The following is a 56447-nucleotide window of genomic DNA, read 5'->3' on the forward strand; positions in this document are numbered from 1 at the left end:
GGATGCGGCCGCGGGATGCGGCCGCGCGCTTTGACGCAACGCTGGCCGCCGCCCATGCGGGCCTGCGCCGCGCGGGCGACGGCGGCGCGGCGACGCAGGCCCTGGATTTTTACCGGCCCTGGCGCGATGCGCTGCTCACCGATGCCCAGCGCACGGAACTGCGCAACGCAGACACGCAAGCACTGGCTGCGCAGGCGCTGGAGCGGCTGCACGGCCTGAACACCGGCCAGCCAACAGCCTGGCTGGCCGACCCGTTGGGCTTGTGGAGCGCCTGGTGGTCGCAGCGCGGCGGGCTGACGGCCGCCAGGCCCCGCGACGGCCTGCTGTGGGTGGCCGACCCGGCCGGCCAACGCGACTGGGCGGTGCTGCTGTATGAAACCGAGGGCTCGGCCTTTCGCTTTGACGGCGATCGCCGCTGGGGCGATGCGCTCGACTCGGCCGCTGCGGCAGCCGCCGCGGCCGGTCCCGTCACCGTGCTGCGCGCCGGCGTGCCGCTGCATGCCGAAGCCGGCGCCGTCCAGGGCAACCGCGAGATGAACACCAWAGGCTGGGGTTCGCTGGCGGCCGTCATCGCGCTGGTGTGGTGGGCCTTTCGGGCGCTGCGGCCGGTGGCGCTGATCGCGGTGTCCTTGCTCGTCGGCTGCGCGGCGGCGCTGTCCGTCACGGTGTGGGTGTTCGGGCAGGTCCATTTGCTGACGCTGGTGTTCGGCGCCAGCCTGGTCGGCGTGGCCGAGGACTTCGGCATTCATTACTTCACCTCGCGGCTGGCATCGCCCGCCACCGCGCGCTGGCCGCTGATGAAACACCTGCTGCCCGGGCTGGCGCTGGCACTGCTGACCAGCGTGCTGGGCTACCTGGTGCTGGCCGTGGTGCCCTTTCCGGGCCTGCGGCAGATGGCGGTGTTTTCGGCCGTGGGCCTGGTCGCGGCCTTTCTCACCGCCGTGTGCTGGTTTCCGGCACTGGACCGCGGCACGCTGCGCGGCAGCCGCATGGCCGAGAGGGTGGCCGCCAGCCTGGCGCACTGGCCCACGCTGGGCGGACGCAGGCTGTGGACGCTGCTGGCAGTCTTCACCTTGCTGTGCGCCTGGGGCGTTTCGCGCCTGCATGCCAATGACGACCTGCGCCAGCTGCAGTCCTCGCCGCCGGAACTGATCAAGGACCAGATCGAAGTCAGCCGCCTGCTGCAGATTCCCAGCCCGGCGCAGTTTTTTGTGGTGCAAGGCCCCACACCCGAGGCCGTGCTGCAGCGCGAAGAAATGCTCAAAGACAAGCTGCGGCTGGATGCGGCCGCCATGGCCGGAACCGGCGCGCCCGCGCTCAGCGCCGTCTCCGACTGGGTGCCGTCCGCCGCGCGCCAGACGGAAAACCGCCGGCTCACGGCCCCCGCCGAGCAGCAGGTGCTGGCCAAAGTCAGCCAGGCGCTGGGCGAAGACCTGCAGCGCCCCGCCTTCGACCCCGCGCCGCTGGCGCTCGAAGCCTGGCTCGCCAGCCCCGCCTCCACCGCCACACGCGCCCAATGGCTGGGGCAGGTCGACGGCGGCTATGCCAGCGCCGTGCTGATACGCGGCCTGGCCAACCGCGCCCAGGCCGAAGCCCTGCACGCGCTCGGCGAGCAGGTCGAGGGCGTGCACTGGGTGGACCGTGCCAGCGACATGTCGGGATTGCTGGGGCGCTTTCGCGTCACCATGGGCTGGCTGCTGGTGGCCGGGCATGCAGTGGTATGGTTCGCCATGGCGCTGCGCTTCGGGCGTGCCGCCTGGCGGGCCTGGCTGCCGACCGCGCTGGCGTCGCTGGGCTGCCTGGCTGTGCTGGGCTGGCTGGGCGAGCCCTTCCAGCTGTTCAGCCTGCTGGCGCTGATGCTGTTACTGGGCATGGGCGTCGATTACGGTATTTTCCTGCTCGAGCACCGGGGCGAGGAGCAGGGCCACGCCTGGCTGGCCGTGCTGCTGGGCGCCATCAGCACCGGCCTGTCCTTCGGCCTGCTGGCCTTGTCCGCGACGCCGGCCCTGCATACCTTCGGGCTGACCCTGCTGACAGGGCTGACGCTGGTGTGCGTGCTTGCGCCCCTTTTCCGACTGCACAAGTCCCATAACCCCAACCCAAGGCAGGCATGACCCAAGAACAACAAGAACACACAGACATCCTGATCATCGGGGCCGGCCCGGCGGGCGCCGTGGCCGCGGGTTTGCTGCGCCAGCAGGGGCGCCAGGTGTTGATCCTTGAGCGGGAGCAGTTTCCGCGCTTTTCCATCGGCGAAAGCCTGCTCCCGCAAAGCATGGAATACATCGAGGCGGCCGGCATGCTGCGCGCCGTCGTCGAGGCCGGCTTCCAGTACAAGAATGGCGCGGCCTTCACCTGCGGCGACCGGCACACGGAATTCGACTTTCGCGACAAATTTTCGCAAGGCTGGGGCACCACCTACCAGGTGCAGCGCGCCCGCTTTGACGAGGTCCTTGCCAAAGAGGCCGCGCGCATGGGCGCCGAAGTCCGTTTTCGCCACGAAGTGCTGGCGGTGGACGTGGCCGGTGAGCGGCCCAGCGTCCAGGTGCGCGATGCGGACGGGCGCACTTACAGCGTGAGCGCCAACTTCCTGCTGGATGCGAGCGGCTTCGGCCGCGTGCTGCCCCGCTTGCTGGGCCTGGAATACCCTTCGGGCTTTCCCACGCGCGGCGCCATCTTCACGCACGTGCAGGACAACGCGCCGGCCGGTGCGGGTTTTGACCGGCAAAAAATCCTGGTCACAGTGCATCCCGAGCATTGCGACGTCTGGTACTGGACCATCCCGTTTTCCGACGGCCGCTGCTCGCAGGGCGTGGTGGCGCGCACCGAATTTCTGGCGCAATACACCGGCAGCGATACGGAGCGCCTGCAGGCACTGGTCAGCGAGGCGCCCGGACTGCGCACCCTGTTTGCCAACGCGGTGTGGGACACGCCGGCGCGCAGCATCACAGGCTACTCGGCCAACGTCAAATCGCTGTGGGGCAAGGGCTATGCGCTGCTCGGCAATGCGGGCGAGTTCCTCGACCCGGTGTTTTCCAGCGGCGTGACCATCGCCTTCAAGTCGGCCAGCCTGGCGGCCGCCTGCCTGAAACGCCAGGCGGCAGGCGAAAACGTCGACTGGGAAAACGAGTACGCGCGCCCGCTCAAGGCCGGTGTGGACACCTTCCGGGTGTTTGTCGAATCCTGGTATGCCGGCGGCTTCCAGAAAGTCATCTTTCACGAAAACGCCAGCCCCGAGATACGCCGCATGATCTCGTCCATCCTGGCCGGCTACGCCTGGGACACCGGCAACCCCTATGTCGCCGAGTCCAAGCGGCGGCTGGCCGTGCTGGAGGAACTGTGCGCGCCCTGAAGCACCTTGCCGCCGTGCTTGCCGCCGCGCTGGTGCTGGCGGCTTGCGCCTCTTCACCGTCCCTGCCCCCGGACGCTACGCCGCTGCTGCGCCTGGCCCCGTCATCGCTGGGACGCGAACTGGCGGTGGTGCAGCAACTGGACGTGCAGGCCGCGGGGCAGACGCGCTCGCTGGAGGTCGCGCTCGAGGCCGACGCGCAGTCGGTGCGTATGGCCTTCATGCAGCTGGGCCAGACCGTGGCGCGCCTCGAATGGGACGGCCGCAAGCTGGAACAAAGCCTGGCGCCGGGTTGGCCCAAGGTGGTCAGCGCGGAGCAGGTGCTCAGCGACCTGCAGCTGGTCTGGTGGCCGGCCGCGGCCGTACGCGAAGGCCTGGCGCCGGGCTGGCAGCTGGCCGAGTCGGGCCAGGCGCGCGAGCTGAGCTACCAGGGCCGCGCGGTGGTTTCGGTGCACAAACTGGGGCCTGACCACGTCGAGCTGGTACAACACACCCAAGGCTATGCCGTGCAGATCCATACCCGCGGCGCATCGCCGGTTTTTTCCTCGCCAYGAACTTCATCCTTGCCTCCTCAATTGACCGCTTACCTCCACGCGTTAGGCTGCATGGAAACTAATACTTGTACCCTCGCGCAAGCTCCTCTCTTGAGTAAGAGCGCTACGTGCCCGATTGAACTGCGCTGCGGCACGCTGGCGGCGTTGCTCGTCCTAGCGGACTGGTGTCCGCGTCGTCCTCCCGCCTTGCCAGCGCACCGCAGCGCAGCCCACTCGGGCACGTCCAACTGAGGAGCCAAGGATGATTTACCTCCATCCTCCGGGCGTCGTCTGTGCGCTGGGCCAAGGCATTCCCCAGGTGCGCGAAGCGCTGTGGAACACCGCCGGCCCCGGCGGCCTGACGCAGACCGAGCGCTATTCCCCGGGGCGCAGCCTGCCGCTGGGCGAAGTCCATGCCGCCCTGCCCAGCCTGGACCATGCCGCGCCGCAGTATCGCGTGCGCAACAACGCCATCGCCCTGCTGGCCCTTGCCGGCATACGCCCGGCTGTGGAGGCCGCGATCAACCGCTTTGGCCCCGGCCGGGTCGCCGTGGTGGTGGGCACCAGCACCTCGGGCCTGCCCGAGGGCGAGGCCGCTCGGGCACTGCATGAGCGCAGCGGCACCTGGCCCGCGGGCTTTAGCTACGCGCAGCAGGAACTCGGCAACCTCGCCGACTTCCTGGCCGCCGAACTGGGCCTCACAGGCATCGCGCACGTCATCTCCACCGCCTGCTCATCGGGTGCCAAGGCGCTGGCCAGCGGCGCTCGGCTGCTGCAGGCCGGCATGGCCGATGCCGTGGTGGCCGGGGGTTGCGATGCACTGGGCGCTTTCACCGTCGCCGGCTTCTCGGCGCTCGAATCGGTGTCGGCCGAGCGCTGCAACCCGATGTCGCTGAACCGGCGCGGCATCAACCTGGGCGAAGGCGCGGCGCTGTTCCTGATGACGCGCGAAGAAGCGCCTGTGCGCCTGGCGGGCTGGGGCGAAAGCTCGGACGCCCACCACATGTCGGCGCCCGACCCAACTGGCCGCGGCGCGATGCGCGCCATGCAGGCGGCGCTGCAGCGCGCCGGTGTGGCGGCCGCCGCAGTCGATTACCTCAACCTGCACGGCACCGCAACGCCGCACAACGACGTCATGGAAAGCCTGGCCGTGGCCGAGGTGCTGGGCACGGCCGTGCCGGTCAGCTCCACCAAGCCGCTGACCGGCCACACCCTGGCCGCCGCGGGCGCGGTCGAGGCTGCCTTCAGCTGGCTGACGCTGGTGGACAACCCGCAAGGCCTGTTGCCGCCGCACTGGTGGGACGGTGAGGCCGACCCCGCCCTGGCGCCGCTGCGCCTGGTGGCCCCCGGCGAAAGCCTGGGCCGCGCGCCGCACTACGTTTTGAGCAATTCCTTCGCTTTTGGCGGCAGCAATGCCTCCGTCCTGCTGGGGAGTGCCTGAATGAGCCCGATGGATGAAACCCTTCGCGTGGCGGACCTGGTCCCCCACCGCGGCACCATGAGCTGGCTGGACCGCGTCGTCAGCGTGGATGCCGAACGCGTGGTGGCCGAGGCCGACATCGGTGAGGCCAGCCTGTTCCTGCGCGGCGGGCAACTGGACGCCTGGATAGGCATCGAGTACATGGCCCAGGCCATCGCGGCCTGGGCCGGCCACCGGGCGCGCGGCCAGGGGCGCCAGGTTACCCTGGGCTTCCTGGTCGGCACCCGTCGCTACGAAGTGCGCCGCCAGTCGTTCAAGGTCGGGGATTGCCTGCGCATCGAAGCGGGCTGCGAACTGATGGCGGACAACGGCCTGGGCATGTTCGCCTGCAGGATACTGGTGGGCGGCGAGGTCGCGGCCATGGCCAACCTGTCGGTGTTCGAGCCTCCCGAAGGAGAGGCGTTTTTGAATGTGGAAGCTGAAAAAAAGGGAGAGGCATCATGAAAGGCTGCGTGCTGGTCACGGGATCGAGCAGGGGCATAGGGCGGGCCGTGGCCCTGCGCCTGGCCAAGGACGGCTACGACGTGGCCGTGCATTGCCGCCAGCAGCGCGAGCAGGCCGAAGAAGTGGCAAACGCCATCCTGGAGATGGGCCGGGAAGCGCGCGTGCTCTGCTTCGACGTGACCGACCGGGCCCAGGCCTCCAGCATGCTGCTGGCCGACATCGAGGCGCACGGTGCCTACTACGGCGTCGTCTGCAACGCCGGCATCGCGCGCGACAACGCCTTTCCGGCCATGAGCGGCGAGGACTGGGACGCGGTCATCCACACCAACCTCGACGCGTTTTACAACGTGCTCTACCCCGTGGTCATGCCCATGGTGCGCAGGCGCGCGCCGGGGCGCATCGTGACGCTGTCCTCGGTATCAGGCCTGATGGGCAACCGCGGCCAAACCAATTACAGTGCGGCCAAGGCCGGCATCATTGGCGCGACCAAAGCGCTCGCGGTGGAGCTGGCCAAACGAGAAATTACCGTGAACTGCGTGGCCCCGGGCCTGATAGATACCGACATGATTGAACCCCACGTGCTTGAAGAAGCCCTCCACATGATTCCCGCCCGACGCATGGGCCGCCCCGAAGAAGTGGCGGCTGCCGTGTCCTTCCTGCTTTCGGCCGACGCCGCCTACATCACGCGGCAGGTCATTTCCGTGAACGGGGGGATGGTCGGATGAAGCGCGTCGTCATCACCGGCGTGGGCGCGATCAGCCCGCTGGGCCACGACTGGCCCACCGTGCGCGCCCGCCTGCGCGAGGAGCGCAACGTGGTCCAGTACATCCGCGAATGGGACGAGTATGAAGGCCTGAACACGCGGCTCGGCACCCGCGCCGCGCCCTTTGAACTGCCCGCGCGCTACAACCGCAAGGTCACCCGCAGCATGGGCCGCGTCGCCATCATGGCCACCCTGTCCGCCGAAACGGCGCTGGCCGACGCGGGCCTGGCCGGCGACCCGCTGGTCACCAGCGGCAACATGGGCATCTCCTACGGCTCGTCCATAGGCTCGCCGGCCGCCATGGGCGACTTCGGCAACATGATTTCCCGCAAAACCACCGAAGGCATCAACGCCAACACCTACATCCGCATGATGTCGCACTCGGCGGCGGTCAACATGGGCGTGTTCCTGGGCGTCACCGGGCGCATCATCCCGACCTCCAGCGCCTGCACCGCCGGCAGCCAGGGCCTGGGCTACGGCTTCGAGGCCATCCAGAGCGGCCGCCAGGTCGCCATGCTGGCCGGCGGGGCCGAAGAGCTCGACGCCACCGACGCCGCCGTCTTCGACACCCTGTTCGCCACCAGCACCAGCAACGACACGCCGCAGCTCAGCCCGCGGCCCTTCGACGCCGAACGCGACGGCCTGGTGCTGGGCGAAGGCGCGTGCACGATGGTGCTTGAAGAGCTGGAGCACGCGCGCGCGCGCGGCGCGAAAATCCACGCCGAAATCATCGGCTTCGGCACCAACAGCGATGGCACGCATGTGACCCAGCCCAATCCGCGCACCATGGCGCAGGCCATGCGCCAGGCCCTGGCCGGCGCAGGGCTGCCACCCGAGGCCATCGGCTACATCAATGCGCACGGCACCGCGACCGAGCACGGCGACGTCGCCGAAACGCAGGGCACGCACGAGGTCTTCGGCGGCCGCACGCCTATCAGTTCGCTCAAAAGCTATATGGGCCATACCCTGGGCGCCTGCGGCGCGCTGGAAGCCTGGATGAGCGTCGAGATGATGCGCGACGGCTGGTTCGCGCCGACCCTCAACCTGCGCAATGTGGACCCGCGTTGCGGTGAGCTGGACTACGTGCGCGAAGGCGGGCGCAACCTGCAGACCGACATCGTCATGAGCAACAATTTTGCCTTCGGCGGGATCAACACCTCGCTGATCCTGCGGCGCTGGGCCGATTGACCATGCAACAACAGCCACAATCAGAATTCACCGGACGGGCAGGCCATGCGGCCCGCCCGTCCACCGTCCCCCATCACGAAGGCCCGGAGCAGCGAACTCGCGCCTGAATGAAAAAAGCAGCCGGGCAGACAAGCCGGCAGATCGTCAACCACAGAGAGAGGGAACACACCATGAAATCGAAATTTTTTGCCGGCCTGGTACTTGCACTGGCTTTTGCCGCCGGCCCCGCCAGCGCGCGCTGGCCCCTGCCCATCGTGAACTATCCCGATGTCCCCGTGGTCACCAGCAGCGGCAACCCCCCCAGCGCGGCGCGCGTCAAGGAAGCCATCCTGGCCGGTGCGGCGGCCAAGAACTGGACAGTCGCCCAGCAGGCCGACGGCAACCTGCAAGCCACGCTCAAAGTTCGCGGCAAGCACACCGTCATCGTGCAGATCACCTACACACCGGTCAAATACTCGCTGACCTACCAGGACAGCATTGACATGAACTACGGCCAGCGTAACGGCGAGCCTGTGATTCACCCCTTCTACAACACCTGGGTGGGCGAGCTCAAGGAATCCATCCGCGGCGAGATGCTCAAGCTCTGAACGGCCACCGGGCAAGGCCAGCGATGAGCGCCAGCACGTCCGGCCCCGCCCTCACCCGCCTCAGGCTTGAAAGCATTGAGGCCATCCACGCCGGCCTGTCCGGCCTGGGCATGGACTGGCTCAGCCAGGAAGAGCAGTCTCGCCTGTCGGCCATGACGGCGTCGCGCCGGCGCACGCAGTTCATCGCCGGGCGCTGGCTGGCCCGCCAGTGCCTGGCGGCCCACGCCGGCGGCCGCTGGCAGGACTACGCCCTTTCGGCGCCCGACGACGGCGCACCGCAGATACTCACAAGGCCATCCGCCTCTGAACAGGGGTATTTCTCGCTAAGCCACAGCGGCGACTGGCTGGCCTGCGCGGTCTCTCCGCGACCGGTCGGCGTGGATGTGGAATGCAGCGACCGCACGCGCGACTTCCAGGCGCTCAATGAATGGATGAATGAGCCCCCGGCACTGCAGGACATGCCCGCCAGTCCGCAGGACCAGCAAGCCTGGTTTTACGCACAGTGGACACTCAAGGAAGCTTGGCTCAAGCAGGTGACTTCAGCGACGCCCATGCCGGCACCACGGCCTTCCATGCGGTCGGCCCGGTTCACGCCTTGCGGGGATAGCCCCGGCACGGCCATGGTGGGGCAGGGCGCGGCCTTCACCGTGGCGCTCTCCCCGGCCACGCCCGCCACCCTGCAATGGGAAGGCTGCGCTTTGGGGCAAGTCCAGTGGGCTAGCTGGCAACATGCCGATTGAGGCGCTGAGGTGTTTTAGGTTCCGGAGCCGGGAGTCGCCCGGCATGCGACTCACTTTTCTTTGCTTCGCCAAAGAAAAGTAAGCAAAAGAAAGGCGACCCTGGTGTCTGCGACCCTTCGCTTCGCTACGGGCAGCCTGCGGTGCTCGGTCCAGCCGGGGTCAAAAACAACTCGCCTTCGGCTCAAACAAGTTTTTGCCCTGATCCGTCTGGCCCTCCGCTCCTCGGCGCATACACAAGGGGTGAGAAAGGAATACCAAACAGCCGAAGACAAAAAAAACGAATACCTGAAGAAACAAGGACACGCCACGGCGTGTCCTTGTTTGTATTTGTCTTCTTTGTCTTTGGTATTTGGTTCCCGTTCCCGATTGCCCCGTCCTGGCTGGGCCGAGGAGCGCAGAGACAAGCGGATAAGGGCAAAAACGTGTCTGAGCCGCAGGCGAGTTGTTTTTGACCCCGCTTGGCTCGAGCACCGCAGGCTGCCCGTAGCGAAGCGAAGGGACCCAGACTGCGGGTCGCCTTTTCTTTTGCTTACTTTTCTTTTGGCGAAGCAAAAGAAAAGTGAGTTGCCGCCGGGCAACCCCCGGCCAGCAGGATTAAGAGAAGAGCGCCCTGCCAGAACAGGACCTGGCCTCGACCCTTCACCAGTGTTTTAGCTCCCTATTAGCCCACCAGCCCTGAGCATCCCCACCACCCCCACCAAAATCCAGAAAAGATTCAGCAGCGAATAAGCCGCATCCCGTTTGAGCAACGAGCACCATGACAGCATGATCGCGTCGACGGTATTGAAGGCCCAGACAAACAGAAAGGGGCTGGCTGGCCCCATCCAGCTGACCAGGCCGAAGCTGAAGATGCGCATGAGCACACCGATCATTTCGATGATGCGAATGTTGTCCCGGATAAAGCCGTTGACCACCGCCGGCAGGCCCAGGCGATCCGCGCGAGCGGCAGGCGCGGCGGCAGCGCCGCTCAAGGCTTCACCGCCACGGCATTGACCAGGGTTTCTTCACGCTCAGCGGGCAGGGGTTTGCCTATCCACTCGAGAAAGCCCAGGTCGGGCCGGCTCCACCACAGGTAAGGCAGGGAGATGCGCGCGTCCGGCAGCTCAAAGCCGGCCCGCCTGACCATGGCGATGTATTCGGGCGCGGTGCGCTGCACGTCCATGGGGTGGCGGAACAGCAGGCGTATGGGCAGCGAATGGATGTATTTGCGCGTCGACTCGGCGAACAGCAGCACGCCCCCGGGCTTGAGCACCCGGAAGAACTCGGCCATGGCCTCTTCCTGGGCCACGATGTGGTGAAAGGTCTGGTGGCAAAAAACCATGTCGAAATGCCCGTCGGGCCACGGCATGCGCGAAGCGTTGCCGGCATGCAGTTCCACCGGGCTCGCGCAGGCCCTGGCTTCGGCGCCCGCGCGCTGCTGCAGATCCGGGTCCATGTCCATGCCGACGATCAGCTGGGGCGAAAAGCGCTTGGACAGCTCGGCGAAGGAATGGCCGAAACCGCAGCCCACATCCAGCACCCGGTCGTAGCGCGCATCAGTCGGCAGCAGCGTTTGCAGGTCGTTCAGCGCGCGGTTCAGCACATGGACCTTCCAGGTCATGGTGCGCAAAAACCAATTGCCGAAGCCGGTTTCCTCAACAAATGCGTCGACAGCCGACGTGGCATTCATGGTCATTCAACTCCCCCTTGTGTCGATTCTTTTTGGGTCGGGCCGGCGGTTGCCCGACAGGCCTGGTCTATGGACCAGACCCGGCTGGCGCCTGAAACGGCTGCCAGTCGTGCTCAAGGATCAATTGTCGGGCAAGCCGGCCCCAAAAGCCGGCAAATCGTCGAGGAAAAGAAGGAAATAGGGCCAAAGCGCTTGCGACGCCCGGCCAGGCTCATTACGCGCCCTATCGCACGCCGTCCCACAGCTCCCGCATGGCACGGGCAAAGGCCTGCGCGCGCTCGGGCGAAGGCGCGGCGACAGGCTCGCCCGCCACAAACACCTCGCCAAACGCCGCCCCCGGGCTGGAGAACACCAGCGCATCCAGCAGATGGCCGGCCGGCACGCCCAGCAGCGCAGGGGATTCGATATCCAGCGTGACGAAGTCGGCGCGGTGGCCGGGTGCCAGGCCGCCTTGCATCTGGCCGGTGGCCGGCAAGCCCCCTGCCAGTGCGGCTTCAAACAAGCCGGCGGCGCTGCTCTCGCTGCCCAGCACGCGCGCGGCGATATTTCGCTGGCGCAGCGTGAGGCGCTGGGAATATTCCAGCAGGCGCAGCTCTTCGGGCCAGCTGCGCGTGACGTGGCTGTCGGAGCCTATGGACCAGCGGCCGCCCGCGGCGGCATAGGCCGGCAGGTCGAACACGCCGTCGCCCAGGTTGGCCTCGGTGGCGGGGCAGATCACAATGGCTGCGCCCCTGCCCTGCACGCCTTGCAGTTCGGCCGGCGTGGCATGGGTGGCGTGCACCAGGTTCCAGCGGGCGTCGACGTCGGCGTTGCCCAGCAGCCATTCAATCGGGCGCTGGCCGGTGTGGGCGATGCAATCCTCGACCTCCTGGGTCTGCTCGGCGATATGGATGTGCACCGGCAGGCCGGCTTGTTTCGCCGCAGCCGTGAGTTCCTTCAAGGCGGCCGGCTCGGCGGCGCGCAGCGAGTGCAGCGCCACGCCGACATGGATGCGGGCATCGCCTTGTGTTTGGCGCCGCACCTGCTCGACCACGCGCATCACGCTCTCGGGCGTTGACGAAAACCGGCGCTGGTCCTCGCGCAGGCCCGAGGCCTTGAAGCCGGAACGCATGTACAGCGTGGGCAGCAGGGTCAGGCCTATGCCGGTGCGCTGGGCCGCGCGCACCAGGGCCAGCGACATCTCGGCCGGATCGGCATAGGCCGCGCCACTGACATCGTTGTGCAGGTAATGGAAATCGCAGACCTGGGTGTAGCCGCCGGCCAGCAGCTCGGCGTAGAGCTGGCCGGCAATCGCCTCGAGCTGCTCGGGTGTGATGCGGTTGGCCGCGCTGTACATGCGGTCGCGCCAGCTCCAGAAATCGTCGGACGCATGGGTGCCCGCGCTGCGGCGCTCGGTCAGCCCCGCCATGGCACGCTGGAAGGCATGGCTGTGCGCATTGACCAGGCCCGGCAGCACCGGGCCGGACAGCCGCGTTGCACCCTGCTGCTGCACTGCCGTGGCGCCGGGTTGCACGCTGTGCCAGCTGCCGTTGGCGGCCACGGTGAGCAGCACGTCTTTGGCCCATGCGCCCTGCACCCAGGCCTGGGGGGCGAAAAATGTTTTTGTATCGCTGCGCATGGCGGTCAGGTGTAAAGATGGATGGCAGCTTGCAGCGCGCCGGACACCATCATCTTCAACAAGGGCTGCACCTGCCACGCCAGCGCTTCGTCATAGGCGTAGGGCGGCACTTCCTGCATGTACAGGCTCTGGCACATCTCCAGTTGCACGGCATGCACGTCCTCGGCAGGCCGGCCGTAGTGGCGCGTGATGTAGCCGCCCTTGAAGCGGCCGTTGACGGCGGTGCTGATGTGAGGCGCGGCTTCACAGGCCTGCACCACCGCGGCGGTGATGGCCTCATCCGCGCTGGCGCCGCCGGCCGTGCCGATGTTGAGGTCGGGCAGCTTGCCTTCGAACAGCCAGGGGATGTGCGAACGTATGCTGTGCGCGTCCCACAGCAAGGCAAAGCCGTGCTGCGCCTTCAACCGCGCGAGTTCGGCGGCCAACGCCGCATGGTAGGGCTGCCAATAAGTTTCGCGCCGCCGCGCGCGCTCTTCGGGGCCAGGCTCATGGCCGGGCCGGTAAAGCGGCGCGCCGCTGAAAAAGCGCGTGGGGCACAGCTCGGTGTTGGACGCGCCCGGGTACATGGGCGCATCGTCGGGCGGGCGGTTCAGGTCTATCACGTAGCGCGAGTAGCGCGGCCGCAAGACGCTGGCGCCCGCAGTGGGCAGGCACTTATAGAGCCGGTGCAGGTGCCAGTCGGTGTCCTCGACCTGGAGTGCTTCGGGCGTGTAGCCGTCCTGCAGCGCGGCCGGTATCTCGGTGCCTATGTGCGGCATGCTGACCAGCAGCGGCACCGTGCCGCGCTGGAGGCTGAAAACTTCGCTGTCGTCGCTGAAGTCACTCATGGGATTTCCTGAAAAAAGTGGGGCGCGAGGGCCCGGAAGATGTCGGCGCGATCAGTTGCGGGACAACACGGCCTGAAGGAAATCACGCGTGCGGGCCTGCGTGGGCCTGGTAAAAATGATATCGGGCGGCCCGGCTTCGATCAAGGCGCCGCCGTCCATCACCACCACGACGTCGGCGACCTCGCGCGCGAAATCCATTTCATGGGTCACGACCATCATGGTCATGCCCTCGCTGGCCAGCAGCTTCATGACCTGCAGCACTTCGCCGACCAGCTCGGGGTCCAGTGCGGAAGTGGGCTCGTCAAACAGAATCAGCTGGGGTTGCATGGCCAGCGCGCGGGCAATGGCGACCCGCTGCTTCTGGCCGCCCGAGAGGCTGGCCGGCATGGCATGGGCTTTTTGCACCAAGCCCACCTTGTCAAGCAAGGCCAGGGCCTCGGCTTCGGTTTGCTGCCTGGACAGGCCGCGCACCTTGCGCGGGCCGACGGTGATGTTGTCGATGACCGACAGGTGCGGAAACAGGTTGAAGGACTGGAACACCATGCCGACGTCTTCGCGCAAATGGTTCAGCGCCTGGTCGTCCAGCATGCGGCCGGCGTCGGCCAGCAGGCGCCCGCAGATCTCGACCCGGCCGCTGTCGGGTTTCTCCAGCCCGTTGCAGCAGCGCAAAAACGTGCTCTTGCCGGAGCCGCTGGGGCCTATGACCACCACCACCTGCGAAGGCTGGACGTCAAAATCAATGCCCTGCAGCACCACGTGCTCGCCGAAGGACTTGCGCAGTCCCCGGATGTTGACGATGGGTTTGCCGGCGGCGGGCGTGCCGATGGCGGGTTGCGGCGTGTTCATTGCACCATGCCTCCGGCGCGCAGCCGCTGTTCGATGCGGCGCAGCGCCAGCGTCGTCAAGCCGGTCAACACAAAATACATGACGGCAATCACGAGATAGACCTCCAGTGAACGGTAGGACACGCTGATGATTTTCTGCCCCTCATGCATCAGCTCATGGATGGTCAGCAGCGACACCAGCGCGGAGTTCTTGATCAGCGCGATGAATTCGTTGCCCAGCGGCGGGATCATGCGCACCAGCGCCTGCGGCAGGATGATGTTGCGCATGGCCGTGCCGTAGGACATGCCGACGGACCGCGCGGCCTCCATCTGGCCCTTGTCGATGGACTGGATGGCGCCGCGCACGATCTCCGACACATAGGCGCCGGAATAAATGCCCAGGCCGATCACGCCGCACACAAAAGCCGGCAGCATGATGCCGAACTGCGGCAAACCGAAAAACAGGATGAAGAGCTGCACCAGCAGCGGCGTGCCGCGTATGGCCGCCACATAGCCGGTGCACAGCGCGTAGACCACGCGCCGGGCCGGATTGAGGCGCCCTATCCCCACCAGCAAACCCATGATGCAGCCGAGCACCAGGGCCACCGCGGTGATTTCCACGGTCACCAGCGCACCTGAAAGAAGGTTGCGCCAACCCGCGAAAGCCGGGGAGAAATCGAGTTCCATCCGATGCGCTCCCGGCCTTATTTAGCGGCGGTGGTGTTGCTGAACCACTTCTTCACGATCTGGGCATAGGTGCCGTCGGCCTTGAGCTTGGCCAGGGCGCCGTTGACGGCCTTGGTCAGCTCGGGCGTGTCCTTGCGCAGTGCCATGCCGTACTCTTCGGTGGTGAGCTGCTGCTCCAGCACGCGCTGGCCGCCGCGGGTGCGCACATACTGGAAGGCGGCCGGCTTGCCGGTCACGGCCGCGTCAGCGCGGCCTATGTCGACCAGGTTGAACATCTCCTGGTTTTTCTCGACTTCCACCAGCTGCACCTGCGGGTAATTGGAGGCCAGGTAGCCGACGGACTTGGTGCCCACCTGCACGGTCACCTTCTTGCCGTTCAGGTCGGCCAGCGTCTTGATGGCGGTATTGCCCTCTTTCACCATGGCCACCAGGCCGCCCGCATAGTAGGAGTCGGTGAAGTCCACGACCTTTTTGCGTTCGTCGGTGATGTAGATGGCCGACACCGCCATGTCAAAGCGCTTGGAGACCAGCCCGGGAATCAGGCCCTTGAAGTCGATGTCCACCCATTCGATGCGCTTGTTCAAGGTCTTGGCGACGGCTTCCACCAGTTCGATGTCAAAGCCGGTGCGCTTGCCGCCTTCGACGAACTCCATGGGCGGAAAGGTGGCGTCGGTCCCGACACGAAGCACGTCCTGCGCGTGCGCGCTGAGAGTGGCCAGTCCGAGGACGGCAAAGCAGGAAACAAGGAATTGGCGGCGAAGGTTCATGGGGTTTTCTCCAGGGGGTTAAATCAATTCATGGGTTCAAGGACTCGGCTGCCGGGCTGTCAGCGGCTCAAGCTTCGGGAAATGCGGGCGGCGGTCACCACCGCCATCTGGATCAGGGGCGGGTGTTTGCCCTCAATGCGCACGCTGGGCGCCATCAGGGTCAGAGCGCCGACGGCTTGCTGCCCCATGGCGAACAGCGGCACACTCACGCCCCAGACACCGGCATCCACCTCGCTATCGCTGACGGCAAACCCGGCCTTGCGGATCCCGGCCAGCTCCGCCAGCAATTCAGGGCTTTGCCGATCAGGGCCGAGCGCGGCGCTCAGTGCCGCGGCCGGCATGTGGGCCATCAGGCATTTCGCCGAGGCGCCTTTTTCCAGGGGCACACTGCGGCCTTTTTCAAAAGAGCAGCGCAAGGCCTGCCGGCTCTCGACCATGTCGATGCAAACGGCCTGGCCGTTGACCGCGACAACCAGGCCGACGCTTTCCTGTGATTGCTGTGCCAGCATCAGCATCTCCTGGCGCGCCTGCTGCGCGAGGTGCGAGGCCATGTCATAGCCCAGGGCCAGTTGCAGGCTCAGGGGGCCGGGCGCATAACGGCCGTCCGTTTCAAGCACAAAGCCCCAACGCTTGAGCGAATTGAGCTGGCGGTAAAGCGTGCTTTGGCTCAAGCCCGTCCGGCCCAGCAGCTCCACCGCCGTCAAGGGCCGGCCCTGCTGCGCCAGGGTGGCCAGCACCACCAGCGCGCGGTCGACGGCGGAAACGGCGGGGGCATCGGGCAACATCGCGTCAGTATCCGGTTCTTGCCTGTACGCGCAAAGCACTATTTCTCATTGGCTGGGAATGGTTGTTTCTTTTTTGGCGCCGGGCAGACGAGCGCCGCGCCATGGCCGCCCGCTCAGACGCGACAGCTCAGGTGCCGGCGCGTGGCTGTCCACACGCCGGCACAGTGCACCGGCGTGCGGCAACATTCATACCAAACGGCCTTTGAAAACGGTTTGCAGGCGCGGGTTGGCGCCAAAGGCATAGCTCAACTCGGCAGGCCGCTGTACGTCCCACAGCACAAAGTCGGCACGCATGCCCGGTGCCAGCACGCCACGGTCGCGCAGGCCCAGCGCCGCAGCCGCATGGCGCGTGACGCCGGCCAGCGCCTCTTCGGGCGTGAGGCGAAACAGCGTACAAGCCATGTTGAGCATCAGCAGCAAGGAGGTGCAAGGCGAGCTGCCCGGGTTGCAGTCGGTGGAGATCGCCATGGGCACGCGCTGCTCGCGCAGCAGTTCCACAGGCGGCAAGCGGGTTTCGCGCAAAAAGTAAAACGCGCCAGGCAACAGCACCGCCACCGTACCGGCAGCCGCCATGGCCTTCGCTCCCTCAGCCGACAGCCATTCAAGGTGGTCACAGCTGAGTGCGCCATAACGCGCGGCGAGCTGCGCGCCGCCGCTGTCGCTGAGCTGCTCGGCATGCAGCTTGACCGGAATGCCGAGGGCCTTCGCCGCCGCGAAGACGCGCTCCGTCTGCGCGGTGCTGAAGGCAATGCGCTCGCAAAAGGCATCGACCGCATCGACCAGGCCTTCGGCGTGCAGCACAGGCAGCATCTCAAGCACGGTATCAACATAGGCGTCGGTGCGGCCGGCAAATTCGGCGGGCACGGCATGCGCGCCCAGAAAGGTGGTGCGCACGTCTACCGCATGGGCCTGCCCCAGTGCGCGCGCCACCGCAACCGTCTTGCGTTCATGCTCCAGCGCCAGGCCGTAACCGGATTTGATTTCCAGGGTTGTCACGCCTTCGGCGATCAAGCTCCTGAGCCGGGTTTCGCTTTGCGCCTGCAATTGCGGCGCGCTCGCGGCACGCGTGGCCTTGACCGTAGACGCGATGCCGCCGCCGGCGCGGGCGATCTCTTCATAAGTCACCCCATTGAGGCGCAGTTCAAATTCATGGGCGCGCTCGCCGCCATAAACCAGGTGGGTGTGGCAGTCGATCAGGCCGGGCGTGATCAAGGCGCCGCCGGCATCATGCTGCTCACCACAGCGTGCGAGCAGATCTGCCGGCAGCTCGGCGCGCGGGCCGGCCCAGGCGATGGATTCGCCCTCAACAACCAGTGCGGCGTCTTCGATCAATCCGTAGGGCTGGGCGGCATCGGCCTGCAGCGTGGCGACCTTGCAGTGTGTCCAGAGTTGCAGGCTCATGCGGGAATCTCCATCCAGAGGGCTTGCTGCGCGGCGACACGCACCGCGGCGCTGCCCCTCACCGTGCGCCAGGCCAGGCTGGCGGGGGCCAGCTGCAGCACGTCTTCATCCAACAACACGGTTGCGGCGGAGGCATGCGCATACACGGCGATGGTGGTGCCATCATGCAAGGTTTCGGCAAACCGACCTTCCACGCGCAGCATGCGCGATGGCTTGGGACCCCTGCGCACCATGAGGTTGAAGTCGCGCGTCTTGCCGGCTATCAATTCACAGCCCGTGGCGGCGCCGCCGTCAAAAAACAGGGGCACGTCGGCGGCCGTGACACGATGCGGAACGCCCGCCACGTCAAGCTGCACGCCCGCGCCTTCGAGCACTGCGAACCAGCGCTCTATGCCTTCGAATTTCGAGAAAGGGCCGCTTTGGTCGACGTCGGCCACCGACATGCGCCAGGCCCAGTCGCCCGCAGCTGGCCACATGGCCAGCTCGCGCGTGACGCCGCCGCCGTTGCGCCAGGGCGTGGCGGGGATGTCGGCCAGGCGGACGATGTTCCAGCTCATTGCGGCCTCATGCCTGGAACTTCCCGGCAAAGCTGTAGCGCGAGCCCGGGTAGACCAGGCGCGCCACACTGGCGATGTTGGCGCCGCTGACGGTGCGCCGCATCATGGCCAGGCAGGCCTCGCCCTGCTTGATCTCCAGGTGTTTGGCCTCTTGCGCCGAAGGCAGGCAGGCTTCGATGGAATAGCTGGCCTCGGTCAGGGGGGCCTCGGCCAGCAAGTGGTGCGTAGGCGTGGTCTCGCTGAAATCGGTTTTCAGGTAATTCGGCGCGGCCGCCGGGTTGACGTAACGGTCCTCGTACTGGATGGGAACGCCGTTTTCGAGGTGAATCAGTATGGTGTGGAACACCTTCGCGCCGGGCCGCAGGCCCAGGGTGCGCGCCAGGTCGGCGCTGGCTTTTTCGGATTCGGCCAGCAGCACGCGCGATGTGTGCACATGGCCGCGTTCCGCCACTTCCTCGTGGATGTCACGAATGGTAAGCGTGGAAGAGATACGGTGCAGTTCGGCCACAAAGGTGCCCGAGCCCTGGACACGCGTGACCAGGCCTTCGCCCATCAGCTCGCGCAATGCGCGGTTCACCGTCATCCGGCTCACGCCGAACTGCTCCATCAGCACGGCTTCGCTGGGCACAGGATCGCCCGGCTTCCAGGTGCCGGCGCTGATGCGCTTCTTGATGAATGCCTTGACTTGGCCGTAGGCAGGCAGGGGTGTGGTGGCCATGGTTCAGCGCAATGTTCGCGGATGTAAGTAAAAAAACATTGTCACGCAAATCCGCCGGGCGGCCCTGCGCGCACAAACCCTAGCTTACTCCAGTTGACACAAGTTGTATAGACAACTACGATTTACGCCAATCAACGCCCGGCGCTTTGTCCGGGCGGGCCCGATCCCTTTGTTTTTATTTCCGGAGCAGCCCATGTCCGACCTTTCCAAAACCCCGTTTCTTGACAGCAAGGCCCGCCCGGTGCGCGCCCCCCGCGGCAGCACCCTGAGCTGCGCCAACTGGCAGATCGAGGCGGCCTACCGCATGATCCAGAACAACCTGGATCCGGAAGTCGCCGAAAACCCCGACGAGCTGGTGGTCTACGGCGGCATCGGCAAGGCCGCGCGCAACTGGCCGGCCTTTGACGCCATCCTCGATTCCCTGCGCAAGCTCAAGGCCGACGAAACCCTGCTGGTGCAGTCGGGCAAGCCGGTCGGCGTGTTCCGCACCCACACGGGCGCGCCGCGCGTGCTGATCGCCAACTCCAACCTGGTGCCCAAGTGGGCGACCTGGGAGCACTTCAATGAACTGGACCGCGCGGGCCTGATGATGTACGGCCAGATGACGGCCGGCAGCTGGATTTACATCGGCACCCAGGGCATCGTGCAAGGCACGTATGAAACTTTTGTGGAAGCGGGCCGCCAGCATTTCAACGGCGACCTGGCCGGCCGCTGGGTGCTGACCGCCGGCCTGGGCGGCATGGGCGGCGCGCAGCCGCTGGCCGCCACCTTTGCCGGCGCCTGCTCGCTCAACATCGAGTGCCAGCAGTCGCGCATCGACTTCCGGCTGCGCACGCGTTATGTCGACAAGCAGGCCGCGAACCTCGACGAGGCGCTGGAGATGATCAAGCACCACACCGCACGCAAGGAGGCCGTCTCCATCGCGCTGTGCGGCAACGCGGCCGAGATAGTCCCCGAACTGGCCCAACGCGCCAAGGCCGGCGGCCTGCGCCCCGACATCGTGACCGACCAGACCTCGGCCCACGACATCATCAACGGCTACCTGCCGGCCGGCTGGACGGTCGCACGCTGGCAGGCCGCACAGAAAGACCCGGCCCAGCATGCGGCGCTGACGCAGGCGGCCGGCGAATCCTGCGCGGCACACGTCAAGGCCATGCTGGCCTTCCACGAAATGGGCATTCCCACGGTGGACTACGGCAACAACCTGCGCCAGGTCGCCAAGGATTTCGGCGTGGCCCAGGCCTTTGATTACCCGGGTTTTGTACCCGCCTATATACGCCCCCTGTTCTGCCGCGGCGTCGGCCCCTTCCGCTGGGTGGCGCTTTCGGGCGATCCGGAAGACATCAAAAAGACCGACGCGAAGATGAAAGAGCTCTTCCCGGACAACAAGCACCTGCACCGCTGGCTGGACATGGCCGAGGAGCGCATTGCCTTCCAGGGCCTGCCGGCGCGCATCTGCTGGATTGGCCTGGGCGAGCGCCACCGCGCGGGCCTGGCCTTTAACGAGATGGTGAAAAACGGCGAGCTCAAAGGCCCCATCGTGATTGGCCGCGACCACCTGGACAGCGGCTCCGTCGCCTCGCCGAACCGCGAGACCGAAGCCATGAAGGACGGCAGCGATGCCGTGAGCGACTGGCCGCTGCTCAATGCCCTGCTCAACACCGCGAGCGGCGCGACCTGGGTCAGCCTGCACCACGGCGGCGGCGTGGGCATGGGCTACTCGCAGCACTCGGGCGTGGTCATCGTCTGCGACGGCACGGCCGAGGCCTCGGAGAAACTGGGCCGCGTGCTGTTCAACGACCCGGCCACCGGCGTGATGCGCCATGCCGATGCGGGCTACGACATCGCCAAACAAAGCGCCAAAGACAACGGGTTGAACCTGCCCATGATGGGAAGCTGAACAGATATGTCCGACAGCACCGCCGAGATCCATCTCACCTACCTGAACCACCCCGACGTCCAGGCCCTGGCCCTGACGGACGCCGAGATCATCGCCGCCGTCGAGCAGGCCCTGCACGCGCAGGGCAACAAGCAGACGACGATCGAGCCGCGCATGCACCTGGTGCCGGAAAAAGACTACCCGGGCCATTTCAATGTACTGCGCGGCTACATACGCCCGCTGGGCCTGGCCGGTGTGAAGGTGGTGGGCGACTTCTACAAGAACTATGAAATCGGCCTGCCTTCGGAACTGGCCGTGCTCAACCTGTTCGATCCCAAGAACGGCTCGCCGATTGCCATCATCGACGCCTCGGACATCACCGACATGCGCACCGGCGCCATCACCGCACTGGGCGCCAAGCACCTGGCGCGCAAGAATTCCAAAATCCTGGGCCACATAGGCGCGCGCGGCACCTCCTACTGGAACGTGCGCCTGCTCGACTCGATCTACAACTTCGACGAAATCCGCGTGCACTCGCGCCGCCCCGAAAGCCGCAATGCCTTTGCCGCCAGACTCGAAAAAGACCTGGGCAAAAAAATCACTGTGACCGAGGACTGGGAGTCCTGCGTGCGCGGCGCCGACATTGTGGTTGAGGCCTCGCGCCTGGAAAAACCCACGCCCATGCTCAAGACCGAGTGGATCAAAAAAGGCGCGTGCGTGATCCCCTACGGCACCATGAGCGCGGTCGAACTTTCGCTGACCGATATCATGGACAAGATGGTGATGGACGACTGGGGCCAGGCCAAGGCCGGTCCGCTGGGCGCGCTGCGCGCCCATGTGGACGCCGGCAAGCTGTCGGAGGCCACGCTGCACGCCGAACTCGGCCAGATTGTCGCGGGCCTCAAGCCCGGGCGTGAAAGCGATGACGAGACCAATCTGTTCTGGCACCGGGGCCTCTCGCTGTCGGACATCGCGCTGGGCGCCTTCATGCTCGAAAAGGCCAAGCGCATGGGCCTGGGCCAGAAATTGCGTTTTCGCTGAGACGGCTCGCATGGTGCACGCCGCCAATTCTTCGCATGCCGGGCAGGCGCTGGTCGCCAATGCCCGCATGTATTCGGCCACACCCGCGGTCAAGGCCGACTGGAAGGCCTTGCTGGCCTGGGTGCTGGCGCGTGCCGGATTGCCCTGGGACCTGATCGACTACGACGCACCCGCGCCGCTGTCCGTGCTGTGGGCGCGCAATGACCTGGGCCTGGCCATGATGTGCGGCCTTCCCTTTGCGCAGCGCGGCCAGCGGCCCACGCTGGTCGCGGCGCCCATTCCCTCGCCGGCGCGCTACGGCGGCAAGCCGGTGTACTTCACCGACATCGTGGTGCGCGCCGATGCGCCTTACCGCACGCTCGAAGACACCTTCGGCGGCGTGGTCGGCTACACCCTGGCCGATTCCATGTCGGGCGGCGTGGCGCTGCGCCACCACCTCGCGCCCTACCGCCAGGCGAAGGGCTCGCGCCTGTACCGCAAGGCCGTGGGCGAACTCATCAATGCGCGCGGCGTGATCGCGGCGCTGGCCGAAGGCCGCATAGACGCCGGCCCGCTGGACAGCTATTACCACGACCTGCTCAAGGCGCACGACCCGGAATTTGCCGCGCAGGTACGCACCCTCGCCAGCACGGCGGCGCTGCCGATTCCGCCGCTGGTGGCTACGGCCGGCTTGCCGGCTGAAACGCTGCAGCGCCTGCGCGCTGCGTTGCAGGACACCGCCGCGACGGCCGAAGTAGCGCCCTTGATGCAGCGCCTGCTGCTTGCGGGCTTTGCGTTTCCCGATCCCGAGGGTTATATGCCGCTCGCGGCCATGGACGGCGGGCCCGCGCCCGCACTGGATGACATCTGATGACACGCTTTTCTGTCCGATCGGCCCTGCTCGCGTTTTTGCTCGCGGCTGCTTCCCTGGCCGCCACGGCGCAGACCTACCCATCCAGACCTTTGCACGTCATCGCGCCGTTTCCGCCCGGCGGCCCCGTCGACGTGCTGGGCCGCGTGCTGGCGCAAGGCCTCTCGGACGCCATGGGCCAACCGGCTGTGGTCGAGAACAAGGTGGGCGCGGCCGGCAATATCGGTATTGAGCAGGCCGCCAGGGCCGCGCCCGACGGCTACACCCTGGCCATCGTCCCGTTGGGCAATATCGCTGTCAACCCGGCTCTGTACCCCAACCTGCCCTACAAGGCCGCGGACCTCGCGCCCGTCACCATGCTGGCCACGGTGGAGAACGTTCTGGTGGTCAACAGTGCAGTGCCGGCCCGCTCGCTCAAGGAATTGCTCGCGATGGCCGCGCAAAAACCCGGCGGCATCAGCTTTGCCTCGCCGGGCGCGGGCAGCCAGGCGCACCTGGCCGGGGAGTTGCTGGGGCTGGACAGCGGCGTGCAGCTGCTGCATGTGCCTTACAAAGGCGTGGGCCCGGCGCTCAATGATTTGCTGGGCGGCCAGGTCACCATGATGTTCGCGCAGATGTCCTCGGTGCTGCCCCACATCAAGAGCGGCAAGCTGCGCGCGCTGGGTGTGGCCAGCCTCAAGCGCTCGCCCGTGATGCCCGAGACACCGACGATTGCCGAGCAAGGCCTGCCGCGCTTTGAGGCCGTGTCCTGGTATGCGCTCATGGTGCCGGCCGGCACGCCGCGCGCGGTCATCGACAAGCTCAACCTGGAAACCGGCAAGCTCTTCGCAACGCCTGCGCTCAGGGAAAAGCTCGCCGCCCTGGGCATGGACCCCGCCACCGGCAGGCCCAGTGATCTTTCCGCCGCCATCCAGGCCGACACCCAGCGCTGGACCGAGGTGATACGGCAGAAAAACATCAAGCCCGATTAAAACCGACCCCCATCTTTTGTTTCTTACGCAAGACCATGACCCTCACCATCCAACCCGGCCGCCTGACCCTGGCCCAGCTGCGCGACATCCACACCAACCCGCAGACCCTGGCGATCGACCCTGCCGCCACGGCCGGCATACGCGCCAGCGCGGCCCTGGTGCAAAAAGCTGCGCACGGTGGCGATGCCGTCTACGGCGTGAACACCGGTTTCGGCAAGCTGGCCAACCAGCGCATCGCGCAGGCCGACCTGGAAACCCTGCAGCTCAACCTGCTGCGCTCCCATGCCGTGGGCGTGGGCGAGCCCATGCCCGAGCGCGTGGTGCGACTGGTGCTGCTGCTCAAGGCCGCCAGCCTGGCGCGCGGATTCTCGGGTGTGCGCGAAGTGGTTATCGACACGCTGATGGCGCTCTACAACAAAGGCCTGACGCCGGTGATTCCTTGCCAGGGCTCGGTGGGCGCCTCCGGCGACCTCGCGCCGCTGGCCCATTTGTGCCTGCCGCTGATTGGTGAAGGCGAGGTCTTCTACAAGGGCAAGCGCATGGCTGCCGCCGATGCGCTCAAGCAAGCCGCCATCACGCCGGTCAAGCTCTCGGCCAAGGAAGGCCTGGCGCTGATCAACGGCACGCAGGTCTCGACCGCACTCGCGCTGGACGCGCTGCTCGCCACCGACCGATTGTTTGAAGCCGCCGTGATTTCAGGCGCCGTCACGCTGGACGCCGCGCGCGGCAGCGACGGCCCTTTCGATCCGCGCATCCACGCGGTGCGCGGCCAGCCGGGCCAGATCGCCTGCGCCGCCGCTTACCGCGCCATCATGGTGGGCAGCGAAATCCGCCGCTCACACCTCGAAGGCGACGACCGCGTGCAGGACCCGTATTGCCTGCGCTGCCAGCCGCAAGTGATGGGCGCCTGCCTGGACCAGATGCGTTACGCCACCGAGGTGTTGATGCGCGAAGCCAATGCGGTGACCGACAACCCGCTGGTGTTTGCCGAGGACGAGACGCTGCTCTCGGGCGGCAATTTCCACGCGGAACCTGTGGCGCTGGCCTGCGATGCGCTGGCCGTGGCCATCGCCGAGATAGGCGCCATCACCGAGCGCCGCATCGCCATGCTGGTGGACACCGTGGCCTCGCGCCTGCCGGCTTTCCTCACGCCCGAGCCCGGCCTCAATTCCGGCTTCATGATCGTGCATGTAACGGCCGCCGCGCTGGCGTCTGAAAACAAGTCGCTGGCCCACCCGGCCAGCGTGGACAGCCTGCCCACCTCGGCGAACCAGGAAGACCACGTGAGCATGGCCACCTTCGCGGCGCGCCGGCTACAGCCCATGCTGCGCAACACCGAATACATCGTGGCCATAGAACTGCTAGCCGCCGCGCAGGGGATTGAATTTCTGCGCCCGCTCAAAAGCTCGGCCGTGCTCGAAGGCGTGCTGCAACTGGTGCGCCAGGCCTCGCCGGCCATGATGCATGACCGCAGCCTCGCACCCGACATGGAGAAGGTGCACCAATTGGTGGCGGGTGGGCGCATAGGCCTGGCCGGAGAGGCGCAAATCACCGAGTTAACCGCCTTGCGGCTGGCATGAAGCCTGCATACATTAGAACCTGTTTACGGCCTAAACGGGGCCGCGCAAGCGCCTTCTCGGGATGGGATGCAAGGCGCGGTGCGACGCCCATAGTTCACCTATGGGCTAGCGCCGCAACGCCGCAGACCGCCCGAGAAGGCACTTGCCCTCCGGGTTGGGGTGAAATCGGGCGATTGAGCCACCCAGGCCCTTGCATGGGCACTAGCCCATACGGCGTGCCCGGTCGGCCCACTCATCCCGATTGCACCCCAACGCGGCCCCGTTTAGGCCGTAAACAGGTTCTGCGATCCAAACCGCCATCCAACAGAGGAGCCCTTTCATGAAGCAACAACTCGCACTTTCCCTGCTTGCCGCCGCGGCCCTGGCCATGGGCAGCGCACACGCACAAGAGACCAAGGTCGCCATCGGCATTTCGGGATGGACGGGTTTCGCTCCGCTGACCCTGGCCAAGGAAGCCGGTATCTTCAAGAAGAACGGGCTGGATGTGTCCATCAAGAAGATTCCGCAAAAGGACCGCCACCTCGCGATTGCCTCGGGCGACGTGCAGTGCGCCGCGACCACGGTGGAAACCTGGGTGGTGTGGAATGCCAACGGCGTGGCCACCACGCAGATCTTCCAGCTCGACAAAAGCTACGGCGCCGACGGCATGGTGGTGAAACCCGCCATCGCCAAGATCAGCGACCTCAAGGGCAAGACCGTGGCCGCCAGCGCGCCCGGCACCTCGCCCTACTTCGCCCTGGCCTGGATGCTGAAGAAAAACGGCATGAGCACCAAGGACGTGAAGGTCGTCAACCTCGAACCGCAAGCCGCGGCCAACGCCATGATCGCCGGCACCGACGGCATAGATGCCGCGATGACCTATGAGCCCTACCTGGGCGCGGTGCGCGCCAAGCCGGAGGCCGGCAAGATACTCGCCACCACGCTGGACTACCCCATGGTGATGGACACCTTCGGCTGCACGCCCAAGTTCCTGAGCGAAAACCCCAAGGCCGCCAAGGCCCTGGCCGACAGCTATTTCGATGCCGTCGAGATGATCCAGAAAGAGCCCAAGAAGAGCTTCGAGATCATGGGCGCCGACGTGAAGCAAAGCGGCGAAGCCTTTGAGGCCTCGTCCAAATACCTGCGCTGGCAGGACCGCGCCGCCAACCAGAAGTTCTTTGCCGGCGAACACGCCGCCTTCAGCAAGGAAGCCGCCGAGCTGCTGATGGAAGCGGGCATCATCAAGTCGCTGCCCGATATGGGCAAGCTGGCTGATACCCGTTTTCTCAAGTAAGCACACGAACGCATGCGGCCCCTGCAACCCGTCTCCCCCGGCGCGCGCATCGCGCTGGGTGTGAGCTTCTTTGTTCTGTTCTTTGCCGTATGGGCCGTCTTCACGCTGGGCGGCTATGTCTCCAAGACATTCCTGGCCGACCCTATCACCATGGTGCGCTCGGGCTACGACCTGCTGGTGAACCAGGGCTTTGCCAAGGACATCGGCATGACGGTCTGGCGCGTGCTGGGCGGCTTTGCAATCGCCGCTTTGCTGGCCGTGCCGCTGGGCGTGATGATGGGGGCCTATAAACCCATCGAAGCTTTTTTCGAGCCCTTTGTGAGCTTTGCGCGCTACCTGCCGGCATCGGCCTTCATTCCCTTGCTGATCCTGTGGGCCGGCATAGGCGAGGCGCAAAAGCTGTCGGTGATTTTTATCGGCTCCTTCTTCCAGCTGGTGCTGATGATTGCGGTGAGCGTGGGCAACACGCGGCGCGACCTGGTGGAGGCGGCCTACACGCTGGGCGCGGCCGACCGCGGCATTGTGGTGCGTGTGCTGCTGCCCAGCGCCGCGCCCGAGATCGCAGAGACCCTGCGCATGGTGCTGGGCTGGGCCTGGACTTACGTGATCGTTGCGGAGCTGATAGGCGCGTCCAGCGGCATTGGCCACATGATCACCGACAGCCAGGCACTGCTGGCGACCGACCAGATCATCTTCGGCATCATCGTGATCGGCGTGTTTGGTTTGGTCACCGACCTGGCATTTAAAGCGCTCAATCGCAAACTTTTTCCGTGGGCACGTCTGTGACCGTGCTGGCGCATTCACTCCTTCCCCCGCTGGGGGAAGGCTGGGATGGGGGCCGCCCCGTCGTCTGTTTCAAGCCAGCCGGTCAACCGATGGCCGAGGCCCCCATCCCCACCTTCCCCCAGCGGGGGRAGGAGCAAGAGTGAGAGCACCCTGTTGATGACTTCCTCCTCCCCCATCCTGACCGTCACGCAGCTGTCGAAAACCTTCGCGGCCAACAAGGGGCCGGACACGGTAGCTCTGCAAGCCACCGACCTGAGCGTCGCCGAAAACGACTTCATCACCATCCTCGGCCCCTCGGGCTGCGGCAAATCCACGCTGCTGCGCATGGTGGCCGGGCTGGATACGCCCAGCAGCGGCAGCATTGTGCTGGACGGCAAACCCATCCTGGGCCCCGGTGCCGACCGCGGCATGGTGTTCCAGAGCTACACGCTCTTTCCCTGGCTCAGCATTTTGCAAAACGTCTGCTTCGGCCTGCGTGAAAAAGGCCTGGCGCTCGACGCGCAACTCGATATCGCGCACCAGTTCATCAAGAAGGTTGGATTGCAGGGTTTTGAGAACCATTTCCCCAAACAACTCTCGGGCGGCATGCAGCAGCGCACCGCGCTGGCGCGGGCCCTGGCCAACAACCCGCGCATCCTGCTGATGGACGAGCCCTTCGGCGCGCTGGACCACCAGACGCGCGAGCTGATGCAGGAGCTGCTGCAGGGCATCTGGGAGGCAGAACAAAAGACCGTGCTCTTTGTGACGCACGACATCGATGAGGCCATCTTCATGGGTAACCGCGTGGTGGTGATGAGCGCGCGGCCCGGCCGCATCAAGTGCGACATCGCCGTGCCGCTGGCGCACCCGCGCCACTACTCGGTCAAGACCACACCGGTGTTCACCGAACTCAAGGCGCGGCTCACCGAAGAAATTCGCATTGAAGTGCACAAGGCGGCGGGGCTGCAGGCGCCTGCGGCGGATTGAGATTTACCTGAATGCCGAATTCGTATTACCGTTCGCCCTGAGCCTGTCGAAGGGCTTCGACAAGCTCAGCCTGAACGGTGTGGGACCCTGGGTACGAGAACCCCAACGAAGCGCGGCTTAAAGCCCGAGCCGCAGCGCCATTACCGCGCCCAGCACCAGCGCAGCGATAAAAATCGTCTCGCCCACCAGCATGGCCACGGGCTGCCAGCCCAGCTTCATGAGGTCTTCAAAACTGGTCTTGATGCCGGCCGCAGCGATGGCGGTGACCAGCAGCCAGCGCGAGCTGTCGCTGGCGGCCTGCGTCATGGCCGGCGTGAAAGCGCCTATGGTGGCCAACAGCACCAGCACGATGAAGGCCAGCAGGAAGCCGGGCACCAGGGGCACCTCCTCATCCACCGCCTTGGCGTCGGGGTGCTTGCGGTAGCTGACGGCGATCAGCAGCACGATGGGCATCAAGAGCATCACGCGGAACAGCTTCACCACGGTGGCCGTGTCGCCCACCTCGGGACCCAGCATCATGCCGGCCGCCACCACCTGCGCCACGTCGTGGATGGTGCCGCCCAGGAAGATGCCGCCCTGTGCCGGCTCCAGGCCGATCAGTTTGAGGGCAAAGGGGTAAAGAATCATGCTGAGGGTCGAGAGCACCGTGACGCCGACCACCGCCAGCAAGGTGAAGCGTTCGTTCTCCTTGGTCTGCGGCAACACCGAAGAAATCGCCAGCGCGGCGGACGCACCGCAAATGGCCACAGCCCCACCCGACAGCACACCCTCCTCGCGCGGGCGCTTGAGCCACTTCGCGAGCATCAAGCCGAAGGCGATGGTCAACGCCACCGCCGCGACGATGACCAGGGCCGTCCCAACGCCCAGCTTGGCGACCTGGGTCAGCGTGATGCGCGCGCCCAGCAGGGCCACGCCGACGCGCAGCAAGGTGCGGCCGCAAAAATCCACGCCGGGCTTGACCTTGGGGTTGCTCATGAGGAAGTGAAAGGCCAGCCCTATCAGCAGCGCATACAGCAGCTGCGGGCCGCCGTAATGCTCGGACAAAAAGGTCGCCGCCAGCGCGATGACCACACACACCATGGCGCCGGGCAGGCTGGCTTTCAGGACGGAAACGGAAGGAAGAAAAGACACTGCGGATAGGCCGGGGCTGAGACCGGGAATGAGGCAAAAAGGTGCCGGCGGCAAGGCTCACGGCTGTTATTTGTATATGAGAAAGAAGACTGGCCCCGGGGTGGTTTCCGCCTTGCAGGCACTATTTCCGTATGCTACTATTATTAGGTTGTATATACAAGTTAAGCACTGAAGGCACCAGGATGGCGCGGTTTCAGGCACGGCTTGTGCATGCGACAGGCCGGAAAATTCCTTGTTTCATTGTTCAGTTTCGCCGCTACCTCTTCGGAGATCACCATGAAAATCAACAAACTTTTGGCCTTGTCCGCATTCGCGCTGGCCGCCTTCGCCCCGTTCGCCTCCCATGCCCAACAGGCCGTGCGCGTCGGCTCCAAAAACTTCACCGAGCAGTTCGTGCTGGCCGAGATCTACGCACAGGCGCTGGAAGCCGCCGGCATCAAGACCGAGAAAAAGCTCAACCTGGGCGGCACGCTGATTGCCCAGAAGGCGATGGAAGAAAAGCAGATCGACTTCTACCCCGAGTACACCGGCACCATGCTGCTGGCCGTGCTCAAGCAGGAACCCCTGACGGATGCCAAGGCGGTGTACGACAAGGTCAAGGAAGGCTACGCCAAGATGGGTTTTGTGCTGCTCAACCAGTCCAACCTGAACAACGGCTACGTGATGGTGGTGCGCGCCGACACCGCGCAGAAATTCAAGCTTGAAACCCTGTCCGACCTCGCCAAGGCCGCCAAGGACCTCAAGGTCGGCGCCGGCCCCGAGTTCCGCGACCGCAAGGACGGCCTGCCGGGCCTGAAGGCCAAGTACGACATGGTCTTCGGTGAAGACCTGCAGATGGCCATAGGCCTGCGCTACCAGGCGCTCAAGAACGACCAGATCCAGGTGGTCAACGGTTACTCCACCGACGGCATGATCAGCGCGCTCAAGCTCAAGCGCCTGCGCGACGACAAAAGCCTGTGGCCGCCCTACTTCGTCGTGCCCGTGATCCGCAAGGAAGTGCTGGACGCCAACCCCAAAGTCGGCGAAGTCCTGAACCGCGTAAGCGCCCTGCTCGACGAAGCCTCCATGGCCCAGATGAACTACCAGGTCGACGGCGACAAGCTCGAGCCCAAGGACGTGGCCCGCGACTTCCTGAAGTCCAAGGGACTGGTCAAGTAAGCTGCCGGCCTCCTGCACCTCGCACCATTTCAAGGCATGACCGTGAAAGCCTGCACGCCATGGCGCTAGAGGTCGGGGAACAATGGCTGTGTATCGCGGACCTGGTGCGCGTGGCGCGCGCCGGCGAGCCGGTCTCGCTGGCGCCCGCTGCGCGTGAACGCGTGGCCGCCGCGCGTGAGCTTGTGCTGCAGCTGGCGGCATCGGGAAAACCCATCTACGGCCTCAATTCCGCACTGGGCGCCAACACCGGCGCCGTGCTGGCCGAAGGCGACCTTGAAGACTACCAGCGCCGCGCCGTGCGCGCCCGGGCCGTGGCGGTCGGCCCTGCCTATGACAAGACGTCGGTGCGCGCGATGCAGTTCGCGCGCATCGCAGGCCTCTCGCGCGGCGGCTCGGGTATCTCGCCCGCGGTGCTGGATGCCTGCATCAAGCTGCTGAACTTCCAGGTGCATCCGGTGGTGCCGCGCTTCGGTTCCATCGGCGTGGCCGACCTGCCCCAGCTTTCGCACCTGGCCCTGCCCTTGTTCGGCGAAGGCCAGGCCGAGGTGCGCGGTGAAGTATTGAGCGGCAGCGCCGCGCTGGAGCGCGCAGGCCTTGAACCGGTCACGCTGGGCGCCAAGGACGGCCTGGCCTTGATCAGCTCGAACGCAGCCACCACGGCGCGTGCCGCCCTCGTGCTGCATGACGCCCATGTGGCGCTGGATGCCTGGCTGGCCGCGGTGGCGCTCGGTTATGAAGGCTTCAGGGCCAACCTGTCGCCGCTGCATCCCGACGCGGTGGCGGCCCGCCCCGCCGCCGGACAGGTGCAGGTGGCGCGGCAGCTGCGTGACTTGCTCAAGGGCAGCGCGCTACTGGAGATGGGCGCGGCCCGTCGTGTGCAGGACCCGGTGTCCATGCGCGTCGTGCCGCAGGTGCATGGCGCTGCGCGCGACATGGTGGACGCGGCCTGCGCGCAAGTCGAGATTGAACTCAACAGCGCGGCCGACAGCCCCCTGGTGCTCACCGAGCAAGGCGTGATGCTTTCCAACGGCAACTTCCACGTGCCGGCGCTGGCATTGGCACTGGACGCTTCGGCCATCGCGCTGGCGCAGGCGGCCAGCATGTCAGTCTCACGCAGCCAGCGTTTCATGTCGCCGGCGCTGACCGGCCTGCCCTTGCAGCTCACGCGCCACGGCCCGGCCCATTCGGGTTTTGCGACGGTGCAAAAAACCCTGACCGCGCTCTGGGCCGAGGTGCGGCTGCGTGCCAACCCGGGCTCGCTCGACTTCCTGCCGGTGTCCGAGGCGCTGGAAGACCATGCCTGCATGGCGCTGGGCGTGGCGGAGAAATTAGGCGAGCTGGTGGAGCGCCTGCGCTACCTGATCGCCATCGAGCTGCTGGTGGCCGCGCAGGCGGTGGACCTGCGCGAGCTCGACACCGCGCAGATGGGCGAAGGCACGCAGCGCACGTTTGAGCAAGTGCGCAAGCTGGTTCCCATGCTGGACGAAGACCGCCCACTGGGCCCCGACATAGACCGCGTCCAAAGCGCCGTCGCCGCGGGTGTGTTCGGCCCCGAAAGCGCCAGGGCGGCGAGCGCATGAACTGGTTTCTGCGCAACTGGCCCGACGTGCTGCACTCGCTGTGGGAGCACGTGGCGATCTCGCTGACGGCCCTGGCCATCGCTTTTGCCCTCTCGCTGGTGATCGGCATTGTGGCTGCGCGACGTGAAAAGCTCTACGGTACGGTGATGACCATTTCAGGCTTTTTGTACACCATCCCGACGCTGGCTTTCCTCGCCTTCCTGATTCCCCTGGTGGGACTGGGCCGCACCAACGCCATCATCACCATGGTCGCGTTCTCGCTGATGATTTTGATCCGCAGCGTGGCCACCGGCATACGCGAGGTTCCGGCCGACATCATCGATGCGGCGCGCGGCATGGGCATGAACACCGCGCAGATCATGCGGCGCATCGAGCTTCCGCTGGCCCTGCCGCTGATCGTGGCCGGCCTGCGGGTCTCGGCCGTCACCGTGATCAGCGTGACGGTGGTGGCGGCTTACGTGAATGCGGGCGGCCTGGGCACGCTGATCTTCAACGGCATCGCGAGCGACCATCCGGCCAAGATCTGGACCGGCGCGCTGACGGTGTGCCTGCTCTCCGTCATCGTCGACCTGAGCCTGGCCTTGCTCGAGCGGCGGCTCAAAAACCGGCGCGCAGCCTGAATACCACGAGGCCCCGATGCTTGCCGACGCCTGGAACTATGTCCTGTCCCATCCCGCGCAGTTTTACCGCGCGCTGGGCGTGCACGTCGCGCTATCGGTGTCGGCGCTGCTGATCGCCGCACTGGTCTGCATTCCGGCCGGCATCGCCGTCGCGCGCAAGAACGGCCTGTCGCTGGCCGTGGTGAATGCCGCGAATGTGGGCCGCACCCTGCCCTCGCTGGCCGTGCTGGCGCTGGTGATGCCGATACTGGGCACGGGCTTCGCGCCGGCGCTGTTCGCGCTGACGCTGATCGCCCTACCACCCATCGTCACGCACACCATCGTCGGCATGCGCGGCGTGGACGCCGATGCGGTGGATGCCGCCATCGGCATGGGCATGACGCGCACCGCCCTGCTGTGGCGTGTGGAGCTGCCCATGGCCATGCCGGTGATCTTTGCCGGTCTGCGCACGGCGGCGGTGCAGATCATTTCCGGCGCGGTGCTGGCGGCCTTTATCGGCGGCGGCGGGCTGGGCGACTTCATCACCGCCGGCATCGCCATGATGGCCGTTCCCCAGCTGCTGGTGGGCGCCATCCCGGTGGCGCTGCTGGCGCTGGGCACTGACTTTCTTTTCGGCGCGCTGCAGCGCCGCATGACTCCCCAAGGGCTTCGCGCATGATCACTCTGGACCGCCTCACCAAGTCCTTCGGCGGCAGCGCCCAGTCGGCCGTCGATGGGCTGTCGCTGACCGTCAACACCGGCGAGATCTGCGTGCTGATCGGCCCATCCGGTTGCGGCAAGACCACCACCATGCGCATGATCAACCGCATGGTCGAGCCCGACTCGGGCCGCATCGAAGTGGGCGGGCGCGACGTCACCAAGATAGATGCGGTGGAACTGCGCCGCTCCATCGGCTACGTGATCCAGCAGGTGGGCCTGTTCCCGCACATGACTTTGGCCGAGAACGTGGCCACCGTGCCCCGGATGCTGGGCTGGGATTCGGCCCGCATCGCCAAACGAGTCGACGAGCTGCTGGCGCTGGTGCACATGGACCCGTCGATCTACCGCAACCGCTTTCCGCGCGAGCTCTCAGGCGGGCAGAAGCAGCGCGTGGGCGTGGCGCGGGCGCTGGCGGCGGACCCGCCGGTGATGCTGATGGACGAGCCCTTCGGCGCCATAGACCCGATCACGCGCGCGCGCCTGCAGGACGAGTTTTTGCGCATACTGCGCGAGCTCGGCAAGACCATTGTGTTTGTCACGCACGACATCGACGAGGCCATACGCATGGGCTCGCGCATCGCCATCCTGCGCAGCGGCAAGGTGGTGCAGTACGACACGCCCGAGCGCATACTTTCCCACCCGGCCGACGCTTTCGTCGAAGCTTTTGTGGGCGGCGACCGCTCACTCAAGCGCCTGGCCCTGCTGACGGCCGGCCCCTATGTGGAAAGCGGAACGCCCGCCGCCGGCGCGCCGCGCCTGCCGGCCACCACGCCGCTGCGCGATGCCTTGTCGGCCATGCTGGATGCCGGTGCCAATGAGGCCGCGATTGTGGGCGACCAGGGCCAGCCCATGGGGCGCGTCACGCTGCAAACCATTCAGCAGGCAGCCGCGGTCGCGCGCACTTAAACCTGGCGCATCCTCAAACCGCTACAAACGCCGGCCAGGGCCGCAAAGCCGGCCCCCAGCCACAGCGCCACAAATGAGCCGTGGCCGCCTTGCGGGTCGAACATCGCAAAAATCATCGCCAGCAACACCGCGCCCAGTGTCTGGCCGGTCAGGCGCGCCGTGCCCAGCATGCCGCTGGCGCCGCCGCTGCGATGGGGCGGTGCGGAAGTGATGATGGTGTGGTTGTTGGGCGACTGGAACAGGCCGTAACCCACACCGCACAGCACCATGCGCCACACGATGTCGAGCTGCGACGGATGCGCCGGCAACACGGCCAGCAAGACCAGCCCCAGTGCGAGCAGCGCCATGCCGATGCTTCCCAGCAAGCCGCCCGAGTAGCGCCCAATGAGCCGCCCCACCACCGGTGAGGTCACCACGATGGCCAGCGGCCAGGCCGTCAGCAGCAGGCCGGCCTGCAGGTGGCTGAATCCGTAATTGCCCAGCAGCAGGAAGGGCAGGCTCACATAGGCCAGGGTTTGTGCGCAGAACGCGCCTATCGAGGTTCCCATGGACAGCGCGAACACGGGGATGCGCAGCAGGTCCAAAGGAAACAGCGGCAGGGGCTGGGCCAGCTGGCGCCGCACGTAAATCACGCCGATCACAATGCCGGCGGCCAGCTCGGCCAGCGGCAACCACAGCGAAGCGGCGGGCGCGCCGCCCGGCACGGCCTCGGCGCGCACGCCCAGGCCATCGACGCCAAGAAACACCAGGCCGAACATCAGCGCGTTGAGCAGCACGTCGAGCGGGGAAAGCCGCCCTTCGGACCTGGACAGGTTCTGCGGCAGGGCCTTGCGGCCCAGCCACAGCGACAGCAGGCCGAAAGGCACGTTGAGCGCGAACAGCCAGGGCCAGGAAGCCACCGAAAGAATACCCGCCGCAATCGAAGGCCCGGCTACCGAGGCCGTGGCCACCACCAGCGAATTGATCGCGATGCCGCGGCCCAGCAGGTGCTTGGGATAGATGAGGCGCACCAGCGCCGTGTTCACGCTCATGAGGCCGGCCGCGCCCAGGCCCTGCAGCACGCGGGCGAGCGCCAGCGTGGTCAGGGAATCGGCCAGGGCGCAGGCGGCTGAAGCCAGCGTGAACACCGCCAGGCCGACCAGGTAGACACGGCGGTAGCCGACGATGTCGCCCAGTGAGGCAAGAGGCAGCAACAGCGCCAGCGTGGCGACCTGGTAGGCATTGATAACCCAGATCGACTGCGCGGCCGTGGCGTTGAGCTCGCGCGTGATGTCGGGCAAGGCCAGGTTGACGATGGTGCCGTCGAGCACCGCCATGACGATGCCGAGGATGATGACCAGCAGCGCGCTCAGGCGCTCGCGCGCGGGCAAACCATCCTGAACAAGCATGCGGACCTTTTATTGGAGAGCGGCGGGCCTTGTGGCCGCCGCAAAGCAAGCATTTTAGGAGCGCGGCCCCATGCTCGTCCGGGACGGCGCCCATCCCCCAGTGCCATCCTTGGGAAAGGCGACAGGGCCGCTGCTCCGGTGGGCGGGCGCGCCACCTCCTCCGTATGGAGGATGTCCGCTATGGCGTTAGCCTGCAAAATGCCCGTGAGCCTGCGCATGGAACCGGAGCAGGACACAACAGAACAACAATGCAGGAGGGTGGGATATGAGCCACATCGGGTTCAATTCGCTTGTGCTGGCCTTGATGGCGGCAAGCAGCATGGCGCTCGCACAGTCACAGCCCCAATCGGGGGCAATAGTTGACCGCACGCCGCTGGCGCAGACCACGGCGAAAACCATAGTGGAAGACTACGGCATCGAGCGTGAAGGCAGGGCCGCCCCCAAAGTAGGCCTGGCACTGGCCGGCGGCGGGACCCGGGCAGGGTATTTCGCCCACGGCGTGCTCCAGGGCCTGAACGACACCGGGCTGCTGGACCGGGTCGACGTCATCTCCAGCGTCTCGGGCGGCAGCTACGCCGCTTATTGGTATTTCTCCAAGCGGCTGGAGGCGCAGCGTCTGGGGTTTTCGCACAAACAGATTTTTGACGACTGCCTGCCTGCGTGGTGGGTCGACGAACGCAAGGCAAAAGCGGGCAGCACCGGCCGCACCCTGAAAGCCCTGATGGATCAGGCCCTGAGCAAAGGAAGCCCCAGAATGCCGGCTTGCACCAACACCCTGCACTGGGAGCCCGGCGACCCCTATCGTTGGCAGGCCCATTTGGCGCGCTGGCCGGACATGTTCAACCGCACGCCAGGGTTCGTGAGCGGCAATGCGCAAGGCGCACCGGTATTGCAGGTGGCAGCCGAGGCGCCCGCATTTCTGGTGGAGCTTTTTGCCAGGCCACTCATTGAGAATTCGAACATCCCGCTGGAGTACCACTACGGCATCGAACGGGTCTGGGGCCTGAACCCACAGCCCCGGGTGTTTGCCGGGACGCCGGTGACAGGCGATGACGCTCGCACGAAGTGGGCGTATACCAATGCGCTCGGGAAAGCCCCAAGCCGCGACATGCATGTTGACCCGGCATTCGGCGGTTGGGAAGCTTTGAGGACGCAATACCGCAAGGACCCGACGCTGCCGCTCTGGATACTCAATTCCACACAGGGGCAAAAAGGCCCGACGCCTGATTCAAGGCACATTTACGAGATGACGCCGCTGAGCCACGGCGCAACGGGGCATCGCTATCGCATCGAATCACCGGAGCTGGCCGGTGTCCCGGACCTGGGCACTGCGACGCTGGCCTCCGCCGCTTTTGCCGACCGCCAGGGTGTCAACAACCCCCGCTTTGCAAGTGCCATGGGCCTTCACAAAGCACTTACCTGGGGCATAGACATCCAGGACCGTTTCTCGCCCGCACCCTCACAGCGATTGCACTTGAGCGATGGCGGCGGCTCGGAGGACCTGGGGCTGTACAGCCTGCTCAAGCGCCGCATCCCCGACATCATCGTGGTTGACGACGCTTCAGACCAGATAGGGCGAATGGACGACCTTTGCTGGGTGCGTGCGGCGGTCGCCCAAGACGTGCCTGGATCGGAGATGAGATTTCCCGCGCTCAAGAACTTCGAGGCAGTGTGCAAAACCTGGGAAGACGCCGATCAGCATAAAAACAAAGGAAAAGTTGAAAAAAGGCTGGTGTACAACACCTCAGCCTGGCTCAACCCGGTCGTCAAAGGCACGGTCACCTGGCCCGACGTCAATGGCGAGAAAATTCCGCCCACGCGGCTGTGGCTGGTCAAGCTGGGCTGGCACCAGCAGGACTTCCGGCGCGCCTTCAACGCCGCGGATTGCGGCTCTGCGGAACACGCGGTGAATTGTTTCCTGGCCACCTACTACGGCCACAACACGGCGACGGTGAACGAAAAAGACGGGTACATGGTATTTCCGCATCTCTCGACGCCGGGCGCCACTTACAACGCCAGCTCCTACCTGTTCTGGGCCTACCGCGAGCTCGGCCGCATGGTGAGTTCGGAATTGAGCTGGACCGATGCCGGTGGAGGCGGCCTGGCCCTGCGCAGCGGCAAGCCGCAATGCACGCAAGAGGCCATGGCGTTCAAAGGAAAGGGGCGACGGCCCCAATTCCGGCCTGCGTCCGCATCCGCCGAGGCGGGATGCGTGCCGGCGGACTCTTAGCCGCACCGGCCGCCCAACGACAAATCCCGGCATGCAAACGCAATGCCGGGATTTGTCCGGGTGAGTTCGCCGGCGTTCGCCAACTCTGGCGATGGAACGGGAAGCCCATCGGGCCACCCGCTGGATGCCGGGCTTACTTCATGCCGTACTTGGCCTTGGCGTCGTTCTGGCAGCCATCCTTGGCCGCGCCGGTCAGCGCGTCGCAACGCTCTTTGGCGGCCTTGTACTCGGCATCGCGTTTTTCGGAGTTGGCCTCCTTGCGGGTGTCAGCCATTTTTTCGCTCTTGTCCTTGCTGGTGTCGGTCGAGGTCTTTACCACCTTGGCGTCTTCCTTGGCTTTCACATGGGCGGCCTTGGCGTCCTTGATGCAGACGTCCTTGGCGTTGCCCTTCTGGTCGTCGCATTTTTCCTTGGCCGTGTCATAAGCGGCATCGGCCTTGGCGAAGGCGACTTTTTCGGTGTTGCGCGAACTGGGCTTGTACTGGGCTTCGAGGTCGGCCTTGGCGACCTTCTCGACGCCCTTGGCTTCCGAGATACAGATGTCCTTGGCGTTGTCCTTCAGCGTGCCGCATTTGTCGCGGCTGGCCTTGTAGTCGGCCGAGATGCGATCTTTCTGGGCTTTGTACTCTTCCTTGGTCAGTGCCATGGCGTTGCCGGCGAAAGCGCAGGACATCACGGCGGTCAGCATCAACAGTCTGGTTTTCATCATGGGTAGCTCCTTGGGATGGTGTGAATCGTTATGGTGGTTGCGGGTAAGGGGAAGATAGGGAAACGCGGCTCAGTAGCGCTCGAAGAAATCCGTCGGGTTGCGGTCTTTCCAGACGGCAACCTGTTTTTCGGCCTCTTCCTTGCTGATGCCGTGGCGCTCCTGGATCTTGCCGAGCAGCTGTTCGCGCTTGCCGGCGATCACCTCAAGGTCGTCATCGGTGAGCTTGCCCCACTGTTCCTTGACCTTGCCCTTGAACTGGCGCCAATTGCCTTGCATGCGTTCCTGGTTCATGGTTTTCTCCTCGGAAGGGTTGATAAATTCGCCCGGAATCCGCAAGCACGCTTGCAGGCAACGGGCGGCATGGATTCACCTTAGGAGTTATCCCGTCCGGCCGCCGTAGGCCCGCGTATTTGATGGGCGTAGGTTCATGCTTACAGCCCTGATGCGGCCGTGGGTTTGCATGTAGTTGCATAGCTAATTAATTTCTGCTACGATGGCTTCCATGTTTGACCACTGCCTTTATTTCAATACCACCGCGCTGGCCCGCCTGGTCGACAAGGAGTGGACGCTGGCCTTCAAACCCTTCGGCGTCACACCCTCCCAGGGTTTTATGCTGCGCCTGGTGCTCAAGCAACCCGGCATGCCGCAGCACGAGATCGCCGACGAACTGACGATCTCGCGCCCCACAGCCACGCGCCTGCTCGACGGCCTGCAGGCGCTGGGCCTGGTGGAGCGCAGGAGCCTGGAGTCCGACGGCCGGCACTGGGCGGTGTTTCCCACGGCCCAGGCCGAGGCCATGCATGCCGGCATCAACAAGGCCAGCGGCGAGGTGACGCGCCGCATCCAGCAACAGATCGGAAAGGAGAACTTCGATGAAACCGTAGCCCGCGTCAGGAGCGTGTCTTCCGCGCTCAAATAAACCGTCCCTCATGTTCCTTTTTTTTGCCCATATAGTTGCATAGCTAACTAATTGTTTTTAACCCACCGGAGAAATCACATGCCCATCCTCAACGTCAAAGTCAGCCAGCCCGCCAGCCCCCAACTGACGAACGCCATCGCCGAAACCCTGCTGGAGCTGACCACGCGCATCCTGCGCAAGAAGCGCGAACTCACCGCCATCGCGATCGACTTCGTGCCGCCGGAGCACTGGATCGTGGGCGGCAGCACACTGGCCAGCCAGGGCAAAAACAGTTTTTATTTCGACATCAAGGTGGTGGACGGCACCAATACCAAGGACGAGAAGGCGCAGTACGTGGCCGAGTCCTTTGCCGCCTTCAGCAAACTGCTGGGCAATGTGCACGAGGAAAGCTACATTTATGTGCACGACGTGCGCGCGGAGGCCTACGGCTTTGGCGGCCTCACGCAGGAATACCGCTATATCAAGGCAAAACCCTGAACATGCACGCTACTTCGAGCGCAAGGTGCGGCTGAGCAGCGCCACCGGCAGCAGGCCCACCAGCACCAGGGCGAGCGCGGGCAAGGCCGCCTCGCCCAGGCGCTCGTCGCGCGCGAACTGGTAGGTGACGACGGCCAGGGTGTCGCTGTTAAAGGGCCGCAGCACCAGCGTGGCGGGCAGCTCTTTCATGACGTCGACAAACACCAGCAAACCGGCCGCCGCGACCGAGCGCTTGAGCAGCGGCCAGTGCACGCGCGCCAGGATGCCCAGGCCGGGCGTACCCAGCATGCGCGCGCTGTCGTCAAAGCTCGCGGGGATACGCGAATAGCCGCTTTGCAGGCTTTGCAGGGCCACGGCACTGAAGCGCACCAGGTAGGCCCAGACAATGCCGAGCACAGTCGCCGTGACCCAGTAGCCCACACCGGTTTGCGGCGCGGCCGCCTGCAGCCAGCCCACGGGCAGCAGCAGGCCGACCACGATGACCGCGCCGGGCACCGCATAACCCAGGCTGGCCAGTTGCAGCGCCGCGCGCGTCAGCAAGTGCGGCTTGCGGCGCGCCGCGAAGGCCAGGCTGAAGGCCAGGCCCGTGGCCAGCAGCGCGCTCAGCCCCGCGAGCCAGACGCTGTTCATGGCCCAGCCCAAGAATTTGTCCCACAGCAGGTTGTCCCAACCCAGGATGAGCGGGCGCAGCATGAAGAGCACGGGCAGCACAAAACCCAGCGCAATCGGCACGGCGCACACCAGCCAGGCCGACAGCGCACGCCCTCCCCGCAGCTGCACCGGTGCAGCATCCTGCGCGCCGGCGCGCGCGCCGCGGCCGGTGGCAAAGCGCATGCGCTTTTGCGCGCCATGCTCCACCCATAGCAGCAGCGCGACAAAAAACAGCAGGACCGTGGCCAGCTGGGCGGCGGCGATGCGGTTGTCCATGGACAGCCAGGCCTTGTAGATGCCGGCGGTAAAGGTCTGGATACCGAAGTAACTGGAGACACCGAAGTCGGCCAGGGTCTCCATCAGCGCCAACGCCACGCCGGCGGCCACGGCCGGGCGCGCCAGCGGCAAGGCCACGCCGCGTATGCGGCGCGACAGCGGCGCGCCCAGCAGCCGGGCCGCTTCCATCAGGTGCACGGCGCGCTCGGACAAGGCGGTGCGCGCCAGCAGGTAGACATAGGGGTAGAGCGCCACGGTAAACACCAGCACGGCACCGCCCAGGCTGCGCACCTCGGGCAGCAAGCGGCCCTGCAGCCCGAAGGTCGCACGCAGCCAGGACTGCAGCGGGCCGGCGTACTGCAGGAAATCGGTGTACGCATACGCCAGCACATAAGCCGGCATGGCCAGCGGCAGCAGCAGCGCCCATTCAAACACCCGGCGCCCCGGAAACTCGAACAGCGTCACTGCACTTGCCGTCGCCATGCCCACCAGCGCCACGCCAAAAGCCACACTGAGGCATAGCAGCAGGGAGGTGACAGTGTAGTCGGGCAGCACCGTCTGCAGCATCTGGACCAGGATGGATTGCGCCTGGGTATCGAACTGCAGCCAGGACAGTCCCACAGCCACGACCGGCAGCGTGAGCAAGGCCACCAGCAGAAAGAGCATGGCGGAAGGCACTACGGAAGGAATGGCGGAAAAAAAGCGGCGCAGCATGGGGACCCGGAAAAAGGCCTCTGCAGAAAGAGGCCCTCCCCTCGCTGCGCGCGCCATGGTGTTGCAGCGGTCACTGCAAATGAGAATTGTAAGCATCTACAATTGCCAGCATGTTTCTGGATATCTCCCAGCTGGGCGTGCACTATGCCGGCCGTTCAAAACCCGCGGTCGACGGCGTGTCCTTCAGCCTCCAGGCGGGGGAGATCGGGGTCCTGATCGGGCCCTCGGGCTGCGGCAAAACCACCCTGCTGCGCGCCGTCGCGGGCCTGGAGCGCGCCGATGCCGGCAGCATTACGCTGGCCCGGCAGCTTGTCAGCAGCGCTGGCGTCCATGTGCCCGCCGAATCCCGCCGCATCGGCATGGTGTTCCAGGACTACGCCCTGTTCCCGCACCTTGACGCGGCCCACAACGTGGCTTTCGGCCTCACCCACCTGCCCGCCGCCCAACGGCGCGAGCGCGCCGGCGAGGTGCTGGAACTCGTCGGCCTGGGCAATGTGCACAAGCGCTTCCCGCACGAACTCTCGGGCGGCCAGCAGCAGCGTGTGGCGCTCGCGCGGGCCCTGGCGCCGCAGCCGCGTCTGCTGCTGCTGGATGAACCTTTTTCCAACCTGGACGTGGACCTGCGCGAGCGCCTGGCGCATGAGGTGCGCGGCATCCTCAAGGCCGCCGGGGCGACGGCGCTGTTTGTCACGCACGACCAGCTCGAAGCCTTCGCCATCGGCGACCGCATCGGCGTGATGCACCAGGGCCGGCTGCACCAGTGGGATGACGCCTATGCGCTATACCATCGCCCGGCCACGCGTTTTGTGGCCGACTTCATCGGCCACGGCGTGTTCGCGCAAGCGCATATCGAGCAGCGCGGCGACGACGTGGTGGTGCACACCGCGCTCGGCGACTTGACGGACGTGCTGGAATGCCCCTTGCCGGGCGCCTATGCCGACGGTTTGTGCGACGTGCTGCTGCGGGCCGACGACATCGTGCATGACGACAATGCGCCGGTCAAAGCGCAGATCATGCGCAAGGCTTTTCGCGGCTCTGAATTTTTGTACACGCTCAAACTGCAGACGGGCGAGACCGTGATGGCGCATGTGCCCTCACACCACGACCATGCGCTCGGTGAATGGATAGGCATTCGCCCCGAAGTCGACCATGTGGTGACTTTCCCGCGGGAATAGGCCTTCGCCTCCTCGAGAAGTGTCTAGGCCTGCTGCCGCAGGCCCTCAATGTCTTCGCGCAAGGTCTGCGCCCACACCCGCCGGGTCTGCCCTTGCGGCGGCTGCGGTTCGCCGAAAACCACCACCGCCTTCAACGGCGGCGCCGTGAGCGTGCGCCAGATCGAGCCGGCCAGGGTTTCATCGTCCACATAGCTGGGCGCAAAGCTCGTGGCGCCGCTGGCCGCGTCGACGAACTTCAGCGCCACCGGCTGCACCGGCACCGAGGCCTCGATGGCCGCCTGGATCAGGTTGGCATGGAAGTGCTTGAGCGTGATGCCGTCGCCCGTCGTACCTTCGGGAAACACCGCCAGGATGTCGCCAGCCTGTAGGCGCTCGGCCATCTGCGTGACCACCCGGTGCGCGTCACGCCGCGACTCGCGCTCTATGTACAGCGAGCCGGCGCCGTCGGACAGCGTGGCCACAAAAGGCCAGCTGCGCACATCCGACTTGGAAACAAAACGGCAGTGGCGCGAGGCATGCATCACCAGGATGTCCAGCCAGGAAATATGGTTGGCCACCAGCAGCACCGGGCCGGCGGCGGGAGGCCTGCCCTTGACGACCAGCTCGATGCCGACGATGCGCAGCATGGCGCCGGCCCACACCTGCACGCGCGCCTCGCGGTCGGCCTGGTCCAGTTTGGGGAAAAGGGTTTTGATGGTCCAGAAACCCTGCACCGCGTGCACGGTGGCACGCAGCAACGTCCAGCAGAAGCGAAGCCATCTCATGGGTTTGCGCGCACGTCAGTGCGAAGCTTCATAGGCGAGCTGCCCGCCCACCACCGTCCAGCGCACGCGCACCGGCATCTGGTGGCCGCTGAAAGGCGTGTGCTTGCCCTGGCTGCGCAGCGCGGCCGGCTCCACCGTCCACTCACCCTTCGGGTCGAACACGCAGACATCAGCCACGCCGCCCTTGACCAGCCGGCCCGAGCTGCCCTGCAGCGTGCCCAATGCGTCGCCCAGCACGCGCGCGGGCTCGCTGGTCAGCACGGCGAGCGCGCGCAGCAGCCCGGCGTCGCTGTCGCTGCCCCACTTGCAGGCCAGGCCCAGCAGCAGTTCCAGCCCGGTGGCGCCCGGCTCGGCTTCGGCGAAAGGCAGTGTCTTGGCATCCTCATCGACCGGCGTGTGATCGGACACCAGCGCGTCTATGGTGCCGTCGGCCAGGCCCTGGCGTATGGCGTCGCGGTCGCGCTGCTGGCGCAGCGGCGGGTCCAGCCGCATGCGGCTGTCGAAGTAGCCGATGTCGACGTCGGTCAGGTGCAGGCTGTTGATGCTCACGTCGCAACTCACGGCCAGGCCTTCGGCCTTGGCCTTGGCGACCAAGGCCACACCCGCGGCGCTGCTGATGCGGCACAGGTGCACGCGCGCGCCGGTGGCGCGCACCAGTTCAAAAATCGTGTGCAGCGCGATCGTCTCGGCCGCCACGGACACGCCGCTCAGGCCCAGGCGTGTGGCCAGCGCGCCGCTGGCGGCCACGCCCTGGCCCAAATACAGCTCCTGCGGGCGCAGCCACACGGTGTAGCCGAAGGTGGCGGCGTATTGCAGCGCGCGCATCATGACCTGGGTGTTGGCCAGCGGCACTTCAGCCTGGCTGAAGCCCACGCAACCGGCCTCGGTCAGCTCGACCATCTCGGTCAGGGTCTCGCCTTTGAGCGCACGGGTCAGCGCACCCAGCGGGAACACGCGCGACTGGTGCAGCTTCTCGGCGCGGAACTTGAGCATCTCCACCAGGCCGGGCTCGTCGAGCACCGGGTCGGTGTCGGGCGGGCAGACCAGGCTGGTCACGCCGCCGGCCACGGCCGCGGCCAGTTCGCTTTCAAGCATTCCTTCATGCTCATGACCGGGCTCGCGCAGCCGGGCCGACAAATCGACGAGGCCAGGCGCCACGATGCAGCCCGTGGCGTCAATCGTCTTGTTGGGTGCGAAATCGGCGGGCGTGCTTTTGAGCGAGACGATGCGGCCCGCGGCAATCGCCACGTCGCAAATTTCGTCGAAACCGGAGGCAGGGTCGATGACGCGGCCGTTTTTGATGAGTATCTTCATTCTTTTTTCTCCGCTCAAGCTTCGTTGCCCGCGACTATGCTCATGACCGCCATCCGGACTGCAATGCCGAAGGTGACCTGAGGCAGGATCACGCTCTGCGTGCCGTCGACCACGGCCGAGTCGATCTCTACGCCGCGGTTGATGGGGCCGGGGTGCATCACGATGGCATCGGGCTTGGCCAGTTGCAGCTTCTCGGGGGTCAGGCCGAAGCTCTTGAAGAACTCCTGGCTGCTGGGCAGCAGCGCACCCGACATGCGTTCGTTCTGCAGGCGCAGCATGATGATCACGTCGGCGCCCTTGATGCCTTCCTCGAGCGTGTTGCAGACGCGCACGCCCATTTGCGCCATGTCGGCCGGCACCAGCGTCTTGGGGCCGACCACGCGCACTTCGGGGCAACCCAGCGTGGTCAGCGCATGGATGTCGGAGCGCGCCACGCGCGAGTGCAGCACGTCGCCGACGATGGCGACGGTGAGCTTGCTGAAGTCCTTTTTGTAGTGCCGGATGGTGTACATGTCCAGCAGGCCCTGCGTGGGATGCGCGTGGCGGCCGTCGCCGGCGTTGATCACGTGCACATGCGGGGCCACGTGCTGGGCGATCAGGTAGGGCGCGCCCGATTCGCTGTGGCGCACCACGAACAGGTCGGCCGCCATGGCGCTCAGGTTGGCGATGGTGTCCAGCAGCGACTCGCCCTTGGAGGCCGAGGAGCGCGCGATGTCCAGGTTGATGACGTCGGCCGACAGCCGGGTCGCGGCGATCTCGAAGGTGGTGCGGGTGCGCGTGGAGTTTTCAAAGAACAGGTTGAAGACGCTCTTGCCGCGCAGCAGCGGGACTTTTTTGACTTCGCGGTTGTTGACGCTGACGAAGTTGGCGGCGGTGTCGAGGATTTGCGTCAGCGTGGCCTTGGGAAGGCCTTCGATGGACAGCAGGTGGATCAGCTCGCCGTTTTTGTTGAGTTGCGGGTTTCGTCGGTACAGCACGGTGTGGACTCCTCTTGGTCTCTTATGGGGCTCGTTTTGTTCTTGGGTCTTCGGTCTTGGGGTCAGGCCTGGTGGTCCTGCACCTGGAAGCTGAACTTGCCGTCTTCCGCGCGCGCCAGTTCCAGCGACTGCGAGGCCGGCAGGGCCACCCGCGCCACCGCCAGGTCGGGCTGCACCGGGAGTTCACGCCCGCCACGGTCCACCAGCACCACCAGCTTGACGCTGGCGGGCCGTCCGTAGTCAAACAATTCGTTGAGCACAGCGCGTATGGTGCGGCCGGTGTAGAGCACGTCGTCGACCACGACCAGGTGGGCGCCGTTGACGTCAAAGGGCAACAGGGTCTGCCCGCTGGAAGCCAGGCCGCGCTGCGAAAAATCGTCGCGGTGCATGGAGGACGACAGGATGCCGGCCTCGCCGGCCAGGCCCAGGTCTTTTTGCAGGCGCTGCGCCAGCCAGGCGCCGCCCGAGGCCACGCCGACCAGCATGGGCGGCTGGGGATAGGATGCCAGCTGCTGGCGCATGCCGCGCAGCAGGTCGCTGTACAGCGCCTCGGCGTCCAGTGTCAGACTGCTCATGGAAGACTCCTTAAAAACTGCTCGAGAATGATGCAGGCCGAGGCGGCGTCGGCGTCAGGCGCGCCGCCGGCCAGGGCTTCGGTGGTGCTGTAGCGTTCATCGACTTCGAAGACCTGCAGGCCGAAGCGGCCGCGAAGCTGGCGGGCGAACTTCTGCGCGCGCACGGTGTTGTCGTGGCTGGCGCCGTCGGGGTGAAAAGGAACGCCGACCACCAGCGCATCGGGCTGCCACTCCTTGATGCGCGCTTCGACCGCCTTGAGGCGGGCGTCGCTGCCCTCGGCGGCGATCGTGGCCTGAGGCGAAGCGGTGCGCGTCAGCACATTGCCCGTGGCCACGCCGGTGCGCTTGAGACCGAAGTCGAAAGCCAGAAAGGTGTGAAGGTTAGGGGAGACCTTGGAGGTCCGGGAAGGCATGGCCGCCAGGCTCATGCGTGGCCGGCCTCGGGAGAGAGCATCCAGCTCTGCAAGCCCAGCAGCATCAGGGCCTTGTCGTAGCGCTGCTCCACCGGGGTGTCGAAGATCACGCCGACGTCGGCGGCGACGGTGAGCCAGCTGTTCTCGGAGATTTCCGATTCAAGCTGGCCCTCGCCCCAGGCCGAGTAACCGAGCGAGACAAACACCCGGCGCGGGCCCGCGCCCGTTGAAAGCGCTTCCAGCACGTCCTTGGAGGTGGTCATTTCAAGGCCGCCGGGAATCGTCATGGTCGAGGCATAGACCGATTCATTGCCGGGCATCATGGATTCGTGGAGCACAAAACCGCGCTCGGTCTGCACCGGGCCGCCCTGGAACACCGGAGCCTGCGTCAGGTCGTCGCGGCGCAAGGGCAGCTCGACTTTGTCGAACAGGTTTTTGAGGCTGATGTCGCTGGGCTTGTTGATGACCAGCCCCAGCGCGCCCCTGTCGCTGTGTTCGCACATGTAAACCACACTTTTGGCAAAAGCTTCGTCGTCCATCCCCGGCATGGCGATGAGGAAGTGATGCGTGAGGTTGATCGATGCGGAATCCGTGGCCATGGGTGGATTTTACGCGCTCTGGGAGCCGGAGCGATGCCGTGGGGGCGCTTTCGCTACCATTCCATGATGCAAAAGAAATACCGGTCCGGCCTGGTGTGGTTCAGGCGCGACCTGCGGGTCCAGGACAACGCAGCGCTCTACCACGCGCTGAAAGCCTGTAAGCAGGTGTTTTGCGTGTTCGTATTTGATCGGGACATCCTGGACGGCCTGCCTCGCGCCGACCGCCGTGTGGAGTTCATACGCGAGTCGCTGGTCAGCCTTGATCGCCAACTGCGGCAGCTGGGCGCGGCGCACGGCAACCCGGGCGCCGGCTTGATGGCCGTTCATGACCGGGCCGGGGCAGCGCTGCCGCGGCTGGCCGCCGAGCTGTCCGTCGAGGCGGTTTTCACCAACCATGACGATGAACCGCAGTCGCTCGCGCGCGACGCCGGCGTGCAGGCCGCGCTGGAAGGCCGTGGGGTGGCCTTGCACAGTTTCAAAGATCACGTGGTCTTCGAGCGCCAGGAAGTGCTGACGCTGGCGGGCAAGCCTTACACCGTGTTCACGCCCTATAAAAACGCGTGGCTGAAAAAGGTGGACGATTTTTACCTCAAGCCCTATCCGGTGGAGCGCCATGGCGCGGCGCTGGCGGCACTGCCGCCGGGGACCCGAGCCATCCCGACGCTGGTCGAACTCGGCTTCGAAAAGACCAACCTTTCAGTACTCAAGATACCCACCGGCAGCGAGGGTGCAGAACAGCTTTTTGAAGAATTCCAAGGCCGCATGGCGAACTACAAGTCGGCGCGCGACTTCCCGGCCGTCAAAGGCCCCAGCTACCTCGGCGTGCACCTGCGCTTCGGCACGGTGTCCATCCGGCGCATGGCCGCGGCGGCCCTGAGCCCCGAGCATCGGGATAGCGAAGGTGCGGCAACCTGGCTCAGCGAGCTGGTCTGGCGGGATTTTTACGCGCAGATCCTGGGCAACTTCCCGCATGCGGTTCACAGCGCATTCAAGCCCGAATACGATGCGATCCGGTGGGAAAGCGGCGACAAGGCTGATGCGCTGTTCCAGGCCTGGTGCGAGGGCCGCACGGGCTACCCGCTGGTTGACGCCGCGATGGCGCAGATCAACCAGACCGGCTATATGCACAACCGCCTGCGCATGGTGACGGCGAGTTTCCTGGTGAAGGACCTGGGCATCGACTGGCGCCGGGGCGAGCGCTACTTCGCCGAAAAACTCAATGATTTCGACCTCTCGGCCAACAACGGCGGCTGGCAATGGGCGGCAAGCACGGGCTGCGATGCACAACCCTACTTCCGCATCTTCAACCCGGTGAGCCAGAGCGAAAAGTTTGATGCGGATGGTGCGTTTATCCGCAGGTACCTGCCCGCGCTGGCAAAGCTGCCCTCCCCGGCCATCCACAGCCCCTGGCTGGCCAAGCCCTTGGAGCTGGCCGCCGCGGGTGTGGTGCTGGGCAAGACTTACCCGCAGCCCATCGTGCAGCACGACGAGGCCCGCGCGCTGACGCTGCAGCGTTATGCGGTGGTGAAGAAAGCCTGAAGGCAACCGCCCCCGTGCAGAGGGCGGTTTGCACGGATTTCACCTGGAGCCCCAGGCGAAACCCTGCAAGATCAGGCGGAGATCGCCGCCTCAGTGGCGCAGTAGTGCCGCACCAGGCTCATCAGCTCTTCTTCGGAGAACGGCTTGCCCAGGTAGTGGTCGACACCGAGTTCCTTGGCATGCTCGCGATGCTTTTCAGCGATGCGCGAGGTGATCATGATGATGGGCAGGTTGTTCAGCCGCACGTCGGCGCGGATGTTGCGGGCCAGGTCGAAGCCGTCCATGCGCGGCATTTCGATGTCTGACAGCACCACCGCCGGCCGCTCTTCCTGCAGGCGTTCAAGCGCCTGCAGGCCGTCGGCCGCCATGGCGACGCGATAGCCTTCGCGCTGAAGCAGGCGCTGCGTGACGCGGCGAACGGTGATGGAGTCGTCGACCACGAGGATCAGCGGAATCTGAGGCGCGGCAGGCATGGCCGGCGCTTTCACGACGCTGCCGGTGCCTGTTGCGGCGCTTGCCGCCGTAGCGCCGGATCCTTCGAGCACATGCGGCTCGGCGCGGTCGGTACTCCAGGCGCGAGCCTGCTGGCCGTACACCGAAGCCAGCGCCACCGGGTTGTAGATCAGCACCACCGCGCCGGAAGCCAGCACCGACATGCCGGCCAGGCCGGGCAGGCGGGACAGCTGCGGCCCGAGATTCTTCACCACAACTTCCTGGTTGCCCAGCACTTCATCGACGTGCAGTGCAATGCGCTGCGCGGCGCTTCGGAAAACCACGACGGGCGTGGTTTTGCCCTGGGCTTCGCCGCTATGCTGCGAAGCCTGCAGCAGCGCGCCCGACCAGAAGAAAGGCATGGATTCGCCGGCGATCTCCAGCGTGCCGGAGTTGTAGGCCTGCTGAAGTTCCTTGGCGGATGCGCGGCGCACGGTTTCCACCACATTGGCGGGCACGCCCACTGAGAGGTTGCCGGCGCGGATCATCACCACCTGCGTCACAGCCGTGGTCAACGGCAGCACCAGCTTGAAGTGGGTGCCCTTGCCCGCCACGGTGGAAGTTTCAATCCGGCCGCCCAGCGCGTTGACTTCGGAGCGGACCACGTCCATGCCGATGCCGCGGCCGGCCAGTTCAGTCACCTGGGCGGCGGTGGAGAAGCCGGGCATGAAAATCAGGTTGGCGGCATCGCTGTCTTCAATGGTCTGGTCCGGCGCGATCATGCCGAGGCTGACGGCCTTTTCGCGGATGCGGCGCAGGTCCAGGCCGGCGCCGTCATCGCTGAAGTCGACCGACACGTCGTTGCCTTCCTGGCGCAGGTGGACGGTGATGACACCGACCGGGTCCTTGCCGGCGCTGGTACGAGCGTCGGTACTTTCAATGCCGTGGGCCACGCAGTTGCGCAGCAAGTGCTCGAAGGCGGGTGTCATGCGGTCCAGCATGCCGCGGTCCATCTCGATGGTGCCGCCCAGCAGGTCCAGCTTCACCTGTTTGCCGGTTTCCTTGGAGGCCTGGCGCACCACGCGGTACAGGCGCTCGGAGATGCCTTCAAACTCCACCATGCGCGTGCGCAACAGGTCGCGCTGCAGTTCGCGGGTCTGGCGGGCCTGCGCAATCAAGTCGTCCTCGGTGGCTTCCACCGTGCGCTGCAAGGTGCGCTGCACGGTTGCCACGTCGTTCACGGATTCGGCCATCATGCGCGTCAGTTCCTGCACGCGGGTGAAACGGTCGAACTCGAGCGGATCGAACCCGGCCTGGGCCTCTTTGGCCTGGGCCAGTCGCGATTGCATCTGGGTTTCGGCCTGAAGTTCAATATCGCGCAGTTGCTGGCGCAAACGGTTCAAGTTACCGCTCATGTCGTTCAGCGAGCCGCGCAGCTGGCTGAGTTCGGCTTCCAGGCGCGAGCGCGTGATCATGACCTCACCGGCCTGGTTGACCATGCGGTCCAGCAGTTGCGAGCGCACGCGTATCGAGGCATTGGCCGCTTGCCGCAAGGGCTGCATGGCCATGGCTTGCGGCGCCGGCACGGAGAGCTTGCGCGAAGCGGCGGCGGCAGGAGCCGGCGTTGCCGCGCTTTCCGCCGCGGTGCCGGCCGCAGGTGCGGGAGCCTCGGGCGCAGCGGCGGCCACCGCTGGCGCGGACGCAGGCTCAGGCACGGCGGCAACAAGAGGGGCCAGATGAACGGGAGCGGCTGCCGCCGCTGCATCGGCGTTGCGCAATGCCTCAAACGCCGCTTCCATCGCGTCAAAGCGATTGATCAGGGCATCGAACTCGGCTGAGGCTGCGGAGTCGGAGCCGAGGAACTCGATTTCGGATTCGATCCGGTGGGCCATTTCACCGAGCCGCAGGGCGCCGGCAAGCCGGGCGCTGCCCTTGAGCGTGTGAAGCGCACGCAGCACTTCCATGCGCGCGCCCTGGTTGTCGGGCCGCGCGGACCACTGCCGCAGCGCACCACCCAGCTGGGGCATGAGCTCGGCGCCTTCTTCTTCAAAAATCGGGAACAAGTCAGGATCGATGGCATCGACGGCATCGATTTCCTCGTCCTCTTCGTCGCCGAAGTTCTGGGCCGCGGGCGCAGCCGCCGGCGTGGCCAGGCGCACCGGCGGTGCGACGGCCGCGGGCGGCGCGGAAAACGCGGCAGGCGACGGCACGGGGGCGGCCTGCACGGGGGCAGGTGCGGGCGTTGGTTCGAACACCTCGACAACCGGCAACTCCTCGATCACCTGCATGACCGCCGGCTCGGGCTCTGGCTCTGGCGTGGGTTCAGGCAGGGGCGTGAGTTCCGCGGCCGGCTCAGCGTCGAAATCGTAGTCAGAGAAGTCGGTGCCCGGAGGCAAGACCGAATCGGAGAAATCAAGTTCCTTCAGGCGGTCGAGGACGCCGGCATCCGGCTCCTTGAGGAAGCCGGCGGCAAACTGGTGCAGCAAGCGGCGTATGTCTTCGGCCGCATCGACAAACACCTGGCCGTACTTGGACGCGCCGTTGCGGTGATGCGCGCGGGACTGCTGCAAAGCCTGTTCCAGCGCGCGGGCCATTTCGGACAGCGCGGTGAACCCGACGGTGGCGGAACTACCAGCCAGGGAGTGCGCCAGGGCCACGGTGGAGTCGCTGACGGGCTGGTTGCGCTCCAGCGACCACTCGGCCACTTCCGTCACCAGGCGGCGCGACCATTCGTCGGCCTCGTTCAGGTAGACGTTGTAGAGCGGGATGCTGATACGCAAAGCGCCAATGACCTTGACCTGCTCATCGCCGCCATCTTCCGACATCGTGCTGTCGGTGGCCTCGACGCGGTCCAGGGCATCCAGCACCTCGACTTGCGGCTGGCTGGAAACAGGCTCACTCACCGCAGCAGCCTGTGGCGCCTCGGTGGAGAAGTCAAAGTTCAGGTCGACGGCCGCCTCGGCTTTGGCTGGCTGCGGCGACTCGGCGTGGAAATGCTTTTCAAAGTCCGCATCGGACAATTCGATGGTTTCTGCACCGCCCAGCTCCAGCGCGGCGGCGTCATCGGCTGCCGCAACGGGTTCCGCAGGAAGGGTTGCCGAACTGCCGGCATCAACGGAAAGCGCGGACAGGCTGTCGAAATCGATGCCTGCAATCTCGGCCACAGGTGCAACTGTCGGTTCAGCGGGCTTGGCGGCGTCAAGGTCATCAAACACCAGGTCAAAGTCCAGGTCGCTGGCGGGCGCCGCCGCCTCGGCGGGCTGGGCTTTCGCAGCTTCGGGCGCGCCGGCATCCAGGTCGAGCTCAGGCACCGAGAATTCCTCTGCGGCAGCCGTCTCGGCAGGCACCGCAACGGCCGCGGGGACCGCAGCCTTGGCGCCGAACACCAAGGGAAGATAACGGCCTTCGGTACGCATGGCATCGGCGCTGGCGCGGAAGACCGATGCCGACCAGGCGCCGTCCGTGTTGTTGGCGATGTCGGCGATCCAGTCAGCGAAACCGCCCATGGCCTCGCTGGACAAGGCCCTGAATTCGTCGGTGCTGGCCTTCTGGTCGGCCAGCCAGGTGTTGAGCATTTGCTCCAGCGACCAGGCGGCTTCGCCGAACTCGTTGAGCCCGACCATGCGCGAGCTGCCCTTGAGGGTATGGAAAGCACGGCGCAAGACAGTGAGCTGCGAAACGTCGGCGGGATCGGTGGCCAAAGCGGCCAGCGCCTCCCGGCCGGTACCGACCACTTCGCGAGCTTCCTCCAGGAAAATATCGCGCAAATCGTCTTCTTCAAAGTCGTCAGATTCGGCCGCCGGCTCCGGCGCGGCCGGCGTCGGTGCCACGGTGAACGCCAGCGTCGTCAGCGCGGTGGCGGCGGCGTCCGCGTCGCTGGTGGACACAGCCACAGCGGCTTCGCGCGCGGTTTGCGCCAAAGCGGGCTGCTCGGCCAAAGCCGCATGGGTCGCCAGGGCATCGAGCTTGACGGTAAGGCTTGCATCGGCTTCGCCCTGGCCGGCATCCTGCACCACGGCGATGACTTCCTGGGACAGCATGTCGCTGTTGACGGTGACGGCCGAAGCAGCGCTCGCCGCCGTATCGGCCCGGCCCATGAGCGGCCGGAGCTCGCCTTTCTGGTCGTCGTACACAAACAGCTTCTTCGCCAGCGCCGGCTGGTAGTTGAGCATGTCGATCAGGAAACTCAGGGCGCCCAGGTTGTTGCCCAGGTGTTCAAAGGTGCCCGCGGCGCGCGCCTGCTGCTCGTCGATTTCGGTGACCAGCATCTGCTCGACGCTGTCGCGCATGCGCAGCACGGCATGAGAGGCTTGATCCAGGCCCAGCACGGACAGCACGCCGCGCATCTGCGACAGCTGCCCAGGGACCGCTTGCAAAGTGACCTTGTCCTGCGGGTTGCGGAAAAAGACATCCAGCGATTTTTCAAGCTCGCCCAGGGAAACGCGCAACTCGCCCACCACACTGCCCATGGTCTGCTTGTCGCTGACGCGGCGGTACAGCTCTTCCATCCAGCCTTCCAGCGGCTGGGGTTGCCCGCCGGCCCTGACACCCTCGAGGCGCTCGGCGAGGTTGGCCGTGCGCACCGCCAGTTGCGGGTCGTTGGGGTCCAGGTCGTCGAACGCGGCTTCCAGGTACAGCACCGACGTGGCCACTTCCATGGCCAGCTCAATGCCGGGGGCCTGGCCGGAGCGCACCGTGGTTTCCACGGCACGGCTCAGGGCCTGCGCCAGAGGCTCACTGGGCGGATGCAGCTTGAGCAATGAATCGGTCACCAGGCTGAACTGGTCGGTGACCAACTTGAATTTGTTGGCGTCCCCGGCCGACAGCGCCGACCAGGTTTCCTTGGCCGAGGTGATGCGCTTGCGCGCCTGGGCCAGCAGGGCCGGGTCGAAGCGCCCGAACTGCACGAGTTCGTAATCGACGGGCTTGAAGCGGTTAAGGCCATAGGCAGACCGCACGGCCGACAGCACCGGTGTGTCGCTGGCGCGCGCAGACACCGCCTGCGAGCAGAAAAACAGCAGGTCCTGCGCCAGGCGATCCGAAACGGAGGTGTCGCCTTTGGCCAGCGAAGCGTACTGCATGAGAATGCGGGAAGCAGCGCGCTTGACGTACAGATCAGAGCCGAGCAGTTCGTTAGCGACCGCTTCAAAGTAGGCCGCGGCAATCTTCCAGAAAATGCGGGGCTGGCGGTCAGGTTGGCGGGCCGCAAACCCGAGGCTGAGGTCCTTGAGAGTTTTGGCGGCCTGCGGGGCCTTGCCCTTCATGATCTGCAGCACCGATTGGTCCAGCACGGCGCGCGCGCTGTCGTCGTAGTTGCGCGGCTCGCCCGGAGCGGCCAGTTCGGGCTCCAGCCAACGCCATTCAAATGGCCAGAGGTCCGCGGGGTGGATGCGATCGGCGCGCAGCAACTCCTGGACTTCACGGTATTGGGGGAACAGGGACACGGCCGAGATCGGCTTGTCGGCCAGCACACCCTCAAGGTACTCGGTCAGGGCAAAGCTGGCCCGCTCTATCCTGCCGGCGGCTTCCTGGCTGCATTGCTCGGGTTGCTGCACAAATTTCTGCACCGCAGCTTCCATCGCGCGCAACACAAGCGCGGGGCCGGCCAGGCCGACCATCTCCAGCGCGCCCACCGCCTGGTGCAATTGCTGGCGGGCAATCCGCAGCTGGCTGGCGTCTACCGCCGCGAGATCGGATCCGCGAGCGGCCTCCGCATCCCGCACAAAGCGCTTGAGCGCCTTGGCAGCGCCATCGAGCGACTTGCGCAGTTCGTCAAGCACCCATGCGAGGGGGCCCAGGTCGTTGACGGCAAGATCGAGCTCGGCAGCGGTTGAGTTCGGGACGTTGGATTGCATAAATAGCGGGCCGGTTCTGGAATCGGTGTCAGAGGCTAGGTCGGCGTTCAGCGCGCGACGGGCAAACTGGCATCAGCATCAGGCGATCTTGAATCGGGACACAGACTGGCGCAGCTCTTCAGCCATGCGGGAGAGATCGCGCACCTGCTGCGCCGTGGAACGGGTACCTTCTCCGGTTTGCTCCGTCACCGCGAAAATGTGCTGGATGTTGCCGGCCACCACGTTGGCCGAAGCGGCTTCGCGGGAGGCGGAGTTCGAAATCTGCTCAATCAGGTCTGCGAGGCGGCGTGACACCTGGTCAATCTCGGTCAGCGCGGTACCCGCGTTATCGGACAGCTTGGCCCCTTCCACCACACCCTGCGTGGAGCGTTCCATAGCGGCCACCGCGTCCTGCGTGTCGGTCTGAATGGCTTTCACCAGGGCCGAAATCTGGCGCGTGGCGTCTGCGGAGCGTTCAGCCAGTCGCTGCACTTCTTCCGCAACCACCGAGAAGCCTCGTCCGGCTTCACCGGCTGACGCCGCCTGGATGGCCGCGTTCAGCGCCAGCACGTTGGTCTGTTCGGTAATGTCCGAGATCAGCTCGGTAATTTCACCAATCTCCTGGGACGATTCACCCAGTCGCTTGATCCGTTTGGAGGTTTCCTGGATCTGGTCGCGGATGGAGTTCATACCGCCGATGGCGTTCTGCACAGCCTGCAGGCCGGATTCCGCGGCGGACAGCGATTGGCGCGCCACCTGGGACGATTCCTGCGCCTGTGTGGACACTTCATTGATTCGGGACGCCATGTCGAGCACCGACTGGCCGGTTTCGCGAATCTCGCGCAGCTGTTCGGTGGACGCCGCCAGCAGTTCGGTGGAGGTGCTTTCCACCTGGGCCGTCGTTTGCGCAACGCGCGTTGCCGTGTTCTGCACGTTACCCACCAGCTGGCGCAACTCTTCCACCGTGTAGTTCACCGAGTCGGCGATAGCGCCGGTGATGTCTTCGGTCACGGTCGCTTCCTGCGTCAAGTCGCCTTCAGCCACTGTCTGCAACTCATTCATCAAACGCAAAATGGCGGCCTGG

The 56447-nt window shown here is 65.8% G+C and carries 51 protein-coding genes (1 of these 51 running past the window's edge); 27 read left to right on the forward strand and 24 right to left on the reverse strand.

Annotated features, from left to right (window positions below):
- The 9 genes from AC1DXS_RS18915 to AC1DXS_RS18955 form a co-directional block, all read left to right on the forward strand.
- Positions 1 to 2114 (forward strand): MMPL family transporter (locus AC1DXS_RS18915; protein ID WP_477739016.1); only part of this gene is annotated, 2114 nt, incomplete at its 5' end.
- Positions 2111 to 3352: an NAD(P)/FAD-dependent oxidoreductase gene (locus tag AC1DXS_RS18920; RefSeq protein ID WP_477739017.1), complete on the forward strand. Its 1242-nt coding sequence runs from the start codon at positions 2111 to 2113 to the stop codon at positions 3350 to 3352. The genes AC1DXS_RS18915 and AC1DXS_RS18920, both read left to right, overlap by 4 nt.
- The gene (locus AC1DXS_RS18925; protein ID WP_477739018.1) at positions 3340 to 4134 is read left to right on the forward strand and encodes a DUF3261 domain-containing protein; all 795 of its coding nucleotides are present in this window, start codon (positions 3340 to 3342) and stop codon (positions 4132 to 4134) included. Before AC1DXS_RS18920 ends, AC1DXS_RS18925 begins: the two co-directional genes overlap by 13 nt.
- 10 nt (positions 4135 to 4144) lie before the next feature.
- Positions 4145 to 5323 (forward strand): beta-ketoacyl-ACP synthase, encoded by a 1179-nt coding sequence (locus AC1DXS_RS18930; RefSeq protein ID WP_477739019.1) that lies wholly within the window; start codon positions 4145 to 4147, stop codon positions 5321 to 5323.
- A gap of 9 nt (positions 5324 to 5332) precedes the next feature.
- Positions 5333 to 5806 carry a hotdog family protein gene (locus AC1DXS_RS18935; RefSeq protein ID WP_477739020.1) on the forward strand — a complete coding sequence of 158 codons (474 nt, stop codon included), beginning with the start codon at positions 5333 to 5335 and terminating at the stop codon, positions 5804 to 5806.
- On the forward strand, positions 5803 to 6531 hold the full coding sequence (gene fabG, locus AC1DXS_RS18940) for a 3-oxoacyl-ACP reductase FabG (protein ID WP_477739021.1): 729 nt from the start codon (positions 5803 to 5805) through the stop codon (positions 6529 to 6531). Before AC1DXS_RS18935 ends, fabG begins: the two co-directional genes overlap by 4 nt.
- A complete protein-coding gene (locus tag AC1DXS_RS18945) occupies positions 6528 to 7757 on the forward strand; it encodes a beta-ketoacyl-ACP synthase (protein ID WP_477739022.1) in 1230 nt (409 codons plus the stop codon). Before fabG ends, AC1DXS_RS18945 begins: the two co-directional genes overlap by 4 nt.
- A gap of 170 nt (positions 7758 to 7927) precedes the next feature.
- Entirely contained in the window at positions 7928 to 8344 is a 417-nt protein-coding gene (locus tag AC1DXS_RS18950) for a hypothetical protein (RefSeq protein ID WP_477739023.1), read from the forward strand.
- Positions 8345 to 8367: 23 nt separating this feature from the next.
- Entirely contained in the window at positions 8368 to 9084 is a 717-nt protein-coding gene (locus AC1DXS_RS18955; RefSeq protein WP_477739024.1) for a 4'-phosphopantetheinyl transferase family protein, read from the forward strand.
- Positions 9085 to 9734: 650 nt separating this feature from the next.
- Here AC1DXS_RS18955 and AC1DXS_RS18960 read toward each other — a convergent pair.
- The 11 genes from AC1DXS_RS18960 to hutC form a co-directional block, all read right to left on the reverse strand.
- Entirely contained in the window at positions 9735 to 10055 is a 321-nt protein-coding gene (locus AC1DXS_RS18960; protein WP_477739025.1) for a CBU_0592 family membrane protein, read from the reverse strand.
- Positions 10052 to 10759: a class I SAM-dependent methyltransferase gene (locus tag AC1DXS_RS18965; protein WP_477739026.1), complete on the reverse strand. Its 708-nt coding sequence runs from the start codon at positions 10757 to 10759 to the stop codon at positions 10052 to 10054. The genes AC1DXS_RS18960 and AC1DXS_RS18965 overlap by 4 nt, the downstream gene beginning before the upstream one ends.
- 217 nt (positions 10760 to 10976) lie before the next feature.
- Positions 10977 to 12371, reverse strand: coding sequence for a formimidoylglutamate deiminase (locus AC1DXS_RS18970; RefSeq protein ID WP_477739027.1), 1395 nt, complete (start codon positions 12369 to 12371; stop codon positions 10977 to 10979).
- Positions 12372 to 12376: 5 nt separating this feature from the next.
- Positions 12377 to 13198: an N-formylglutamate deformylase gene (hutG, locus tag AC1DXS_RS18975; protein WP_477739028.1), complete on the reverse strand. Its 822-nt coding sequence runs from the start codon at positions 13196 to 13198 to the stop codon at positions 12377 to 12379.
- Positions 13199 to 13249: 51 nt separating this feature from the next.
- Positions 13250 to 14044: an amino acid ABC transporter ATP-binding protein gene (locus AC1DXS_RS18980; protein ID WP_477739029.1), complete on the reverse strand. Its 795-nt coding sequence runs from the start codon at positions 14042 to 14044 to the stop codon at positions 13250 to 13252.
- Positions 14041 to 14709 (reverse strand): amino acid ABC transporter permease, encoded by a 669-nt coding sequence (locus AC1DXS_RS18985; RefSeq protein WP_477739030.1) that lies wholly within the window; start codon positions 14707 to 14709, stop codon positions 14041 to 14043. The genes AC1DXS_RS18980 and AC1DXS_RS18985 overlap by 4 nt, the downstream gene beginning before the upstream one ends.
- A 17-nt stretch (positions 14710 to 14726) precedes the next feature.
- Positions 14727 to 15476, reverse strand: coding sequence for a transporter substrate-binding domain-containing protein (locus AC1DXS_RS18990; RefSeq protein WP_477739031.1), 750 nt, complete (start codon positions 15474 to 15476; stop codon positions 14727 to 14729).
- A gap of 59 nt (positions 15477 to 15535) precedes the next feature.
- Positions 15536 to 16261: an IclR family transcriptional regulator gene (locus AC1DXS_RS18995; protein WP_477739032.1), complete on the reverse strand. Its 726-nt coding sequence runs from the start codon at positions 16259 to 16261 to the stop codon at positions 15536 to 15538.
- Positions 16262 to 16447: 186 nt separating this feature from the next.
- Positions 16448 to 17662 carry an imidazolonepropionase gene (hutI, locus tag AC1DXS_RS19000; RefSeq protein ID WP_477739033.1) on the reverse strand — a complete coding sequence of 405 codons (1215 nt, stop codon included), beginning with the start codon at positions 17660 to 17662 and terminating at the stop codon, positions 16448 to 16450.
- Positions 17659 to 18219, reverse strand: a complete 561-nt coding sequence (locus tag AC1DXS_RS19005; RefSeq protein WP_477739034.1) for a HutD/Ves family protein — start codon at positions 18217 to 18219, stop codon at positions 17659 to 17661. The genes hutI and AC1DXS_RS19005 overlap by 4 nt, the downstream gene beginning before the upstream one ends.
- 7 nt (positions 18220 to 18226) lie before the next feature.
- Positions 18227 to 18937, reverse strand: coding sequence for a histidine utilization repressor (hutC, locus tag AC1DXS_RS19010; RefSeq protein ID WP_477739035.1), 711 nt, complete (start codon positions 18935 to 18937; stop codon positions 18227 to 18229).
- Positions 18938 to 19130: 193 nt separating this feature from the next.
- Here hutC and hutU point away from each other — a divergent pair, with 193 nt between their 5' ends.
- The 8 genes from hutU to AC1DXS_RS19050 all read left to right on the forward strand — a co-directional run bounded on the left by hutU (position 19131) and on the right by AC1DXS_RS19050 (position 28283).
- Positions 19131 to 20837 carry a urocanate hydratase gene (gene hutU, locus AC1DXS_RS19015; RefSeq protein ID WP_477739036.1) on the forward strand — a complete coding sequence of 569 codons (1707 nt, stop codon included), beginning with the start codon at positions 19131 to 19133 and terminating at the stop codon, positions 20835 to 20837.
- 6 nt (positions 20838 to 20843) lie between these two features.
- A complete protein-coding gene (locus AC1DXS_RS19020) occupies positions 20844 to 21857 on the forward strand; it encodes an ornithine cyclodeaminase family protein (protein WP_477661365.1) in 1014 nt (337 codons plus the stop codon).
- A 10-nt stretch (positions 21858 to 21867) separates the two neighbouring features.
- Positions 21868 to 22707, forward strand: a complete 840-nt coding sequence (locus tag AC1DXS_RS19025) for a phosphate/phosphite/phosphonate ABC transporter substrate-binding protein (protein WP_477739037.1) — start codon at positions 21868 to 21870, stop codon at positions 22705 to 22707.
- Positions 22707 to 23678, forward strand: a complete 972-nt coding sequence (locus AC1DXS_RS19030) for a Bug family tripartite tricarboxylate transporter substrate binding protein (RefSeq protein WP_477739038.1) — start codon at positions 22707 to 22709, stop codon at positions 23676 to 23678. The genes AC1DXS_RS19025 and AC1DXS_RS19030 overlap by 1 nt, the downstream gene beginning before the upstream one ends.
- A gap of 35 nt (positions 23679 to 23713) precedes the next feature.
- On the forward strand, positions 23714 to 25258 hold the full coding sequence (gene hutH, locus AC1DXS_RS19035; RefSeq protein ID WP_477739039.1) for a histidine ammonia-lyase: 1545 nt from the start codon (positions 23714 to 23716) through the stop codon (positions 25256 to 25258).
- 319 nt (positions 25259 to 25577) lie between these two features.
- Positions 25578 to 26531, forward strand: a complete 954-nt coding sequence (locus AC1DXS_RS19040) for an ABC transporter substrate-binding protein (protein WP_477739040.1) — start codon at positions 25578 to 25580, stop codon at positions 26529 to 26531.
- 12 nt (positions 26532 to 26543) lie between these two features.
- The gene (locus tag AC1DXS_RS19045; protein WP_477739041.1) at positions 26544 to 27317 is read left to right on the forward strand and encodes an ABC transporter permease; all 774 of its coding nucleotides are present in this window, start codon (positions 26544 to 26546) and stop codon (positions 27315 to 27317) included.
- A gap of 156 nt (positions 27318 to 27473) precedes the next feature.
- A complete protein-coding gene (locus tag AC1DXS_RS19050; protein WP_477739042.1) occupies positions 27474 to 28283 on the forward strand; it encodes an ABC transporter ATP-binding protein in 810 nt (269 codons plus the stop codon).
- A 117-nt stretch (positions 28284 to 28400) separates the two neighbouring features.
- Here the strand turns inward: AC1DXS_RS19050 and AC1DXS_RS19055 are convergent, their stop codons facing one another.
- Positions 28401 to 29363, reverse strand: a complete 963-nt coding sequence (locus AC1DXS_RS19055) for a YeiH family protein (protein ID WP_477739063.1) — start codon at positions 29361 to 29363, stop codon at positions 28401 to 28403.
- A 327-nt stretch (positions 29364 to 29690) separates the two neighbouring features.
- Between AC1DXS_RS19055 and AC1DXS_RS19060 the strand changes: the two genes are divergently transcribed.
- The 5 genes from AC1DXS_RS19060 to AC1DXS_RS19080 are packed head-to-tail and all read left to right on the forward strand — an operon-like array spanning position 29691 to position 34377.
- Complete coding sequence (locus AC1DXS_RS19060) at positions 29691 to 30572, forward strand: glycine betaine ABC transporter substrate-binding protein (protein WP_477739043.1); 882 nt, start codon at positions 29691 to 29693, stop codon at positions 30570 to 30572.
- Between the two features lie 59 nt (positions 30573 to 30631).
- Positions 30632 to 32152: an HAL/PAL/TAL family ammonia-lyase gene (locus AC1DXS_RS19065; RefSeq protein ID WP_477739044.1), complete on the forward strand. Its 1521-nt coding sequence runs from the start codon at positions 30632 to 30634 to the stop codon at positions 32150 to 32152.
- A complete protein-coding gene (locus tag AC1DXS_RS19070) occupies positions 32149 to 32772 on the forward strand; it encodes an ABC transporter permease (protein ID WP_477739045.1) in 624 nt (207 codons plus the stop codon). Before AC1DXS_RS19065 ends, AC1DXS_RS19070 begins: the two co-directional genes overlap by 4 nt.
- Positions 32773 to 32788: 16 nt before the next feature.
- Complete coding sequence (locus tag AC1DXS_RS19075) at positions 32789 to 33430, forward strand: ABC transporter permease (RefSeq protein ID WP_477739046.1); 642 nt, start codon at positions 32789 to 32791, stop codon at positions 33428 to 33430.
- Entirely contained in the window at positions 33427 to 34377 is a 951-nt protein-coding gene (locus AC1DXS_RS19080) for an ABC transporter ATP-binding protein (RefSeq protein WP_477739047.1), read from the forward strand. The genes AC1DXS_RS19075 and AC1DXS_RS19080 overlap by 4 nt, the downstream gene beginning before the upstream one ends.
- Here AC1DXS_RS19080 and AC1DXS_RS19085 read toward each other — a convergent pair.
- The gene (locus tag AC1DXS_RS19085) at positions 34374 to 35765 is read right to left on the reverse strand and encodes an MFS transporter (protein WP_477739048.1); all 1392 of its coding nucleotides are present in this window, start codon (positions 35763 to 35765) and stop codon (positions 34374 to 34376) included. The two genes, AC1DXS_RS19080 and AC1DXS_RS19085, sit on opposite strands and share 4 nt — an antisense overlap.
- A gap of 265 nt (positions 35766 to 36030) precedes the next feature.
- On the opposite strand from AC1DXS_RS19085, the gene AC1DXS_RS19090 reads away from it, so the two are divergent.
- Positions 36031 to 37995: a patatin-like phospholipase family protein gene (locus AC1DXS_RS19090; protein WP_477739049.1), complete on the forward strand. Its 1965-nt coding sequence runs from the start codon at positions 36031 to 36033 to the stop codon at positions 37993 to 37995.
- A 133-nt stretch (positions 37996 to 38128) separates the two neighbouring features.
- Here AC1DXS_RS19090 and AC1DXS_RS19095 read toward each other — a convergent pair whose 3' ends face one another.
- On the reverse strand, positions 38129 to 38701 hold the full coding sequence (locus tag AC1DXS_RS19095) for a hypothetical protein (RefSeq protein WP_477739064.1): 573 nt from the start codon (positions 38699 to 38701) through the stop codon (positions 38129 to 38131).
- Positions 38702 to 38773: 72 nt separating this feature from the next.
- On the reverse strand, positions 38774 to 38995 hold the full coding sequence (locus tag AC1DXS_RS19100; RefSeq protein ID WP_074576330.1) for a CsbD family protein: 222 nt from the start codon (positions 38993 to 38995) through the stop codon (positions 38774 to 38776).
- A 211-nt stretch (positions 38996 to 39206) separates the two neighbouring features.
- On the opposite strand from AC1DXS_RS19100, the gene AC1DXS_RS19105 reads away from it, so the two are divergent.
- Together AC1DXS_RS19105 and AC1DXS_RS19110 are read left to right on the forward strand one after the other, a co-directional pair.
- Positions 39207 to 39623, forward strand: coding sequence for a MarR family winged helix-turn-helix transcriptional regulator (locus AC1DXS_RS19105; protein WP_074576328.1), 417 nt, complete (start codon positions 39207 to 39209; stop codon positions 39621 to 39623).
- Positions 39624 to 39701: 78 nt separating this feature from the next.
- Positions 39702 to 40100 carry a tautomerase family protein gene (locus AC1DXS_RS19110; RefSeq protein WP_477739050.1) on the forward strand — a complete coding sequence of 133 codons (399 nt, stop codon included), beginning with the start codon at positions 39702 to 39704 and terminating at the stop codon, positions 40098 to 40100.
- Positions 40101 to 40109: 9 nt separating this feature from the next.
- Here AC1DXS_RS19110 and AC1DXS_RS19115 read toward each other — a convergent pair whose 3' ends face one another.
- Positions 40110 to 41741, reverse strand: a complete 1632-nt coding sequence (locus AC1DXS_RS19115) for an ABC transporter permease (RefSeq protein ID WP_477739051.1) — start codon at positions 41739 to 41741, stop codon at positions 40110 to 40112.
- A 110-nt stretch (positions 41742 to 41851) separates the two neighbouring features.
- On the opposite strand from AC1DXS_RS19115, the gene AC1DXS_RS19120 reads away from it, so the two are divergent.
- On the forward strand, positions 41852 to 42916 hold the full coding sequence (locus AC1DXS_RS19120; RefSeq protein WP_477739052.1) for an ABC transporter ATP-binding protein: 1065 nt from the start codon (positions 41852 to 41854) through the stop codon (positions 42914 to 42916).
- Positions 42917 to 42939: 23 nt separating this feature from the next.
- Here the strand turns inward: AC1DXS_RS19120 and AC1DXS_RS19125 are convergent, their stop codons facing one another.
- The 6 genes from AC1DXS_RS19125 to AC1DXS_RS19150 form a co-directional block, all read right to left on the reverse strand.
- Entirely contained in the window at positions 42940 to 43680 is a 741-nt protein-coding gene (locus AC1DXS_RS19125) for a lysophospholipid acyltransferase family protein (protein WP_477739053.1), read from the reverse strand.
- A 15-nt stretch (positions 43681 to 43695) separates the two neighbouring features.
- Positions 43696 to 44994 carry a dihydroorotase gene (locus tag AC1DXS_RS19130; RefSeq protein ID WP_477739054.1) on the reverse strand — a complete coding sequence of 433 codons (1299 nt, stop codon included), beginning with the start codon at positions 44992 to 44994 and terminating at the stop codon, positions 43696 to 43698.
- A 14-nt stretch (positions 44995 to 45008) separates the two neighbouring features.
- Positions 45009 to 45971, reverse strand: a complete 963-nt coding sequence (locus tag AC1DXS_RS19135) for an aspartate carbamoyltransferase catalytic subunit (protein WP_413325482.1) — start codon at positions 45969 to 45971, stop codon at positions 45009 to 45011.
- A gap of 62 nt (positions 45972 to 46033) precedes the next feature.
- Positions 46034 to 46546 carry a bifunctional pyr operon transcriptional regulator/uracil phosphoribosyltransferase PyrR gene (pyrR, locus tag AC1DXS_RS19140; protein WP_477661383.1) on the reverse strand — a complete coding sequence of 171 codons (513 nt, stop codon included), beginning with the start codon at positions 46544 to 46546 and terminating at the stop codon, positions 46034 to 46036.
- Positions 46543 to 46974, reverse strand: coding sequence for a Holliday junction resolvase RuvX (ruvX, locus tag AC1DXS_RS19145; RefSeq protein WP_477739055.1), 432 nt, complete (start codon positions 46972 to 46974; stop codon positions 46543 to 46545). The genes pyrR and ruvX overlap by 4 nt, the downstream gene beginning before the upstream one ends.
- Complete coding sequence (locus tag AC1DXS_RS19150) at positions 46971 to 47558, reverse strand: YqgE/AlgH family protein (RefSeq protein WP_477739056.1); 588 nt, start codon at positions 47556 to 47558, stop codon at positions 46971 to 46973. Before AC1DXS_RS19150 ends, ruvX begins: the two co-directional genes overlap by 4 nt.
- Before the next feature lie 66 nt (positions 47559 to 47624).
- Between AC1DXS_RS19150 and AC1DXS_RS19155 the strand changes: the two genes are divergently transcribed.
- A complete protein-coding gene (locus AC1DXS_RS19155; protein ID WP_477739057.1) occupies positions 47625 to 49097 on the forward strand; it encodes a cryptochrome/photolyase family protein in 1473 nt (490 codons plus the stop codon).
- 71 nt (positions 49098 to 49168) lie between these two features.
- On the opposite strand, the gene AC1DXS_RS19160 is transcribed toward AC1DXS_RS19155, so the two are convergent.
- Both AC1DXS_RS19160 and AC1DXS_RS19165 read right to left on the reverse strand, forming a co-directional pair.
- Complete coding sequence (locus AC1DXS_RS19160; protein WP_477739058.1) at positions 49169 to 55384, reverse strand: hybrid sensor histidine kinase/response regulator; 6216 nt, start codon at positions 55382 to 55384, stop codon at positions 49169 to 49171.
- Positions 55385 to 55462: 78 nt separating this feature from the next.
- Positions 55463 to 56447 carry the final stretch of a methyl-accepting chemotaxis protein gene (locus tag AC1DXS_RS19165; RefSeq protein WP_477739059.1) on the reverse strand. 1304 nt of this gene lie beyond the right edge of the window, so 985 of the gene's 2289 nt are visible here — the last part of the coding sequence; its start codon lies off the right edge, out of view; it ends in the stop codon at positions 55463 to 55465.

The organism is Polaromonas sp. P3_B1, from assembly GCF_056402935.1.

Excerpts from the sequence above, each read along its gene's own strand:
- AC1DXS_RS19030 (WP_477739038.1), top strand. The coding sequence starts at position 22,707 with ATGACACGCTTTTCTGTCCGATCGGCCCTGCTCGCGTTTTTGCTCGCG.
- hutI (WP_477739033.1), bottom strand. The coding sequence starts at position 17,662 with ATGAGCCTGCAACTCTGGACACACTGCAAGGTCGCCACGCTGCAGGCC.
- AC1DXS_RS18985 (WP_477739030.1), bottom strand. The coding sequence starts at position 14,709 with ATGGAACTCGATTTCTCCCCGGCTTTCGCGGGTTGGCGCAACCTTCTT.
- AC1DXS_RS19130 (WP_477739054.1), bottom strand. The coding sequence starts at position 44,994 with ATGAAGATACTCATCAAAAACGGCCGCGTCATCGACCCTGCCTCCGGT.
- AC1DXS_RS19050 (WP_477739042.1), top strand. The coding sequence starts at position 27,474 with ATGACTTCCTCCTCCCCCATCCTGACCGTCACGCAGCTGTCGAAAACC.
- AC1DXS_RS19065 (WP_477739044.1), top strand. The coding sequence starts at position 30,632 with ATGGCGCTAGAGGTCGGGGAACAATGGCTGTGTATCGCGGACCTGGTG.
- hutG (WP_477739028.1), bottom strand. The coding sequence starts at position 13,198 with ATGAGTGACTTCAGCGACGACAGCGAAGTTTTCAGCCTCCAGCGCGGC.
- AC1DXS_RS18920 (WP_477739017.1), top strand. The coding sequence starts at position 2,111 with ATGACCCAAGAACAACAAGAACACACAGACATCCTGATCATCGGGGCC.
- hutC (WP_477739035.1), bottom strand. The coding sequence starts at position 18,937 with ATGGCCACCACACCCCTGCCTGCCTACGGCCAAGTCAAGGCATTCATC.
- AC1DXS_RS19150 (WP_477739056.1), bottom strand. The coding sequence starts at position 47,558 with ATGGCCACGGATTCCGCATCGATCAACCTCACGCATCACTTCCTCATC.
- AC1DXS_RS18970 (WP_477739027.1), bottom strand. The coding sequence starts at position 12,371 with ATGCGCAGCGATACAAAAACATTTTTCGCCCCCCAGGCCTGGGTGCAG.
- AC1DXS_RS19090 (WP_477739049.1), top strand. The coding sequence starts at position 36,031 with ATGAGCCACATCGGGTTCAATTCGCTTGTGCTGGCCTTGATGGCGGCA.
- AC1DXS_RS18980 (WP_477739029.1), bottom strand. The coding sequence starts at position 14,044 with ATGAACACGCCGCAACCCGCCATCGGCACGCCCGCCGCCGGCAAACCC.
- AC1DXS_RS19005 (WP_477739034.1), bottom strand. The coding sequence starts at position 18,219 with ATGAGCTGGAACATCGTCCGCCTGGCCGACATCCCCGCCACGCCCTGG.
- AC1DXS_RS19105 (WP_074576328.1), top strand. The coding sequence starts at position 39,207 with ATGTTTGACCACTGCCTTTATTTCAATACCACCGCGCTGGCCCGCCTG.
- AC1DXS_RS18990 (WP_477739031.1), bottom strand. The coding sequence starts at position 15,476 with ATGAACCTTCGCCGCCAATTCCTTGTTTCCTGCTTTGCCGTCCTCGGA.
- AC1DXS_RS19055 (WP_477739063.1), bottom strand. The coding sequence starts at position 29,363 with ATGGTGTGTGTGGTCATCGCGCTGGCGGCGACCTTTTTGTCCGAGCAT.
- AC1DXS_RS19100 (WP_074576330.1), bottom strand. The coding sequence starts at position 38,995 with ATGAACCAGGAACGCATGCAAGGCAATTGGCGCCAGTTCAAGGGCAAG.
- AC1DXS_RS19110 (WP_477739050.1), top strand. The coding sequence starts at position 39,702 with ATGCCCATCCTCAACGTCAAAGTCAGCCAGCCCGCCAGCCCCCAACTG.
- hutH (WP_477739039.1), top strand. The coding sequence starts at position 23,714 with ATGACCCTCACCATCCAACCCGGCCGCCTGACCCTGGCCCAGCTGCGC.
- AC1DXS_RS19125 (WP_477739053.1), bottom strand. The coding sequence starts at position 43,680 with ATGAGATGGCTTCGCTTCTGCTGGACGTTGCTGCGTGCCACCGTGCAC.
- AC1DXS_RS19070 (WP_477739045.1), top strand. The coding sequence starts at position 32,149 with ATGAACTGGTTTCTGCGCAACTGGCCCGACGTGCTGCACTCGCTGTGG.
- AC1DXS_RS18950 (WP_477739023.1), top strand. The coding sequence starts at position 7,928 with ATGAAATCGAAATTTTTTGCCGGCCTGGTACTTGCACTGGCTTTTGCC.
- AC1DXS_RS19085 (WP_477739048.1), bottom strand. The coding sequence starts at position 35,765 with ATGCTTGTTCAGGATGGTTTGCCCGCGCGCGAGCGCCTGAGCGCGCTG.
- AC1DXS_RS19020 (WP_477661365.1), top strand. The coding sequence starts at position 20,844 with ATGTCCGACAGCACCGCCGAGATCCATCTCACCTACCTGAACCACCCC.
- AC1DXS_RS19045 (WP_477739041.1), top strand. The coding sequence starts at position 26,544 with ATGCGGCCCCTGCAACCCGTCTCCCCCGGCGCGCGCATCGCGCTGGGT.
- AC1DXS_RS19120 (WP_477739052.1), top strand. The coding sequence starts at position 41,852 with ATGTTTCTGGATATCTCCCAGCTGGGCGTGCACTATGCCGGCCGTTCA.
- AC1DXS_RS19095 (WP_477739064.1), bottom strand. The coding sequence starts at position 38,701 with ATGAAAACCAGACTGTTGATGCTGACCGCCGTGATGTCCTGCGCTTTC.
- AC1DXS_RS19115 (WP_477739051.1), bottom strand. The coding sequence starts at position 41,741 with ATGCTGCGCCGCTTTTTTTCCGCCATTCCTTCCGTAGTGCCTTCCGCC.
- AC1DXS_RS18965 (WP_477739026.1), bottom strand. The coding sequence starts at position 10,759 with ATGACCATGAATGCCACGTCGGCTGTCGACGCATTTGTTGAGGAAACC.
- AC1DXS_RS19025 (WP_477739037.1), top strand. The coding sequence starts at position 21,868 with ATGGTGCACGCCGCCAATTCTTCGCATGCCGGGCAGGCGCTGGTCGCC.
- AC1DXS_RS18945 (WP_477739022.1), top strand. The coding sequence starts at position 6,528 with ATGAAGCGCGTCGTCATCACCGGCGTGGGCGCGATCAGCCCGCTGGGC.
- AC1DXS_RS18935 (WP_477739020.1), top strand. The coding sequence starts at position 5,333 with ATGGATGAAACCCTTCGCGTGGCGGACCTGGTCCCCCACCGCGGCACC.
- AC1DXS_RS19155 (WP_477739057.1), top strand. The coding sequence starts at position 47,625 with ATGCAAAAGAAATACCGGTCCGGCCTGGTGTGGTTCAGGCGCGACCTG.
- AC1DXS_RS19060 (WP_477739043.1), top strand. The coding sequence starts at position 29,691 with ATGAAAATCAACAAACTTTTGGCCTTGTCCGCATTCGCGCTGGCCGCC.
- AC1DXS_RS18930 (WP_477739019.1), top strand. The coding sequence starts at position 4,145 with ATGATTTACCTCCATCCTCCGGGCGTCGTCTGTGCGCTGGGCCAAGGC.
- AC1DXS_RS19080 (WP_477739047.1), top strand. The coding sequence starts at position 33,427 with ATGATCACTCTGGACCGCCTCACCAAGTCCTTCGGCGGCAGCGCCCAG.
- fabG (WP_477739021.1), top strand. The coding sequence starts at position 5,803 with ATGAAAGGCTGCGTGCTGGTCACGGGATCGAGCAGGGGCATAGGGCGG.
- pyrR (WP_477661383.1), bottom strand. The coding sequence starts at position 46,546 with ATGAGCAGTCTGACACTGGACGCCGAGGCGCTGTACAGCGACCTGCTG.
- AC1DXS_RS19075 (WP_477739046.1), top strand. The coding sequence starts at position 32,789 with ATGCTTGCCGACGCCTGGAACTATGTCCTGTCCCATCCCGCGCAGTTT.
- hutU (WP_477739036.1), top strand. The coding sequence starts at position 19,131 with ATGTCCGACCTTTCCAAAACCCCGTTTCTTGACAGCAAGGCCCGCCCG.
- ruvX (WP_477739055.1), bottom strand. The coding sequence starts at position 46,974 with ATGAGCCTGGCGGCCATGCCTTCCCGGACCTCCAAGGTCTCCCCTAAC.
- AC1DXS_RS18955 (WP_477739024.1), top strand. The coding sequence starts at position 8,368 with ATGAGCGCCAGCACGTCCGGCCCCGCCCTCACCCGCCTCAGGCTTGAA.
- AC1DXS_RS19040 (WP_477739040.1), top strand. The coding sequence starts at position 25,578 with ATGAAGCAACAACTCGCACTTTCCCTGCTTGCCGCCGCGGCCCTGGCC.
- AC1DXS_RS18995 (WP_477739032.1), bottom strand. The coding sequence starts at position 16,261 with ATGTTGCCCGATGCCCCCGCCGTTTCCGCCGTCGACCGCGCGCTGGTG.
- AC1DXS_RS19160 (WP_477739058.1), bottom strand. The coding sequence starts at position 55,384 with ATGCAATCCAACGTCCCGAACTCAACCGCTGCCGAGCTCGATCTTGCC.